This window comes from Polaribacter sejongensis, from assembly GCF_038024065.1.
Classification (GTDB): domain Bacteria; phylum Bacteroidota; class Bacteroidia; order Flavobacteriales; family Flavobacteriaceae; genus Polaribacter; species Polaribacter sejongensis.
The window spans coordinates 922,747-980,417 of the sequence record NZ_CP150667.1 but is presented as its reverse complement, the minus strand read 5'-3'; the positions used below and the strand labels follow the sequence as shown (position 1 = coordinate 980,417).

The 57,671-nt window shown below is 31.0% G+C and carries 51 protein-coding genes and 1 riboswitch (2 of these 52 only partly in view); of the genes, 25 read left to right on the top strand and 26 right to left on the bottom strand.

Annotated elements, in window-relative coordinates:
• Positions 1–371 carry the beginning of a 3-dehydroquinate synthase gene (gene aroB, locus WHD08_RS03865; protein ID WP_208889154.1) on the bottom strand. 688 nt of this gene lie to the left of the window's left edge, so 371 of the gene's 1,059 nt are visible here — the first part of the coding sequence; the start codon lies at positions 369–371; the stop codon falls past the left edge of the window.
• Between the two features lie 88 nt (positions 372–459).
• On the opposite strand from aroB, the gene WHD08_RS03860 reads away from it, so the two are divergent.
• From WHD08_RS03860 to WHD08_RS03800, 13 genes are all read left to right on the top strand, one after another.
• Positions 460–1,623: a proline dehydrogenase family protein gene (locus tag WHD08_RS03860; protein ID WP_208889155.1), complete on the top strand. Its 1,164-nt coding sequence runs from the start codon at positions 460–462 to the stop codon at positions 1,621–1,623.
• Positions 1,623–1,928: an LETM1 domain-containing protein gene (locus WHD08_RS03855; protein WP_208889156.1), complete on the top strand. Its 306-nt coding sequence runs from the start codon at positions 1,623–1,625 to the stop codon at positions 1,926–1,928. Before WHD08_RS03860 ends, WHD08_RS03855 begins: the two co-directional genes overlap by 1 nt.
• 87 nt (positions 1,929–2,015) lie before the next feature.
• A riboswitch (TPP riboswitch) is annotated at positions 2,016–2,110 on the top strand.
• A gap of 48 nt (positions 2,111–2,158) precedes the next feature.
• Positions 2,159–2,362, top strand: a complete 204-nt coding sequence (gene thiS, locus WHD08_RS03850; protein ID WP_208889157.1) for a sulfur carrier protein ThiS — start codon at positions 2,159–2,161, stop codon at positions 2,360–2,362.
• A 49-nt stretch (positions 2,363–2,411) separates the two neighbouring features.
• Positions 2,412–4,271 (top strand): phosphomethylpyrimidine synthase ThiC, encoded by a 1,860-nt coding sequence (gene thiC / locus WHD08_RS03845; protein ID WP_208889158.1) that lies wholly within the window; start codon positions 2,412–2,414, stop codon positions 4,269–4,271.
• A gap of 162 nt (positions 4,272–4,433) precedes the next feature.
• Positions 4,434–5,036, top strand: coding sequence for a thiamine phosphate synthase (locus tag WHD08_RS03840; protein ID WP_208889159.1), 603 nt, complete (start codon positions 4,434–4,436; stop codon positions 5,034–5,036).
• A 153-nt stretch (positions 5,037–5,189) separates the two neighbouring features.
• Positions 5,190–5,954: a hydroxymethylpyrimidine/phosphomethylpyrimidine kinase gene (locus WHD08_RS03835; RefSeq protein WP_165733311.1), complete on the top strand. Its 765-nt coding sequence runs from the start codon at positions 5,190–5,192 to the stop codon at positions 5,952–5,954.
• Entirely contained in the window at positions 5,951–6,556 is a 606-nt protein-coding gene (gene thiE / locus WHD08_RS03830) for a thiamine phosphate synthase (RefSeq protein WP_165733310.1), read from the top strand. Before WHD08_RS03835 ends, thiE begins: the two co-directional genes overlap by 4 nt.
• A 105-nt stretch (positions 6,557–6,661) precedes the next feature.
• Positions 6,662–7,432 carry a thiazole synthase gene (locus WHD08_RS03825; protein WP_165733309.1) on the top strand — a complete coding sequence of 257 codons (771 nt, stop codon included), beginning with the start codon at positions 6,662–6,664 and terminating at the stop codon, positions 7,430–7,432.
• 3 nt (positions 7,433–7,435) lie between these two features.
• The gene (gene thiH, locus WHD08_RS03820; protein WP_208889160.1) at positions 7,436–8,545 is read left to right on the top strand and encodes a 2-iminoacetate synthase ThiH; all 1,110 of its coding nucleotides are present in this window, start codon (positions 7,436–7,438) and stop codon (positions 8,543–8,545) included.
• 89 nt (positions 8,546–8,634) lie between these two features.
• Positions 8,635–9,687: a molybdopterin-synthase adenylyltransferase MoeB gene (gene moeB, locus WHD08_RS03815; protein ID WP_165733508.1), complete on the top strand. Its 1,053-nt coding sequence runs from the start codon at positions 8,635–8,637 to the stop codon at positions 9,685–9,687.
• Between the two features lie 112 nt (positions 9,688–9,799).
• Positions 9,800–11,572 (top strand): translational GTPase TypA, encoded by a 1,773-nt coding sequence (gene typA, locus WHD08_RS03810; RefSeq protein WP_165733307.1) that lies wholly within the window; start codon positions 9,800–9,802, stop codon positions 11,570–11,572.
• 183 nt (positions 11,573–11,755) lie between these two features.
• A complete protein-coding gene (locus WHD08_RS03805) occupies positions 11,756–12,532 on the top strand; it encodes a zinc-dependent peptidase (RefSeq protein WP_208889161.1) in 777 nt (258 codons plus the stop codon).
• Positions 12,533–12,570: 38 nt separating this feature from the next.
• A complete protein-coding gene (locus WHD08_RS03800) occupies positions 12,571–12,948 on the top strand; it encodes a hypothetical protein (RefSeq protein ID WP_208889162.1) in 378 nt (125 codons plus the stop codon).
• A 74-nt stretch (positions 12,949–13,022) separates the two neighbouring features.
• On the opposite strand, the gene WHD08_RS03795 is transcribed toward WHD08_RS03800, so the two are convergent.
• Positions 13,023–13,541: a thioredoxin family protein gene (locus WHD08_RS03795; protein ID WP_165733304.1), complete on the bottom strand. Its 519-nt coding sequence runs from the start codon at positions 13,539–13,541 to the stop codon at positions 13,023–13,025.
• 331 nt (positions 13,542–13,872) lie between these two features.
• On the opposite strand from WHD08_RS03795, the gene WHD08_RS03790 reads away from it, so the two are divergent.
• Positions 13,873–14,682: an SHOCT domain-containing protein gene (locus WHD08_RS03790; RefSeq protein ID WP_208889163.1), complete on the top strand. Its 810-nt coding sequence runs from the start codon at positions 13,873–13,875 to the stop codon at positions 14,680–14,682.
• A gap of 472 nt (positions 14,683–15,154) precedes the next feature.
• Here WHD08_RS03790 and WHD08_RS03785 read toward each other — a convergent pair whose 3' ends face one another.
• The 5 genes from WHD08_RS03785 to WHD08_RS03765 form a co-directional block, all read right to left on the bottom strand.
• The gene (locus WHD08_RS03785; RefSeq protein WP_208889164.1) at positions 15,155–18,808 is read right to left on the bottom strand and encodes an SbcC/MukB-like Walker B domain-containing protein; all 3,654 of its coding nucleotides are present in this window, start codon (positions 18,806–18,808) and stop codon (positions 15,155–15,157) included.
• 12 nt (positions 18,809–18,820) lie between these two features.
• The gene (locus tag WHD08_RS03780) at positions 18,821–20,023 is read right to left on the bottom strand and encodes an exonuclease SbcCD subunit D C-terminal domain-containing protein (protein ID WP_208889165.1); all 1,203 of its coding nucleotides are present in this window, start codon (positions 20,021–20,023) and stop codon (positions 18,821–18,823) included.
• A gap of 252 nt (positions 20,024–20,275) precedes the next feature.
• Positions 20,276–21,334, bottom strand: coding sequence for a YHYH protein (locus WHD08_RS03775; protein ID WP_208889166.1), 1,059 nt, complete (start codon positions 21,332–21,334; stop codon positions 20,276–20,278).
• A gap of 58 nt (positions 21,335–21,392) precedes the next feature.
• Positions 21,393–22,010 carry a hypothetical protein gene (locus tag WHD08_RS03770; RefSeq protein WP_208889167.1) on the bottom strand — a complete coding sequence of 206 codons (618 nt, stop codon included), beginning with the start codon at positions 22,008–22,010 and terminating at the stop codon, positions 21,393–21,395.
• Positions 22,011–22,014: 4 nt separating this feature from the next.
• Positions 22,015–23,016 (bottom strand): YHYH protein, encoded by a 1,002-nt coding sequence (locus WHD08_RS03765; protein ID WP_208889168.1) that lies wholly within the window; start codon positions 23,014–23,016, stop codon positions 22,015–22,017.
• Between the two features lie 200 nt (positions 23,017–23,216).
• On the opposite strand from WHD08_RS03765, the gene WHD08_RS03760 reads away from it, so the two are divergent.
• The 7 genes from WHD08_RS03760 to WHD08_RS03730 all read left to right on the top strand — a co-directional run bounded on the left by WHD08_RS03760 (position 23,217) and on the right by WHD08_RS03730 (position 37,843).
• Complete coding sequence (locus tag WHD08_RS03760) at positions 23,217–25,235, top strand: tetratricopeptide repeat-containing sensor histidine kinase (RefSeq protein WP_208889169.1); 2,019 nt, start codon at positions 23,217–23,219, stop codon at positions 25,233–25,235.
• Positions 25,232–25,879, top strand: a complete 648-nt coding sequence (locus WHD08_RS03755) for a response regulator (RefSeq protein ID WP_208889170.1) — start codon at positions 25,232–25,234, stop codon at positions 25,877–25,879. Before WHD08_RS03760 ends, WHD08_RS03755 begins: the two co-directional genes overlap by 4 nt.
• Before the next feature lie 126 nt (positions 25,880–26,005).
• The gene (locus WHD08_RS03750) at positions 26,006–26,452 is read left to right on the top strand and encodes a hypothetical protein (protein ID WP_208889171.1); all 447 of its coding nucleotides are present in this window, start codon (positions 26,006–26,008) and stop codon (positions 26,450–26,452) included.
• Positions 26,453–26,528: 76 nt separating this feature from the next.
• Entirely contained in the window at positions 26,529–27,413 is an 885-nt protein-coding gene (locus WHD08_RS03745; protein ID WP_208889172.1) for a tail fiber protein, read from the top strand.
• Positions 27,414–27,424: 11 nt separating this feature from the next.
• Entirely contained in the window at positions 27,425–36,172 is an 8,748-nt protein-coding gene (locus WHD08_RS03740; protein WP_244183255.1) for a LamG-like jellyroll fold domain-containing protein, read from the top strand.
• Between the two features lie 64 nt (positions 36,173–36,236).
• Complete coding sequence (locus WHD08_RS03735; protein ID WP_208889173.1) at positions 36,237–37,154, top strand: hypothetical protein; 918 nt, start codon at positions 36,237–36,239, stop codon at positions 37,152–37,154.
• Between the two features lie 2 nt (positions 37,155–37,156).
• Positions 37,157–37,843, top strand: coding sequence for a hypothetical protein (locus WHD08_RS03730; protein ID WP_165733291.1), 687 nt, complete (start codon positions 37,157–37,159; stop codon positions 37,841–37,843).
• Between the two features lie 140 nt (positions 37,844–37,983).
• Here WHD08_RS03730 and WHD08_RS03725 read toward each other — a convergent pair whose 3' ends face one another.
• From WHD08_RS03725 to WHD08_RS03715, 3 genes are all read right to left on the bottom strand, one after another.
• Complete coding sequence (locus WHD08_RS03725) at positions 37,984–38,400, bottom strand: UPF0158 family protein (RefSeq protein WP_208889174.1); 417 nt, start codon at positions 38,398–38,400, stop codon at positions 37,984–37,986.
• A 159-nt stretch (positions 38,401–38,559) separates the two neighbouring features.
• Complete coding sequence (locus WHD08_RS03720) at positions 38,560–38,904, bottom strand: DUF3024 domain-containing protein (RefSeq protein ID WP_208889175.1); 345 nt, start codon at positions 38,902–38,904, stop codon at positions 38,560–38,562.
• Between the two features lie 168 nt (positions 38,905–39,072).
• The gene (locus tag WHD08_RS03715) at positions 39,073–40,260 is read right to left on the bottom strand and encodes a WG repeat-containing protein (protein ID WP_208889176.1); all 1,188 of its coding nucleotides are present in this window, start codon (positions 40,258–40,260) and stop codon (positions 39,073–39,075) included.
• A gap of 301 nt (positions 40,261–40,561) precedes the next feature.
• Here WHD08_RS03715 and yddG point away from each other — a divergent pair, with 301 nt between their 5' ends.
• Positions 40,562–41,470 carry an aromatic amino acid DMT transporter YddG gene (gene yddG, locus WHD08_RS03710; protein WP_208889177.1) on the top strand — a complete coding sequence of 303 codons (909 nt, stop codon included), beginning with the start codon at positions 40,562–40,564 and terminating at the stop codon, positions 41,468–41,470.
• Between the two features lie 182 nt (positions 41,471–41,652).
• Here yddG and WHD08_RS03705 read toward each other — a convergent pair whose 3' ends face one another.
• Both WHD08_RS03705 and WHD08_RS03700 read right to left on the bottom strand, forming a co-directional pair.
• Positions 41,653–41,904, bottom strand: coding sequence for a hypothetical protein (locus WHD08_RS03705; protein WP_208889178.1), 252 nt, complete (start codon positions 41,902–41,904; stop codon positions 41,653–41,655).
• A gap of 147 nt (positions 41,905–42,051) precedes the next feature.
• Positions 42,052–42,456 (bottom strand): hypothetical protein, encoded by a 405-nt coding sequence (locus tag WHD08_RS03700; protein WP_165733285.1) that lies wholly within the window; start codon positions 42,454–42,456, stop codon positions 42,052–42,054.
• A 1,067-nt stretch (positions 42,457–43,523) separates the two neighbouring features.
• On the opposite strand from WHD08_RS03700, the gene WHD08_RS03695 reads away from it, so the two are divergent.
• On the top strand, positions 43,524–43,970 hold the full coding sequence (locus tag WHD08_RS03695; protein ID WP_208889179.1) for an FKBP-type peptidyl-prolyl cis-trans isomerase: 447 nt from the start codon (positions 43,524–43,526) through the stop codon (positions 43,968–43,970).
• A gap of 147 nt (positions 43,971–44,117) precedes the next feature.
• Here WHD08_RS03695 and WHD08_RS03690 read toward each other — a convergent pair whose 3' ends face one another.
• The 14 genes from WHD08_RS03690 to WHD08_RS03625 all read right to left on the bottom strand — a co-directional run bounded on the left by WHD08_RS03690 (position 44,118) and on the right by WHD08_RS03625 (position 55,601).
• The gene (locus tag WHD08_RS03690; RefSeq protein ID WP_208889180.1) at positions 44,118–45,620 is read right to left on the bottom strand and encodes an aldehyde dehydrogenase family protein; all 1,503 of its coding nucleotides are present in this window, start codon (positions 45,618–45,620) and stop codon (positions 44,118–44,120) included.
• A gap of 213 nt (positions 45,621–45,833) precedes the next feature.
• Positions 45,834–46,667, bottom strand: a complete 834-nt coding sequence (locus tag WHD08_RS03685; RefSeq protein WP_208889181.1) for a helix-turn-helix domain-containing protein — start codon at positions 46,665–46,667, stop codon at positions 45,834–45,836.
• A gap of 131 nt (positions 46,668–46,798) precedes the next feature.
• Positions 46,799–48,124 carry a DUF3570 domain-containing protein gene (locus tag WHD08_RS03680; RefSeq protein ID WP_244183256.1) on the bottom strand — a complete coding sequence of 442 codons (1,326 nt, stop codon included), beginning with the start codon at positions 48,122–48,124 and terminating at the stop codon, positions 46,799–46,801.
• A 78-nt stretch (positions 48,125–48,202) separates the two neighbouring features.
• The gene (locus WHD08_RS03675) at positions 48,203–48,415 is read right to left on the bottom strand and encodes a DUF4266 domain-containing protein (protein WP_165733280.1); all 213 of its coding nucleotides are present in this window, start codon (positions 48,413–48,415) and stop codon (positions 48,203–48,205) included.
• A complete protein-coding gene (locus WHD08_RS03670) occupies positions 48,412–49,392 on the bottom strand; it encodes an FAD:protein FMN transferase (RefSeq protein WP_244183257.1) in 981 nt (326 codons plus the stop codon). Before WHD08_RS03670 ends, WHD08_RS03675 begins: the two co-directional genes overlap by 4 nt.
• 1 nt (position 49,393) lies before the next feature.
• The gene (locus WHD08_RS03665; RefSeq protein WP_208889182.1) at positions 49,394–49,834 is read right to left on the bottom strand and encodes a thioredoxin family protein; all 441 of its coding nucleotides are present in this window, start codon (positions 49,832–49,834) and stop codon (positions 49,394–49,396) included.
• Positions 49,835–50,056: 222 nt separating this feature from the next.
• Positions 50,057–50,890: a DUF6503 family protein gene (locus tag WHD08_RS03660; RefSeq protein ID WP_208889183.1), complete on the bottom strand. Its 834-nt coding sequence runs from the start codon at positions 50,888–50,890 to the stop codon at positions 50,057–50,059.
• A 128-nt stretch (positions 50,891–51,018) separates the two neighbouring features.
• Positions 51,019–51,684, bottom strand: coding sequence for a peroxiredoxin-like family protein (locus WHD08_RS03655; RefSeq protein ID WP_208889184.1), 666 nt, complete (start codon positions 51,682–51,684; stop codon positions 51,019–51,021).
• Positions 51,685–51,865: 181 nt separating this feature from the next.
• On the bottom strand, positions 51,866–52,522 hold the full coding sequence (locus tag WHD08_RS03650) for a DsbA family oxidoreductase (protein WP_208889185.1): 657 nt from the start codon (positions 52,520–52,522) through the stop codon (positions 51,866–51,868).
• Positions 52,523–52,611: 89 nt separating this feature from the next.
• Entirely contained in the window at positions 52,612–53,280 is a 669-nt protein-coding gene (locus WHD08_RS03645) for a hypothetical protein (protein WP_208889186.1), read from the bottom strand.
• Between the two features lie 18 nt (positions 53,281–53,298).
• Positions 53,299–53,994, bottom strand: a complete 696-nt coding sequence (locus WHD08_RS03640) for a haloacid dehalogenase type II (RefSeq protein ID WP_208889187.1) — start codon at positions 53,992–53,994, stop codon at positions 53,299–53,301.
• 2 nt (positions 53,995–53,996) lie between these two features.
• Entirely contained in the window at positions 53,997–54,311 is a 315-nt protein-coding gene (locus WHD08_RS03635; protein ID WP_208889188.1) for an EthD family reductase, read from the bottom strand.
• A 91-nt stretch (positions 54,312–54,402) separates the two neighbouring features.
• The gene (locus WHD08_RS03630) at positions 54,403–54,960 is read right to left on the bottom strand and encodes a carboxymuconolactone decarboxylase family protein (RefSeq protein WP_208889189.1); all 558 of its coding nucleotides are present in this window, start codon (positions 54,958–54,960) and stop codon (positions 54,403–54,405) included.
• A gap of 77 nt (positions 54,961–55,037) precedes the next feature.
• Positions 55,038–55,601 carry a TetR/AcrR family transcriptional regulator gene (locus tag WHD08_RS03625; RefSeq protein WP_208889190.1) on the bottom strand — a complete coding sequence of 188 codons (564 nt, stop codon included), beginning with the start codon at positions 55,599–55,601 and terminating at the stop codon, positions 55,038–55,040.
• A gap of 268 nt (positions 55,602–55,869) precedes the next feature.
• On the opposite strand from WHD08_RS03625, the gene WHD08_RS03620 reads away from it, so the two are divergent.
• Positions 55,870–57,336 (top strand): carbohydrate porin, encoded by a 1,467-nt coding sequence (locus WHD08_RS03620; RefSeq protein WP_208889191.1) that lies wholly within the window; start codon positions 55,870–55,872, stop codon positions 57,334–57,336.
• A gap of 48 nt (positions 57,337–57,384) precedes the next feature.
• Positions 57,385–57,671 carry the 5' end (the start) of a glycoside hydrolase family 97 protein gene (locus WHD08_RS03615; protein ID WP_208889192.1) on the top strand. It continues 1,735 nt past the right edge of the window, so only the first 287 of its 2,022 coding nucleotides appear in the window; the start codon lies at positions 57,385–57,387; its stop codon lies beyond the right edge, outside the window.

The window sequence follows — 57,671 nt, the reverse complement described above, 5'->3', positions numbered from 1 at the left end:
GTAGGAATATTTACAAAGTCAATTCCGCGTTTAAAACACGAAGCAACAAAACCACCTAAATCTGTAATAACACCACCACCTAAAGTAATAATTAAACTTTTTCTATCTCCACCTAACTCTGTAATTACATTCCAAACGCCAACACAGGTTTCTAAGTTTTTATTGATTTCTCCAGACTCAATTTCTATAACTTCAATGCGTTTGTCTGTTTCTAAATTAGGTATAAATTTAGGATAACAATGTTCCATTGTATTCTCATCAACCAAAATAAAGAGCGTAGAATAGTTATTCGTTGTAATTAAATTAGAAAGCTCTTTGTAGGCTTTGTCTTGAAAATGAACAGGATATGTTACTGCTTTAATAGATTTCATAGGTAAATTATTAAGTGTGCAAATTAAAAATAAATTATTCAATTATTGCCATTCAAATACTATATTTGTTTTACTAAATCGATATAGTATGAATATTTTTGACAATACTAAAATTGCCTTTTCTTTAAAAACAGATTCTCAATTAGAAAGAGCTTATTTTTTGTTTAGAATGATACAGAACGAGCCGATGGTTAGAATTGGTAGTGCTGTTACAAATTTTGCATTAAAGGTACATTTGCCTGTAGAAGGCTTAATACGTTCTACTGTTTTCGATCATTTTTGTGGAGGCGTAACGGAAGAAGATTGCATGCCGATTATAGATAATATGTATAATAACGGAAATGTACATAGTGTATTAGATTATTCTGTTGAAGGGCAAGACCAAGAAGTTAGTTTTGATGGTGCTTTAGAAAAAATATTAAAAATTATTAATTTCTGTGAAGAAAAACAGTCCATTCCGTATGCGGTTTTTAAACCATCTGGATTTGGTCGTTTTGAATTGTATCAAAAAATATCCGAAGAAAAAACCTTAACTCAAAAAGAAGAAGAAGAATGGAATAGAGTAGAAGCTCGTTTTCATAAAGTTTGTAAAGTTGCCATTCAGAAAGATGTTCCTTTATTAATAGATGCAGAAGAAAGCTGGATGCAAAAAGCTGCAGACGAATTGATAGAAGAGTTAATGGAGACGTATAATAAAGAAAAAGCCATCGTTTTTAATACATTACAAATGTACAAACACGACAGGATGGACTATCTAAAAACATTGCATGCGAAAGCAAAAGAAAAAGATTTTTATATAGGAATGAAAGTTGTTAGAGGTGCTTATATGGAAAAAGAACGAGAAAGAGCAGAAGAAAAAGGCTATGCTTCTCCAATATGTGCAGACAAACAAGCTACAGATATCAATTATGATGCTGCTATTAATTACATGATGGAACAGCCTAAAATGGCTTTATTTGCAGGAACTCATAATGAAGATAGCTCTTATTTATTAATGGATTTAGCAAAAAAACATAACATTAAAGAAAATGATAACCGCTTATGGTTTGGACAATTATTTGGTATGAGTGATCATATTAGCTATAATTTAGCCAATCAAGGTTATAATGTGGCAAAATACTTACCTTTTGGACCTGTTAGAGACGTTATGCCTTACTTGATAAGAAGAGCAGAAGAAAACACCTCTGTAGCCGGACAAACAAGTAGGGAGTTAAATCTGTTAAAAACAGAAAGAAAGAGAAGAAAATTATAATGACCAGCATTGAAGAAATAAAATTATTAATTTATAGAAATAAGTTAAGGCTTGCTCAAGAATTAAGGCAAAGTAAAGAAGCTGTTTTCTTAATTAAAAAAGCTACACATTCTAATTTAACACCTGTAGAAAAGGAAAAAATTAAAATACAGTTATTAGATATATGCAAAGCTATACCTGCTTTGGCTGTATTTTTACTTCCTGGAGGTGCTTTGTTATTACCACTTTTAATCAAATTAATTCCAGATATTTTACCATCTGCATTTCAAGATGATTTGCCTAATGATAAAACAGAATCTTCTTAACCTGTTGTTATCTAGTTGATTATTTTATAGTTGTAATTAAAAGGACTTAAAATTTAATTATCAAGAAATAATACAATACATTTGTAGAGTAAACTTTAGGAGTAGCTATTAAATTAGTTTGAGAAAAATCCTTAGAACCTGATTTGGTTAATACCAACGTAGGAAAAAGTTGCTTAGATTTAGTTATCCATAACTAGCTCTCTTTGGTTTACAGTAAATATTTATAAAATATGATTACTATAAAAGTAAACCAAGAAAATCATCAATTTTCAGAAAATTTAGCGGTTGCACAATTAATTCGTTTTTTAGAAATAAAAACGAACGGAATTGCTGTTGCTATAAATGGCAGCGTCGTTAAAAAAAGAGATTGGTCTTTGCGGTTACTTCAAAATAGTGATGAAGTTTTAATTATTAAATCCACTCAAGGAGGTTAGTAATTAGACTATTAAAAAACGAACTATTTAATTGATCTAACTAAAATTTATGAAGAGCAAAGACACCGCACCGAAACAAGACGGAATTACAAGACATCCGTTTCCTAATTCTACAAAAGTATATGTAGCAGGTAAAATCCATCCACAGATTAAGGTAGCAATGCGAGAAATCGCATTGAGTGACACGACAGATTCAATGACGAAAAAGAAAACGCCAAACGAACCTGTTACTGTCTATGATACTTCTGGCCCTTACACAGATCCAAACAAAGAAATTAATATTCATGCAGGTATAGAAAGAATTCGTGAACAATGGATTTTAGATAGAAGAAATGTAGAGCAATTAGATGCTTTTTCTTCGGATTATTGCAACGAGCGTTTAAACGATAAAAGTTTAGACCATATGCGTTTTGCCTTATTAAAGAAACCTTTAAGAGCAAAAAAAGGACAAAATGTTACCCAATTGCATTATGCAAAACAGGGTATGATTACGCCAGAAATGGAATACATAGCCATTCGAGAAAATCAACGAATCGATGAAATGACAGAGATTAGAAAGCAGCACAAAGGCGAGCACTTTGGCGCTTCTATTCCAGATAAAATTACACCAGAATTTGTACGTAGCGAAGTAGCAAGAGGACGTGCTGTAATTCCATCAAATATCAATCATCCAGAAGCAGAACCTATGATTTTAGGGAGAAACTTCTTAGTAAAAATTAACGCAAACATTGGTAATTCTGCCGTAACATCTTCGATAGAAGAAGAAGTGGAAAAAGCAGTTTGGGCGTGTCGTTGGGGAGCAGATAATATTATGGATTTATCTACCGGAGAAAATATTCACGAAACGCGTGAGTGGATTGTTCGTAATTCTCCTGTGCCAATTGGTACCGTGCCAATTTACCAAGCTTTAGAAAAGGTAAACGGAGTTGCAGAAGACTTAACGTGGGAGATTTTTAAAGACACTTTAATAGAACAAGCTGAGCAAGGTGTCGATTATTTTACCATTCATGCAGGTGTTTTATTGCGTTATGTGCCAATGACCGCAAAACGTGTTACTGGTATTGTGTCTCGTGGTGGTTCTATCATGGCAAAATGGTGTTTGGCTCATCATAAAGAGAGCTTTTTATATACACATTTCGAAGATATTTGTGAGATTTTAAAACAATACGATGTTGCTTTTTCTTTAGGAGATGGTTTACGTCCGGGGTCTGTTGCCGATGCAAATGACGAAGCTCAGTTTGCTGAGTTAGAAACTTTGGGCGAGTTAACTCAGATTGCTCGTAAGCACGAAGTTCAGTGTTTTATAGAAGGACCAGGACACGTGCCAATGCACATGATTAAAGAAAATATGGAGAAGCAAATTGATGTTTGCGACGAAGCTCCTTTTTACACTTTAGGACCTTTAACTACAGATATTGCTCCAGGTTACGATCACATTACATCCGGAATCGGAGCAGCTATGATTGGTTGGTTTGGTTGCGCTATGTTGTGTTACGTTACACCAAAAGAACACCTAGGTTTACCTAATAAAGAAGACGTTCGGGTTGGTGTGGTTACTTATAAATTAGCTGCCCACGCTGCCGATTTAGCTAAAGGACATCCAGGTTCTCAGCACCGAGATAATGCGTTGAGTATGGCGCGTTTTGAGTTCCGTTGGAATGATCAATTCAATTTAGGACTCGATCCTGAGCGTGCTTTAGAATATCACGATGAAACCTTGCCTGCTGATGGAGCAAAGGTTGCGCATTTCTGTTCAATGTGCGGACCGAAATTCTGTTCTATGAAAATTTCTCAGGAAGTTAGAGATTTTGCAGCCGAAAACGACATTGTAAATAACGAGGTAATTGCAAAAGGTTTCGAAGAAAAATCGAAAGAATTTAAAGAAAAAGGGTCGGAAGTGTATTTGTAAAATAATTGGGGAGTTCCCACGCTAAAAAAAGCGTGGGCGGGCTTTCCGTTATATCTTTTGCTGGTTCTCGATACAAATTTATTCCGTTACACTGCATAAATTCACTCGAACTGACAGCAAAAGGATGCCACTGCAATCCCTAACTCAAAATAACATATTACTATGATAATTCTTATAGCACCAGAAAAAGATATTCCAAACGAAATAGAAATCCTAAATCAATTATTTGAAGAAGGTTTAATGTTTTATCATTTTAGAAAACCAGATAAAAATTACGAAGAACACGTTGTTTATTTAAACCAGATAGATAAAGAATTTCACAATAGAATTGTAGTGCATTATCATCATGAATTGATAAACGAGTTCAATTTAAAAGGAATCCATTTTCAGGAACAAAAAAGAATAGATCATATCGATGATCCAAGTGAATATTTTAAAAATCTAAACTTATATGGTAAAACAATTAGTTCTTCTTTTCATGAACCGAAAGTTTTAAAAGATTGTTATTTCGAATTCGATTATCATTTATTGAGTCCTGTTTTTTCTTCTATTTCTAAAGAAGGATATGAAGGCAAAGGTTTTGATGTAAATCATATCAATAAAACCATTATTGGAATGGGCGGAATTAATACAGAAACCATAGCGCAAACTATAGAATTAGGTTTTAAAGGAATTGGTGTTTTAGGTGGCGTTTGGAATGCCGAAAACCCGGTTGAGAGTTTTATCAATATAAAACGTGCTTATCAAGTATGTACAGCAAACTAATGATTTCTGTTTGTCTGTTCGAAGGTAGTCAAGAATTATAAAGAAAACTCCTGTCAGTTCGAGTGTTTTTATGAAGTGGTAACGGAATAAAAATGTATCGAGAACATGTTTGCAATAAACGAAATTATTTAAGAACTAAAGCGAAATAAAAATTTGAATCAAAAAAACTACATACTAACAATAGCAGGTTTAGATCCGTCGAGTGGAGCGGGAATTACATCAGATATGAAGACATTTGAAGCACATAATCTATACGGATTATCTGTGTGTACTGCTGTTACGGTTCAGAATGATATTGAATTTACAGATTGTGTTTGGATCAAGAAAAAAGTAATATTAAGTCAAGTACAACAACTATTTAAACGCTTTTCAATTCCTGTTGTAAAAATCGGAATCATTAAATCTTGGAAAACGTTGTTAGAAGTTATTCTGACTTTGAAAAAGTTAAATCCGAATATAAAAATAGTGTTGGATCCTATTTTAAAAGCAAGTGCGGGTTTTAAATTCCACAGCATACAAGATTTAGAGACTTTTGAAAAAGTATTAGAAAATTGTGATTTTATCACGCCAAATTATGATGAAATAAAAGCATTATTTCCAGATAAAAGTATAGAACAAACCATTGAGTTTATCGCAGAAAGAACAAATATCTACTTAAAAGGCGGACATAGAACGGATAAAAAAGGTTGGGACGAAGTGTATTACAGTAAAATTGTAAAACTGAATATTCCGCCAATCACCACAAAACCCATTTATGAAAAACACGGAAGTGGTTGTGTTTTATCATCCGCTTTAGCGGCAAATTTAGTAAAAGAGATTCCTTTAGAAGACGCTTGTAGAAATACAAAATTGTATACAGAACAGTTTTTAATTTCTAATGAATCTTTATTAGGAACGCATAATTATCAAAACGAATGATAAGTAAATTACAATATATATCACAAGGAAAAACGCCAGAACAACATTTAGAAAACATACAAAAAGCATGTGTAGCAGGAGCAGAATGGGTGCAATTACGTTTAAAAAATTTTGATGCTGAAATTATTTTAGAAACCGCTAATAAAGCAAGAGAAATAACAAATAGTTTTAAAGCTAAACTTATTATAAACGATCACTACAAAATTGCGAAATCTGTAAAAGCAGACGGAGTACATTTAGGAAAGAATGATGAATGTCCGTTAGTGGTTCGTGCGTATTTAGGAGTTTCTTTTATAATTGGGGGAACTGCAAATACAGCTGAAGATTGTAACAGTTTACTTGACAAAAAAGTAGATTATATTGGTTTGGGACCTTACCAGTTTACAGAAACAAAAAAGAATTTAAGTCCGGTTTTAGGTGTTTTAGGCTACAGAAAAATATTAGAAGAACTACAAACCGAAACTCTAATTATTGCAATAGGCGGAATTACATTAAAAGATGTTCCTGAAATAATAAACACAGGAATTTACGGAATCGCAGTTTCTGGAGAAATAACAAAAGAAGTTAGCAGTATTGCTGAATTTCAAGAAATTTTAAATTGAGAAAGAGAGATATCAACTAGAGCAAGGTTTATAGGTTAGGAATTTTATAAAATGAACTGGGTTTAAACTTTGCTCGACGTGATGTCAAATCAAAAAAAACATAAAATGAGTCAAAAATTAAAAATAGCAGACAAAGAATTTACCTCTCGTTTATTTACAGGAACAGGGAAGTTTAGTTCATCTCACTTAATGAAAGAAGCTTTATTGGCCTCCGAAAGTGAGTTGATAACAGTGGCTTTAAAAAGAGTAGATGTTGCGAATGAGGAAGATGATATTTTATCGCATTTGAATCATAATCATATTAATTTATTGCCAAATACTTCTGGAGTAAGAACAGCCAAAGAAGCTGTTTTTGCGGCCGAATTATCTAGAGAAGCTTTAGAAACCAATTGGGTAAAATTAGAAATTCATCCAGATCCAAGATATTTATTACCAGACCCAATAGAAACTTTAAAAGCGGCAGAAGAATTAGTGAAATTAGGTTTTGTAGTGATGCCATATATTCATGCAGACCCAGTTTTGTGTAAGCGTTTAGAAGAGGTTGGCGTGCAATGTGTAATGCCATTAGGAGCACCAATAGGAAGTAACAAAGGTTTAAAAACGGTAGATTTTTTGGAAATTATTATTGAGCAATCTAACGTGCCGGTAATTGTAGATGCGGGTATTGGAGCGCCGTCTCACGCAGCGTATGCGATGGAATTAGGCGCAGATGCTGTTTTGGTAAATACAGCGATTGCAGTTTCTCAAACCCCAGTTGCGATGGCAAAAGCATTTAAAATGGCAGTGGAAGCAGGTAGAATGGCATACGAAGCAAAGTTAGCTCCGAGAAGCGAAATGGCCATTGCAAGTAGTCCGTTAACGAGTTTTTTAAGTTAGAATATGAGTCATTTTAAAGAACTTTTCGATACTTATAATTGGGATTTTAGCCTAAAAAGTATTTTCGATAAAACAGCTGTTGAGGTAGAACAAGCGTTGGTAAAAGATAAGCTAGATTTAGAAGATTTTAAAGCCTTAATTTCTCCTGCTGCAAAACCATTTTTAGAAGAAATGGCGCATAAAAGTCAGTTATTGACTAAGAAGCGTTTTGGAAATACGATGCAAATGTACGTGCCCATGTATTTGAGTAACGAATGTCAGAATATTTGTACTTATTGTGGATTTAGCATGACGAATAAAATACCAAGACGGACGTTAACCGATGCAGAAATTTTAAAGGAAGTCGCTTTTTTAAAAGCCAAAGGCTACGATCATATTTTGTTGGTAACAGGAGAAGCAAATAAAACGGTAGGGGTAGCATATATTAAGAATGCCATTCAATTAATCCGTTCTCAGTTTTCGAATATTACGATTGAAGTGCAGCCTTTAGATCAAGATGAATATGAATTATTGGTAGAAAACGGATTGTATGCGGTGTTGGTGTATCAAGAAACATATCATAGAGACGAGTACAAGAAACATCATCCGAAGGGGAAAAAATCTAATTTCGATTATCGATTAGATACGCCAGATCGATTAGGAAAAGCAGGAATTCATAAAATTGGTTTGGGTGCTTTATTCGGATTAGAAGATTGGCGTGCTGATAGTTTTTTTACCGCTTTGCATTTAAAATATTTACAGAAAACGTATTGGAAGACAAAATACTCGATCTCTTTTCCAAGATTACGCCCACATTCTGGCGGATTAGAGCCAAAAGTAGAAATGACAGATTCGGACTTGGTACAACTTATTTGTGCATTTCGTTTGTTTGACGAAGACATAGAATTATCAATGTCTACCAGAGAAAGTGAAATTTTTAGAAATCATATTGTCAATTTAGGAATTACTTCTATTAGTGCAGAATCTAAAACAAATCCTGGAGGGTATTCGGTAGCACCACAATCTTTAGAACAGTTTGAAATTTCTGATGAAAGAAGTACTGCTGAGGTGGTACAAATGCTAAAAAATCAAGATTTAGAAGTGGTTTGGAAAGATTGGGAACATTTTAGGTAATCATTTATCAGTGATCAATTATCGGTGATCAATTATCATTTAATAATTACGAGTTTCAAATTATGAAGTTTACGTTTTAACTTAGTTTTATCATGCTTACATCAGAAGAAAAAAAACAATACAATCGACATTTAATTCTAGATAAAATAGGAGAAGAAGGGCAGTTAAAATTGAAACAAGCCAAAGTTTTGGTTATTGGAGCTGGTGGATTAGGTTGCCCTGTTTTACAATATTTAACCGCTGCAGGAGTTGGAACGATTGGTGTTATTGATGACGATGTGGTAGATCAAAGTAATTTGCAACGTCAGATTTTATATACAATGGATGATATTGGTTTGTCTAAATCTAAAACTGCAGCAGAACGATTGACAAGGTTAAATCCGTTTGTGAATTTTGATGTTTATAATGAAAAATTAACCCAAGAAAATGCCCTTTCATTATTCAATAATTATGATATTATTGTAGATGGAAGCGATAATTTTTCGACGCGTTATTTAGTGAATGATGCGTCTGTAATTACGAACAAACCTTTGGTTTACGGATCTATATTTAAGTTTGAAGGTCAGGTGAGTGTTTTTAACTATCAAGGAAGCGGAACGTATCGATGTTTGTATCCAACGCCACCAAAACCAGATGAATCTCCAAATTGTTCAGAAATTGGCGTTTTAGGTGTGTTACCCGGAATTATAGGAAGTTTACAAGCCAATGAAACGATTAAAATTATTTGTGGAATAGGAGCGGTGCTTTTCAATAAATTATTGATTTATGATTCTTTACAAATGAATCAAACAATCTTAAATTTTGAAAAAGACACTACTTTAGAAATTACTGTTTTAGAAAATGATTATGATTTTTTCTGTGGAATTCTATCCAAAGAAGAAATTACTTTAGAAGAACTCAATAAAAATAAAGAGAAATATAATTTATTAGATGTTCGAGAAAATTATGAGAGAGAAGAATATCATATTGGAGGACAACATATTCCTTTGGGTGACCTGAAAAACCGTTTAGATGAGGTGTGTATACATAAAGAATTAGTAGTGTATTGTAAGTCTGGAGTAAGAAGTGGAAAAGCAATTGAGGTTTTGCTAAAATCGAATTTAAAGACTAAAATTTTAAACTTAAAAGGAGGTTGTATTTAATTATTTTTTATCCTGAGATACCTTTTTAAGGATAAGATAGTTAAAGTTTTTTATATAGAATACAATTTTTAATCAAAAAAGATTACTTTTGCAGCAAAATTAGAATAAATAAATGCAGCCAATTAGAAATATCGCTATTATAGCCCATGTCGATCACGGTAAGACAACGTTAGTAGATAAAATTATAGATCAAGCTAAAATCTTAGATGATCGTAAAGAACGTACAGATTTATTGTTAGATAATAATGATTTAGAACGTGAAAGAGGAATTACTATTCTTTCTAAAAACGTATCTGTTCAATATAAAAACACAAAAATTAACGTAATTGATACTCCTGGTCACGCCGATTTTGGTGGAGAAGTAGAGCGTGTATTAAAAATGGCTGATGGTGTTTTATTATTAGTTGATGCATTTGAAGGGCCAATGCCACAAACTCGTTTTGTATTAGGAAAAGCCTTAGCATTAGGATTAACTCCTATTGTAGTTGTAAATAAAGTTGATAAAGAAAACTGTACTCCTGACATCGTTCATGAAAAAGTTTTTGATTTAATGTTTGCTTTAGAAGCTACAGAAGAGCAATTAGACTTTACTACAATTTATGGTTCTGCAAAGAACAACTGGATGTCTACAGATTGGCAAAACCAAACTACTGATATCGTTCCTTTATTAGATGCTGTTTTAGAATCTATCCCAGCAACTAAATACAATGAAGGTACAGCACAAATGCAAATTACTTCTTTAGATTTTTCTAAATTTACAGGAAGAATTGCTATTGGACGTGTTTTTAGAGGAGACTTAGAAGTAGGTAAAGAATACAGTTTATGTAAAGCTGATGGTACTACTAAAAAAGTAAGAATTAAAGAATTACACGTATTCGAAGGAATGGGTAAAGTTCAAGTAGAAAAAGTACCTTGTGGAGATATCTGTGCAATTACTGGTATTGATGGATTTGAAATTGGTGATACAATTGCAGATTTAGAAAACCCAGAAGCATTACCTAGAACAGAAATTGACCAACCTACAATGAGTATGTTGTTTACAATTAACAACTCTCCTTTCTTTGGTAAAGAAGGTAAATTTGTAACATCTCGTCACATTAGAGATCGTCTGTTTAAAGAATTAGAAAAAAACTTAGCATTAAAAGTTGAAACTACTGATAGTGAAGATAAATTTAACGTTTTTGGACGTGGAGTTTTACACTTATCTGTTTTAATTGAAACAATGCGTAGAGAAGGATATGAATTACAAGTGGGAAGACCACAAGTGATTATTAAAATGATTGATGGTAAGAAACATGAGCCAATGGAAACATTGTCTATTGATGTACCAGAAGACATGGCTTCTAAAGCAATTAACTTAGTATCTCTTAGAAAAGGAGATATGTTAGTTATGGAACCAAAAGGAGATTTACAACACTTAGAGTTTTCTATTCCTTCTAGAGGATTAATTGGTTTAAGAAACAAAATTTTAACTGCAACTGGTGGTACTGCTATCATTAACCACAGATTTAGTGAATATGGTCCTTATAAAGGAGACTTTACTGAAGAAGTAAAAGGAGCAATTGTTTCTTCTGCTGCTGGTAAAGCAACTGCATATGCATTAAACCGTTTACAAGATAGAGGAGTTTTCTTTATTGATGTAAACCAAGAAATCTATGTTGGTCAAGTAATTGGAGAGAACAGTAAGTCTGATGAAATGGCTGTTAACTTAATTAAAGGTAAGCAATTAACAAACATGCGTAAATCTGGTACAGATGAAGCTATGAAAATTGCACCTAAAGTAGATTTTTCTTTAGAGGAAAACATGGAATACATTAAAGCAGATGAGTACTTAGAAGTAACTCCAGAAAGCTTACGTATGCGTAAAATTGTTTTTAAAGGATAATATTTTTTTTCATTCTGATATAGAATGGATCTTTATAAATTTAAAAAGCTCAAGTTTTAAACTTGAGCTTTTTTTTTATGGAATTTAGTTGCTTTTAAATTAAAATCAGAAAAATAAAGTAGCAAAAAAATAAGTACTAAATCTTTTAATTTTTCGTAGTTTTCCATACTTTAAAAAAATAAAATGTTATATATAATTGCCATTGCGATACTTCTTATCGTTTTTATTGTAAGCATAAAGTCTAAGCGAAAAAAGAGTACAGTTTCTTTAGAAAAACTTGTTGTTCCAGAGCATTGGCATCCATTATTATTAAAACATATTCTATTTTATGAAAAATTAAATGTTGGTGAACAAGAAGTGTTTCGTACTAAAATGGCTTCCTTTTTAAAGGAAACTAATATTGAAGCCATTCATTTTGAGTTAGAAGAATTAGATACTTTGTTGATTGCTGCGAGTGCTGTAATTCCTGTTTTTAGATTTCCAAATTGGAAGTATACCAACTTATCTACCGTATTAATTTATCCAGATTATTTTGATGATGATTTGCAATTTGATTCTCAAATAGAAGGAAGAACTATTGGTGGTTTGGTTGGCACGGGAAGATTCGAGAAGCAAATGATTTTATCTAGAAAAGCGTTACACCTTGGTTTTAGCAACAAAACCGATAAAGGCAATACAGCAATTCACGAATTTATTCATCTTTTAGACAAGGCAGATGGAGTGGTAGATGGTATTCCGTCAGTTTTGTTAAACAAGCAGTATATCATACCTTGGTTACAACTAGTGCATAAAGAAATGGAGGCGATTAATAATAATAACTCTGATATTAGAAGTTATGGAGGAACGTCTGAAATTGAATTTCTAGCAGTTGCTGGAGAATATTTCTTTGAAAGACCAAAGTTGTTTCAGAGAAAACATCCAGAATTATATAACATGTTAGCACTATGTTTTAGCAAGTAATTCTACAATTAATAATTTCTTATTTATATTTTTGCAGCATGAGCGATTTTAAAGTTTTTTTTGAAAGATTACAAGAAAGTTTAACAAAAGATGAATTTGTAAAGCTTACATTAAGCAAACCGATGCGAAAAAGTGAAGGACTGTTAAATGTATATGTCCGTTTATTTAAAGTGGATGGTAAAGATATTTTTGAATTAAAATATCGTTTTGCAGAAGAGAATGAATTTAAACAATTTTCTTTTGAATCACTGACTGTAGAATTAGAAAAATTACTTTTAGAAACTTTTAGAACAGCTTGTTTATTTACGTTAAGTGAAGATTTAATAGTGCTTGTTTCTAAAAAGAAATTAGTTTCTTACAGAGACAATGCGCCAAGTTTTAAAAATAAATTACCAGAAATCCCAATGCAATCATAAAAAAGATATTTTACTAAAAAAGCTCAAGATTTATGTCTAGAGCTTTTTTTAGTATCGTTTTTTAAAAGATGCTTTTATTTAATAAATTGATTTTTTATATTTTTCACATCCTTTTCTGAAACCTTTTTTGCCGTTTTTTTTATTTTACTTATAAATTGGTTTACTTCTTCCTTACTTGCTGGTCCTCCTAGATTGTCTCCATTAGCATCAAAAGAATCTGCAAGTACGTTTAAATTTGAATCTAAGATTAACCAAAACGGTAAGCCTGCTTCATCTCCTTTATATTTTTTTAATAATTCTCTAGAACCCGGATTTTCTAATTTTTCTTTTCCTTTAGATTCATTTACTACAACAGGTACAATTACATAATTATCTTCAAAAAATGCTTTTGTGCTTTCAGCTTTCATGTCTTTTGTCATTTTACGGCACCACCCACACCAAGAAGCTTCAAATTTTATAAAAATAGCTTTATTTTCTTTTTTGGCCTTTGTTTGTGCATTTTCTAACAAATTAGTAGTTGTTTCTTGTGCTGAAATTGTTGAGGTAAAAGAAATTGTTCCGAGGATTAATAGTACTAAAACTTTATTTTTCATAAACTATTTTTAAATTATTATCAAAAGTAAAAAAATAATATTTTGTGATGTAGTAAGAAATCATAAACTTTAAATTAGAAGATGTATATTTTGTATGTAGTTTTATCGAAAACATACTTTATTTTCTAAGAACGTAAGATTTTACCATACATTTTAGTTAAATTCACGAGTATAAAGTTAGAACTCTAACGTGTTTAAAATTAAATAAATAGAATTTTAAAATTAGTAAAAATTATATTTTAAAAAGCATTATTGCTATTACTATAGTTTACCTTTGTCGAAAAATTGTTAGACAAATTTGTGTAACAGAATTAAGAAATATATCTAAGTTATGAATGCAACATTCACAGAAGCTAGTTTTCAAAATATAGTAAACGTAGCTAATAAATACGGAGTAAGTACAAATACTGTTACTGATTTAACATTTTGTTTGATGAATAGCAATGGTACAATGGCACAGTTTAATATCGCTGAGTTAGGTGGTGGAGGACAGTGGATGCAAGGTGGTATGACTATGGTTGGTGATATGTTTAATAATAACCTTAAATATTTGGTAGACGGACTTTGTGTAGATTTATCTAACTTAATTCACCAAGGAGCAATACAGTACAAACCGTTGCCAAAAGTTAAGAATCCACAAGGAGGTTATTCTAGTGATTGGTGGGGAGATTTAGGTTTTCCTAATTCTACAGGAAGCCAAAATAATACAAGTTATGCTATTTTTAATAATATACATCGTTTAGCAATTCAAGAAAATGGTAACGTAACTATTTTTGATACGTTAGACCATAATATTGGTGGAGTAGGACAGCAACAAAGTGGTAATTATTCGGTTTCTTTTACGAGTCAATATGGGAATGTAGATTTAAATACTTTACCTATTATTTCTGGAGGAAATAAGCAAGCACCAGCGCCTATTCAAAATAATGAAATACAAAATAATGTTATAGAAACGCCAGTTGCACCTATTATAGAAGCTCCAATGCAGCCTGTTAACAATAATAACTACAACAATAATAATAGTGCTTTTGAAGAAGATATTTTTGGTAAAATAGAAAAATTAGCAGGTTTAAAAGACAAAGGAATTCTTTCTGTTGAAGAATTTGAGAATAAGAAAGTAGATTTATTAAATAGATTGTAATAAGTTCAATCTGCGATTACAGAAAATGAATTAATCTTATAAAAAAAGCTCAAGTATTCAACTTGAGCTTTTTTTTATAGATATTTTGTCATTCCGAGTGAGTTTACGACGAGGAATCTTTTTTTACCTAAATAATATCAACCTTACTACCCTTTACGGTATCGCTCGTTTTAACGATTGATCATTTAGGAATCAAATTGGTTGGGTACTCGTTAAAAACGAGCACTAGCGCATGAGTGTTAAACCTTGTCATACTGAACTTGTTTCAGTATCTCAACTTATTGATGTTGAATTTTCATAAGAATCTGAAATAAATTCAGATTGACAAAAAACTTCCTTTTTAGACAGCCTTTCTTTGTTTTTATTTGTTTGTTATCGCTCACTTTTAACTAGTGATTATCTTCCGCTATAAATTTGTCATTCCGAGTGAGTTTACGACGAGGAATCTTATCATATAAATGAATCTGTTTTTCTAAATAATATTAACTTTACTAACACCATTGCTTTTCTTTGTAATCTGAATTTGAGTCGGAATACGTTCTTTTAAATTTTCTACGTGCGAGATAATTCCGATCATTTTACCTTGAGATTGCAGCGTTTCTAAGGTAGAAATAACAGTTTCTAAAGTATTGCTATCTAAAGTTCCGAATCCTTCATCAATAAAAAGGGAATCTATTTTTACGTTTTTACTTGCTAAATCAGACAATCCTAAAGCCAAAGCCAAACTAATAATAAATTTTTCTCCACCACTAGAAGTATCTACCAATCTCGCTTGATCTGTTTGATAATGGTCTATCAAATTAAAATTAAGCTCTTCTTTGGGTTTGTAAGAATCTTCCATTTTTAAAGAATAACGCTTGTTTAATTGATACAAATGCACATTGGCAAGATCTAACAAATGTTTTAATGTTAAGCGTTGCACGTAGACGTTAAATGCATCTTTAGAGTTTCCTATAATTTTAAAAAGTTCTTTCCAAACTTTACAAATTTTATCTTGAGCGTCTATTTTTTTATAGGTTTCTTGGTTTCTATCTTTTATTTCTTTGTCCTTTCTAAAGGCTTCAACAATTTTACCTTTTGCAGTTAACAACGCATCTTTTTTAGTCTTTAAATCTGCTAAAATTTGTTTGCTTTCAGATTCGGAAGTTTCAAAATTTTTGGTTTCATGCAATAATTTTAGATCCTTAGCATGTTCATCTTTTAAGGTCTTTATTTTAAGTTGATTTTCCTTAATACGTTCTCTATTGTCTTTGTATTTATGAGCTATTTCTTCGGAAAGTAATGCTGTTTCAATATTTTCTTTTGATGTAAAATCACTGTCTTTTAATTTAGCATTGAGTGTAGTTGTAAAGTCAGCTTTTTTAATTGATAAACTTTTTAAATCAGCTGTAATATTTACCTGTAAAGTTTCTTGTTTTGTTTTAGTATTGAGTAAGTTTTGTAAGGATTCATTACTCAACTTTGCTTTTTCTACAAAGGTGTTTTTTGTTTTTTGTAGCAGGTTTCTTTTACTTTCTACCGAAGTCTTAATTGGTAAAATTGCAATTCTTTGGGTTGTTAATTTCTGCTGTTTTGAAGTTGAATCTTTAATTGTTTCAGTAAAAATCACTCTGTTTTTAGCATGATTTTCTAACAGCTCTTTAAGGTTTTCTTTTTTTGTATTTAGAATCTTACTTTCAGATTTTAATGCGTCTAAACTTCTTTCTGTTTTATTAAAAAGAGCAATTTTTTCGTCTATTTCTTTTAAAAACAAATTGATTTCCGAAAGAGCAGGAAGTTGATATGAATATTTAGTAAGTTTTACGTTTAAACTATTCTCTAGGTTTGTGCAAAGCGTATTTAGTTCTAAAATCGATTTTTCTTCTTGAAGAATGACTTCTTTTGCATTTTTATTTTTTTCTTCTAAGGTAGCAATTGTCGTTTTTAATAGATGGATTTCTTCATTTTGTTTTTGAATATCTTTAGAGAATTTGTCTTTATCTACCTGTAATTGTTGAGCGTTTTTTAAACTAGTGTTTATTTCAGCTAACTTATTTTTAAGGGAAAGTAATTCAGATTCAACTTTATAAAAATCAGTTAATTCACAAACAATTGATAACTCATTTACCTTCGATTTTATTGAAGATAATTCGGTTGATTTCCCTTTAATCTGTTCTTGGAAATTTTCGATACGAGTTTGTATTGCCGTTTTTTTAGTATCAAAAAGCGATTTTTCTTCGTTTAACTTTTTTAAATCTTCCTTTCTCTTGATTAATTCTATTTCAGATTCCGATACATTTATTAAGGGTAAATGTTCTGTATATGGGTGTTCTTTTGAACCACACAAACTACAAGGATCTCCTTTTATAAGACGATTTCGATCCTCTTTATATTTGGCAACACTTCGTTCTAAATCTAAAATTTTAGTAGCATCATTAACTAATTTTTCCTGATTGTCAAGCACTTTTTGTAAAGCGACTATTTTATCAGTAATTTCTTTTAGATCGTTTGTATATTTTTTCTCATCTCTTTCTAAATCAGTTTTTTCTTTTGTGATTTTTTGATGTTGTTCTGCAAAAACTTTAAACTGTTTCCAGTTATTTTCAGACTGATTGTATTTTTCTTTTAACGCTAATAAATCACTTAATGAATTTTTTTCTAGGTCTTTGTTTAGAGATGTGATTTTTTCTTCAATTACTTTTATAGCAGCTGATTTCTCTTGAAGAATACCTTTGTTTTGTTTTAAACTTTCAGTTGTTTTTGTAATCTCTATTTTCTTGTTATCAACTAATAAAGCACTTTTTACAATCGTTTCTTTATTCGTTTTTAAAGTTGATAAATCGGTTCTCCAATCTGTTATTTCTAAGGCAACTGATCTTAAAAATTCATTTTGTTTTATAAAGCTTTCTTTTGCTTTAATTTGATTTGTAGTCTCATCAAAACTGTTGACTAATTTACTATTGTCTTCGGAAGCCTTTTTTATTTCTAACTCAAGTTTAGCTAAGTTATCAGAAGCTTTTTCTTTTACAGTAAGTTCGTTTTTTAAAGCAGCGTCTAAATTTGTAATCGTATCAAACTTTGGTAACCATTCAGCAAATTCTTTTTCAGCGAGTTCTACATTTTTAGTGTCTGTCTTGGTTTGCTTTTCTAAAAGAAGTATTTGAGGTTTTAACTCTGTTAGTGTTTTTTCAATTTCTTTAAGTTGATTTTCTTTTAAAACAGTTTCTTTTGCTGTTCTATTCAAATCTGTTATCAACTCTTTAAAAGGCAATGCTTTTTCATGTAAAGCCAATTGATCTAATGCTACTTTGTGTTTCTCTACAAAAGATTGAACACTTTTAGATTTCTCTTCATGTTCTTCTCCTTCTTTTGTTAATTTTATAAAACCAACATACCAATCTACAATTTTTTGAGAAGACTTTATCGCAGTTTCCGTAAGTTTAATATCAGCATCTAACGTTTTGTCTTCAGTAATTAAATTCGCTTTAGCTTCTTCATTTAAAATATCATCAGCATTTATTTTGGCTTCAATTTCTCTTAGTTTTTTTTCTTCTTCAGATTTTCGATCTAAAATTCCTTGACCAATTTTTTTATAAATCTGTTCGCCAGTAATTTGTTCTAATAACTTTCCTTTTTCAGGACCTTTTGCGGTTAAAAATGAAGCAAATTCACCTTGCGCCAACATTACAGATCGTAAAAACTGATTATAATCTAATTGAGTAGCATTCACTACTTCGGTAATTAAATTTCGTTTTTGAGTCGCTAAAATGGTGTCTGAAGTTAAGTTTTTTAAACTGACTTCTTCCTTCGGGTTTTTATATGCTTTTCCTTTTTTATCAGCAATTCTAATTCCCCAGAAAGCCTCGTAAATGGTGGTGTCGTTTTTAAAAGTTACTCTACTAAAAGCATCATGTGCACCATGACTTACAACATCTAACAAAGTACCTTTAGATCCGTTAAAACGTGGAACGTTGTGATACAGAGCAATGGTTATTGCATCTAAAATAGTGGTTTTTCCTGCCCCTGTAGAACCAGTAATTGCATACAAACCAACATCTCTAAATTGTTCGTTTTCAAAATCGATAACAATTGGAGTGTCCGATTTTAAGGAATTTATGTTTTGTAATTCTATCTTTAAAATTTTCATAGAGAAGCTGCCTTATTGTTTTTTAACAGATTGTAATATTTCATTAAAAGCATCCCAAACTTCGGGTCTTTGTTCCAAGTCATAATCCATTTCTTCGCATTTCAATTTAAAAACCTCTGTAGGTAATAATTCTTTAATTGATTTTGTGTTTTCTAGCAACTCTTCAATTCCTTTAACTTTTCGTTGATTTTTCAATCCTATTTTTAAGATTTCAAAAGGATATTGTGCTGCTTCAGATTTTAAATCGTCAGTATTTACCGTATGATCTTCCTTTAAAGCAATTTCTACCCAAGGTGTTAATTCATAAGAATTAGAAGTCAAACTAGAAAATTTAGAAATACATTCTTGCAAACTACCTGTAAGCTTGTAAAATTCTCTAAATTTCGGAATTACATCATCTTTAATGTCAGTAATTTTGTTGTTTTCTATAGATAAAATAATCACTTTTTTATCGTAATTAATTTCGCTGAAACTTAAGATATTAGGAGAACCAGAATAACGGACTTTGTCGTTTCCGCCAATTATTTGAGGTCTGTGTAAATGACCTAAAGCCACATAATCAAAATAGGTAGGAAAATCTTCTGCACCAATATGCCCTAAAGTTCCTACATAAATATTTTGTTCACTATCAGAAATCGTTCCGCCAGTGGCAAACAAATGTCCCATGGCAATTACGGGAGCATTATTTGTATTTATAAGCTTGCATTGGTCTGCGGCAGAAACATAATGGTTTATTAAAGCAGTTTTGTATTTATCGGTTAATTCATCAAAAGTTTCACCGGCAACTGCACGTCTAATATCACCATCACGCAAATAAGGAACCGCAGCAATAATTACTTTTTGGTTGTTTATTTCAATTTCGAAAACTTCATCTTTAATGTCTTCGGTTGCTTTACCAACCACTTTTATAGACAAAGCACCTAAGATGTGTTTTGGTGCATTTAAAGTACCTGGAGAATCATGATTTCCGCCAGTAATAATAATCGATTTACAAGTGGTTCCGTTTAGTTTTACTAAAAAACTATAGTACATTTCTAAACTCTGGTTAGATGGAGAACCGGTATCAAAAACATCACCAGAAATTAAAAGCACATCAACCTTTTGCTCTATGATATAGGTTCCAATCCAGCTTAAAAATAAAGATTGTTCTTCAAACTGAGATTGCTCGTGCAAGCGATGTCCTAAATGCCAATCGGCAGTGTGCAGTACTTTCATTTCTTTTTCCTTTTTTTTTGAATGTCGATAATATAAGTTTTAAATCCGATTTTTACGAGGAAATTAATCATTGATATTATCTACAAAATCACACAGCTAAAATACTTTTTTTGACTCAAAAAAAGAGGAATTAGAAACACCTTTTTATAATAATCTGTAAGAGAAATGGATAAAATAGGAGGTAACCTTGTATAAAATAATAAAGCTCAAGTGATTCACTTGAGCTTTATATTATGATTTTAAAATATTTTTTTATTGCGCGTATTCTCCTCGCAAACCATTGATGAAATTATTATTACCTGCTTTGTCTACATGGTAATGATATCCTCTAACATCATCATAATGACCTCTAGATGCATCTAAATCTTTAGCTTCATTTCCGTCTGCATCAGTATTTTCATAAATTCCATATCCATCAAAAGCATAACCAATCATTGCGGCATGTTTATCTGTTTGTGTAATTTTTTTAGAAACACCTGTTGCAGCATGGTAATGGTATCCGGCTGCTAAATTAATATGTCCGCCAGCATCATCAAAAGGAGCTAAAGTATACGCACTTAAAATATTATCAGTTGGCGCTGGAGCATCAAAAACAACTCCGTTAAAAGCCAATCCTCTGCTAGAAGGCATTGCAGAACTGTTTTCGGGACGTCCTTCTGGTTTTGGAGGTCTTTCGCCTCCTTCGGGTCTTTTCCCTGCTGGAGGAGGACCACCTAGACCTCTTCCTCCTCTTGAAAAGGCATAAGGAGTTGCTGCCTTTTTAGGAGTAACAGGAATGTAATAGGTGTGAGTTACATCTGACACATAAGAGGGTAAGCATTCTACACAATAGTTTTTATATTCTTCTCCAACATTTGGGTTTGCAGCTTCTTCACATTCTTCTTTTGTAGATGTTTTTGTTATTTCTCCTGTTTCGCTATTGTATAACATCCAAGTATCATCTTTATAAAAAGTAGCTAAGTTTTTTACAAATTCACCATCTACATCATATACTTTTCCATCTTGCATCCAAATTCCACCAGCGCTTGCATCATCAGAAATATTAGTAGGACACCAAGGTCCCATTGTGTGATCTGTAGGTGTGCTTGTTGCTACAATTTTATAGCAATCTGCCGTAGAACCGTCAGACAAAGTTCTACTTACAATAGAAATGGGTTCTGCCAATCCTCCAGATAAAAAATAATCACTATTAACAGCAATTGTTACTTTGTCTTGAGTAATTGTTTTTTTACTGTCACTATTACTTTTACAAGCAGAAAGTCCGACAAGAAATAGACTTAGTGTTAAGAGTTTTAAATTATATTTTTTCATAATATTTTTAGTCTTAATATTTATAATGAGATTTCTTATAGCAAGTGCTATTATATTTTTATTTTACAGTTTTTCTTCTTTTTAGCACAAAAAACACTGCTAAAATTACTAATAAAATTGCAAAATAGCCCACATATCTAAAATTAGAATTCGTTTTTTCTTCTAAGATATTATCCCAAACCCCGTCTTTAAGAGCAATATTTATTTGATATTTATTATCAATACCTAAAGAGAATTTTTGTGTTGGAAATTGTTCTAATAAAAAGATAACTATAGATTGACTGTGATAAATATCTTTGAATAAGGTGTTTTTTAATTGAATGGTATTTATGGTTTCTGGAAGTCCAATAATTTCTGTAACTAATTTTGTCTCATGTCCTAAAAATACCTTCGGGTTTTTAAATTGTATGGTATCTTTATTATTGATAATCATTGAAAAATGACTATTGAAATGTTCGATAACTAAGTTTCTAAATTCTTCTGGAGATTTATAAAAACCTTCGCCATGAACAAAATTGACTTCCTGCTGAAAGGCCGTTAAGGAACTATTTACTTGTAAAATAACTTGTCCGTTATCGGTTCTAGAAATTACGATATTAGATAAATCTGGTTGATGTGCAAATAAGGTATTGCTCATCACCAGAAATATCACTAAAATAGAAAAGTTTTTAATCATTTTTTTATAGTGCATATTCACCTCTTAATCCATTGATAAAATTATTGTTTCCTGCTTTATCTACATGATAATGATAGCCTCTAATTTCATCATAATGACCTCTAGAATCATCTAAATCTGTAGCTTCATTTCCGTCTTCATCCGTATTTTCAAAGATACCATATCCATCTAAAGCATACCCTATCATTGCTGCATGATTATCTGCTTGCGTTATTTTTTTAGAAAGTCCCGTTGCGGCATGATAATGATACCCTGCAGCTAAATTAATATGTCCGCCAGCATCATCAAAAGGAGCTAAAGTATAAGCACTTAAAATATTATCTGTTGGTGCCGGAGCATCAAAAACAACACCATTAAATGCCAGTCCTCTATTAGTAGGTACGGTACTTATAGCTGTTCCGGGACCACCTGGACCTCCATCAAGTCCGGTTGAAAATACATAAGGAGTTGCAGCGATTTTGGGAGTAACAGGAATGTAATAGGTGTGTGTTAAGTATTCTACATAAGAAGGCAAACATTCTACACAGTAGTTTTCATATTCTTCACCTACATTAGGATTTGCAGCTTCATCACATTCTGTTTCTGTAGTCGTTTTTGTAATTTCTCCGGTTGTAGCATTGTATAACATCCAAGTGTCATCATTATAAAAAGTAGCTAAATTTTTAACAAAAGCTCCGTCTACATCATAGACTTCTCCGTTTTCAAGCCAAATTCCACCTGCAGTAGCATCATCATAAATATTACTCGGACACCAGGGCCCCATTTCATGATCTGTAGGTGTACCCGTAACTACAATTTTATAACAATCTGCTGTAGAACCATCAGATAATGTTCTGCTTTCAATGGTTATAGGTGTTGCTAATCCTGCTGCAATAAAATTACTGCTTTCTACAGATATGGTTACTGCGTCGCTAGTTGTTAAATCGGATGTTGTATCTTCACTACAAGCGTTTAAAATAATAAAAATTGAGCTTAAAGCAACTGCTTTTAATTGGTTGAATTTCATAAATAATATAGATTGATAATTCCTTTTTTAATTAAAAGGACTATCTATTAAGATGCTTTCTATTTATAAAACTTGTGATGAATTTTTTGTTTTTTATTAAAAATAAATTATTACTCAATTTTATTTATTTTAATAGTTTTTGATTAATAAGCTGCTTTCTAGTAATTTAAAAATATATTTGTTACATATCTAAAACCTATATGAAATATTTATATCTGTTGATTCTATTTTTTTTTAGTTCGCTACTAACTGCTCAAGATTCAAAACGTTTAAATAGAATTGAGAAATTAAAAGCGGAGATAGCGTTGAGTGAAAACGGCAAGAAACTACAGTATATGGATAGTTTAGTGAGAACTGTTAACTATACCCCCAGTTTAAAGTTCGATTCCATTGTAAAAGCAACAATTGCATTTGCGCTACAGATAGATTCTGTAGGTATTGCTGCAAATAGAACCGCAGATCTAATTTACTATAACAATACTATTGTTAACAAACCAGAAGAAGGGTTAGCTATATTTATTCAGTTTTTAGATAAAAATTTACAAGTAAAGAATAGCTATTCTTTAGCGAGGTTGTATTTAAATGGTGCGGACAGTTATTTTTTTAATAAACAACAAAACAAAGCTATTGAAATCTATGAAATAGCTGAAAAATATGCCATAAAAGCGAAAGAAGATAGGCTTTTAGGTTTTGTGAATTTATATATTGGGGAAACTCGCGAATCTTTAGGAATGTTTGTAGAAGCTTCTCAAAACTATAATACTGCTTATAATTACTTCGTGAAAGTTAAAGATACTTTTAATATTATAAGCTCTAAAAATTCATTATCTAGATTGTATAGTAAAAATGGTTTTTATAAAGAAGCTAAAAGTGTTCGAGATGATGCAATATTACTTTTAGAAATTACTAAAAATTATGAACAATTAGCAAATTCTTATTATAATGCTTCAGTAGTTTACAGTGAGTTGGGAAACCAAAATAAAAGAATTGATAATTTATTGAAAGCATTAGAGTTTAATAATAAATCTACTATGGATCTTTCAGGACCAGCTATTTTAAGCACACTGGCTATTGCGTATGCTAAAAATAACAATACTCAATTATCTAAAAAATATTTAAAAGAAGCTGAAAAGGATTCTGAAGCAATAACAAAAGGAAAAAATGAAGAACTCTATAAAGAAGCTTTAATGACTATTGCTTTGGTAGATAAAGATTTTAAAAAAGCAATAATACTAGGTAACGATTTATTGAGTATGAAAATTAAACGAAAAGATCCTTCAGAGATTGTACGTTTAGAAAAATTAGTTGCTGAAATTTATGAAAAGTTAGGAGACTCTAAAAACTCTTTAATTCATTTAAAAAATCATCTTTCACTTAATGATTCTATAAAAAGTAGCCAAAAAGTTAAAAACCTAATATATTATCAAACACTTTACGAAACTGATAAAAGAGATTTTAAAATTATAGAACAAGGAGAAAATATAGAGGTATTAAATGCTAAAAATAAAGTTAAAAATCAATGGATAATTTTTACATCAATAGGCTTAATAGGGTTATTTGCTTTTATTTTGTTAATACGATCAAGAAATACAGCTTCTAAAAGACAAAAATTACAGCAAAAATTTTCACAAGATTTAATACAAATTAAAGAAGATGAGAGTATACGATTGGCAAGAGAATTACATGATAGTGTTGGTCAAAAAATGATGCTGTTAAGCAAAAAAATAAAATTACATAATTTAGATGAAATAAGCATTTTAGCCAATAGTACTTTGGAAGAATTAAGAAGTATTTCTAAAAATTTACATCCTTCAATAATAGAGCAGCTAGGAATAACTTCAGCAATTACCACTTTAATTAATGAAGTAGATAAGCATACCAATTTGTTTTTTACCAATGATATTAATGGTATTGATGGTGCTTTGGATAAAGAGTCTAATCTACATGTTTATAGAATTTTACAAGAAACATTAAATAATATTGTAAAACACGCAGAAGCTACAACGGTTTTTGTAACGATTGAAAAGAATGCTAACACCATAAAAATGGTAGTAAAAGATAATGGAAAAGGTTTTGAGCCTTTAAAAGCAAAAGTAGAAAGCAAGAGTTTAGGAATGAAAACAATTTTAGAACGTTCTATAATAATAAACTCTAAATTATCGATTGATTCTAACTTAGGTAAAAGCACCACTGTAAAATTAGTAATACCAATCAAATGATCACTAAAAGTAAAATATCAATAGTTGTTGCAGATGACCATCCGATGTTATTAAAAGGTCTTTTTGAAGAGCTTACAAACAATGGTTATAATGTAGTTGGTAAAGCAGAAAATGGTTTAAAAGCTTTAGAGTTAATTTTAAAATTAAAACCAACTTTAGCAATCTTAGATGTAGATATGCCTTTCTTATCAGGTTTTGAAGTAGTAGAAATGGCAAAAGGAAAGAAAGTTGAAACAGAATTTATTATTCAAACCTTTCATAAAGAAGTTAGCTATATAGCGCAAGCAAAAAGAATTCAAATAAAAGGCTATTTATTAAAGGAAGATTCATTTTTAGCAATAGAAAAATGTATAAAAGCAGTAATTAATAAGGGTGAATGTTTCAGTGAATCCATACAAAATACTTTCGAAAACGAGTCTAATGGACTTCAAAATTTACAATTTTTATCACCTTCAGAAATTGTTATTTTAAAACATATTTCAAATCAGACTTCAACAAATACTATTGCAGAAATGTTATGTGTTTCTGTAAGAACAATAGAAAAACATAGAAGTAATATCATTTCAAAATTAGATTTAGAGCATAAGGCTAACTCGTTAACCAATTGGGCTTTTAGAAATAAAATTAGTATAGTAAATTTGTAACTTGTCTTAGCCCTTTTTTAGCATAAAACAGGTTTTTATTAACAAATTACCACTACGTAGCGCTACGTAATAAACACGTAAAAACACTTATTTTTTAAAATAAAGTAACTGTATACCTTGCACCTTATGCAGGGAAAGCACTCACATACCTTATTTATAGCTCATAGTAATAAGAACTATGTACTTGGCTTGTCAATTGAATTAACTAAAAAAGGTTGTTTAATTGAAAGTCAAACCGTTTCTGGTATAGAGGCGTTGGAGTATGTAATACAGTACCAACCAAAAGTTGCTGTTATTGAAGCAGAACTACCACTACTTTCTGCGTACGATATTATAAGCACAGCCACTAGTAAAGAAGTTAAAACACAATTTATTGTTGTGTTAAAAGTAAGTGGTTTGCCAATATTACGTCCGCTACAGTATATAAAAATTAATGAAATTTATTATTGCGGTATGCATGTTAAAATACTCCTTAAAATATTTGGTTTTATAAATACACCTAAAAATAATTTTTGGAATTTACTTGTACAAAAATTTAAAGAAGCGCATACTAAACTTTTCATGACAACTTAAATATTAAACTAGTACTTAAATAAAATTAAATAATCAATAAAAATAAAAACTACTAAACTTAAAACTACTACTACTTATGAAAACTAAATTACTTTTTCTATCTATTTTAATGTTACTTATTTCAGTAACTAATTATGCACAAACTTCTGCATCAACTTCAGGTATTGCTGTACAAGGAATTGCTAGAGATGATAATAATTCAGCAATGGCTAATGAAACCATTACATTTAATTTTAAAATTTATTACAAAAACCCTGCGGAAGAAGTTGTGTTTAGTGTAAGTGAGTCACTTACAACAGATGCATTTGGTGTTTTTTCTTATATTTTAGATGTTGATCCTACTACAATGTCAAGTTTTGCGAATCATATTCTTTTTTTAAAGATAGAGGCATCAGGTCAATTAATTTCAGATGAATCATTTAAACATGTTCCTTATGCCGTTTCCGCAAATAATGGAGTGCCAACAGGTTCTATAATGCCTTATATTGGTACAACTGCTCCTTCAGGGTGGGTATTGTGTAATGGACAGTCCTTAACAACTGTTAATGGTTCTGGTGATTTAATAGCTTTGTTAGGTGGTAATAATGTGCCAGATTTACAAGGTATGTTTTTAAGAGGAACAGGTGAAAGCCCAGTAAATAATCATGATGGTCCTAATTTAATGGATACACAAGGAGATGAAAATAAAGCACATAAGCATGGACCAGGAGATCTTGAAACAGATACAGAAGGTGATCATAATCATACAAATGGTGATTATGATAGAATTTTAAAAGTTACTGGTTTTGAAACATCTGGAGGTCAAGACACTAGTTCCAATGAAGTAGATGTAATTAATTCAGGGACTTTACAACCAAGCGGAGCTCATGAACACATGATTACGTCAGGTGAAACAGCAAGCTCTGGAGGTAGTGAGACACGCCCAGTAAATTACGGTGTAAATTATATTATTAAATTATAACTGTTATAATTATGAAAAAAATAATTATAACGTTAGGCCTATGGTTTCTGGTAACAGGGCTTTGGGCGCAAAATGATGAAGGAGCTAAGATTACGCCTGTTTCACAAGCTATTCAAAATAAAGGATATAATATACAGGTAGGGGTACCTTATCTTGGTCAAAATTTAAATAGCGTAGAACGTACAACAAACCCAACAGATATTCGGTTTCCTTGGGGAGTACTTTATTTATATAAAACTTTTGCAGAGGAATCTTTTGATGTTTCAAAGGGATATTTTGGAGATAAAATTTTAATAAATTGGGATTTAAGATCAAATTTTAATATTATAAATAGTGTTAAAATATACAAAAGAGAGTATAAAGCATACGCATCTGCACAGGAAGATCAGGATCATTTATATGATTTTGTTGCAAGTGTTTCTAAAAGTGAAACATCTTATGAAGATGAATATACTGAAGGTGGTGTTTTGTATCAATATAAAGTTGTTGCAGAAGGTGTTAGCGAAATAGAAAGCTTGTATAGTACTTATATTACAGGTATTGGATATAGAAACCCAACGGCTGTTGTAACAGGAAATATAAGTTACAAAGGAGGAAACCCAGTTAAAGATGTAATAGTAGTTGCAAGTTCAGATGGTAGTAGTGTAGCTTCAGGAAGTTCATTAGTAGTTCCAGCAACCAGCACTATTAAAATTGAAAATATAACAAATCCAATTACTGATGCTGGAACATTACAAGCTTGGGTAAAGCCAGAAACTAGTTATACAAATGATTCAGGCCAGCCTATTAATTTATTTTCACTTTCAAATTTAGATACCAATACTATTGATGTTACTGTAAATTTATTAGCGACTTCAAAAGTTTTAGTTGTTACTATTGGAGGTAGTGAATATAAATTACACAATTATCTTCCTTCAGGAAAATTAAATTCTAGAGGAGATGATATTTTAATTTCTGTAACGGATTTTAATGACCAATTTGTTCATTTTTCAGTTGTAATGAGTAATGGAAATGTACCATTATTATATATAAATGGAAGAGAGATAAATGAAGCTTATAAAGTAGATGTTCATGATAAATTAGTGGATGTAGACCCTAATTATACAGCACCTTATTTTAATGTATCCATTCCAACACAAACAAATACACTAAGTATAGGAGGTAACCCTACAGCATGGGATGACCTTTATGTTGGTGGTGGTAAAGGAAGTTTTATTGATGAAATAAGAATTTGGAATGATATACTTTCAGCAACAACTATTAGAACAGATTATACACGTTATATTAGTGGAAATGATGCTAGACTGGTTTCTTATTTAAGCGCCAATGAAAAAGTAGGTTCTTATGCCTATGATTTATCTAGAAACGGATTTAACTACAATAAAAATCATGGGATGTTATGGGAAGCAACAACTCCTGTTGCTGATAAAGTTTTATGGGGAATTGGAACAGGTAATTTTCCAACAGCGGATCAATTAGGTGTTTTGGGGGTTACCAATATTAACGGTAATTATGAAATAACTGCCATTCCATATTCAGGGACTGGAGAATCATTTAACATAACACCACTGTATGGTGTACATCAATTTGAACCAAACCAGCAATTGGTATTTCTAGGTCAAGGTTCTGAAGTTGTAAATAAAATTGATTTTATAGATATTTCTTCATTTAGTTTTAAAGGGAAAGTATTATTTGATTCAAGAGATGTTTTTAAATCTTTTGTAGAGGTAAATAGTGGTACTTCTTCAACGCCTGTTTTTAATAATTTAACGGATGGTGATGAATATGTTTCTGGACCAGGTATTTTAGATGAAGGCTACAATTATTACGAAAAAAATGGAGAGAAATTTTCAAAGGGAGATTATTGGTATAATAACAATGATACTCCAAATGATGATACAGACGATTATTTAGAACGCTATGCCAAAGTTTTCTCAGAAGGTGTAAATGTTTATGTAGATGGAAACATTGTGCTAGATGAAAATAACATTCCGGTGGTTTCTGATGTAGAAGGTAATTTTGAAGTAAGTGTTCCTATAGGAAACCATTATATTACGTTAGAAAAACCAGGGCATGTATTTACATATAATAGTAGGTTTCCAGCATTAACAGGAACGTTTAAAGAGTTTTTTGAAGACGCTAATGAACAAGTAGTTTTTATTGATGAAACAAAAGTTACGCTTGTAGGTAGAGTTGTTGGAGGGCCCGTTCAGGCAGAAAAAGTAATTGGTTTTGGTGAAGATGGACTGTTTGAAAAATCGATAACAGATACAAATGGAGATGCAACCACAGTAACCATTAGCTCAAAAAACAATATTGGTGTAGCAGATATTACATTAGGTTATAAACCAGGAGGTTCAGCGGTTACAGATTACACTAGGTTTAATTTTAAAACAAATAGTGAATCTGGTGAATATAGAGTTTCGTTGTTACCTTTAAATTATGAGTTACTGGCTAATAATATAAGTATTCCAAGTGCAGTTGCTACTCCAATTTCAATATTAGAACCTGGTACAACCGAAATTGTGAATGTTTCAAAAGCAGTGGATTCAATTATTCCTGAATTTGAGTTTGAAGATGGAAGTATTTTAATTGGAGAAGGGAAATCTTATCATTATGTGAAAAGTTTCACATATCGTTCTACACCTGTTTTAAAGGTTATTGAACAAACATCTGATGTAAGTGTAAATATAGATGGAATTGATATAAATACTGAAGGTTTTGAATACCCAGTATATTCTCAATTTGCTCCATATAAAGTTGTTTTAAACAGGTTTGAGCGCTACACAAATTATGATGATGGTGAAGTTGAAGATTTGGTACCCGTAATTGATGGTGAATTACTCGCAAATAATAATTTAGCCTTAAAAGATTCTGAAACTATTGAGGTAAATCCTGAAGATGGAAGTGTTTTAACATATTCATTTAAAGGTGGTATTCCAGCTATATTTACTCCATTTACATTAATAAGTACCTTAAAATATAGAATAAATGGTACAGATTATAATGTTGAAAATTATAAGGATACTGGAATTATTTTAGGAGGGCAATCAGATGGTACACAAACATTTGTAACAGCCGCACCAGATATACCAGACATTATTCTAAGAGATCCACCTGGGTCAGGTAGTTTTTCTTCTATTGAAAAAGGAACAAGTATTACATTTACTACAGAAAGTTCATTTACCCATAATGAAGGTGGTAGTGTTAATGTAAAAGCGCTGTTAGGTGTTGTTTTTGAAGCAGGAGGAGGATTGGCAGGTCCAGTAATTAAGGTTGAAAATGAAAATACTATTGACGGAACAATTGGAATTTCTAATTCATCTAAAGATGGGAGTAGTTTAACAAAAACCTATACGTTTAATCAAACCATCTCTACAAGCAGCGAAACAGATTATGTTGGGTCAGAAGGAGATTTATATATTGGTAACTCTAAAAATCAACTGTATGGTTCGTTTGATGATATACAGGCATCAACTGCCCCAATAGGAAATTCTAATTCTTTTGAATTGGTGAATACACTTGGGGAAAGTATTTTTGTGAGCAAACAAAAAGCAGTGTATTTTGTAGAAGAACCTTCTGAAACCTTTTTCACTTTTTCTCAAAAGCATATTTTAACAACCTTAATACCAGAGTATGAATTATTTATTTCTAATATTGAAAATGGGTTGTTAACAGAGAATGTTGATGGTACTTTAACTGTTGAAGCATATAAGGAGCAAATTAGATTGTGGAAAAAAGTGATTTTAGATAATGAAAAAAGTAAGTTTTTAGCTAAAAATGAACGAGCAAAATATAAAACTACTTTAACTAATGTTATTTCTAATTTTAATTCTGAAATTACAACAGCTATTAACAATAGCAATGATCCGGTGGGTGAATTGCTATTAAGAAACAAGCTAAATGAATCTAATAAAATAACAGAGCTGCTAAATAATAATTTTGATGATAATATTTCGTTTGATGCTGGTGTAGGTGAATTTACCAGAAGTGTTGAGACGAGTATTATTTCAAAAACAGCAACAGAATATCAATTAACAATTAATGAAGAACTTAAATTAATTTTAGGAGGAAATATAAATGGACTGGGGTTAGTGTCTACCACTACAGCTATCTTTCAACAAGATATCGAAACAAATTTATCTGAAGAGGAGCAAACTACTACGAATATTAGTTATACTTTAAAAGATAATGATCCAGCCAACTTATTAAGTATTGATGTTGTAAATACTTTTGATGGAAATGGTCCAGTTTTTATAACGCAAGGAGGTAGAACTTCTTGTCCGTATGAAGGCCCGGAAGAATCTGTTTTTTTTACAGAAGATAAATTTGTGGCTTTCTTTAATGCTTATTTTGATGTGGAAAGTAGAATAAATGCCAATGCAATAGAACTTAACGAGGCATATCTCTTATTAAATAGTATTATTTTAGGGTGGGAAAGAACAGCTTTAATCGCTGAAAAAGAATTGCTAGAGTTGAATTTTTCTAAAGATGTAGATTGTTGTCCAGATGTGGAAAAAGCACAATTAAGTTTTGCAACCCAAAGAGTTGAAAACATACAATTAACTATTGAAGGGCCTAGTGATTTAAGTAATATTCCTGAAGGTAGCAATGCGGAGTTTACCTTAAAATTAGAAAACTTAAGTGATATAGTTAGTACCAATCCTAATTACAATTATTTTGATTTGGTAGTAGATAATACTTCAAACCCAAATAATGCCTTAATAAATATTCCAGCAAATGGACAAAGTGTATATGTGCCGAATGGTGAGCCTGTTTATTATACATTAACGTTAGGTAAGTCAATATCTGATGTTTATGATTATGAGAATATTGTAGTGTATATGGCATCAAGTTGTGATCCAGTAAATGTGTATTCAGAGGTTGAGGTTTCTGCCCATTTTATTCCATCGTGTTCTGAGGTTACTGTAAGTGCACCATTAAATAATTGGACGTACAATATAGAAGAAGCATATAACCTAGATGGTTCAACAAAACCATTAATGGTAAATATGACAGGTTTTAATACCGCTTTTGAGAGTTTTCAGAAAATAGATTTAGAATACCGTTTGGCAACATCACCTAATTGGGTACGGTTACATACTTATTATGGAAACGAAGAATTTTATGATGCGGCTGTTTTAAATGCTGAATCTGAAATTTCGTTAATTGATAGTCCAGAGTTGTCGTATGCTTTAGATATTGTTGAATTGCAAATTCAGGATGGAAACTATGAAATTAGAGCCAGAAGTACTTGTACCAATGATACTGAATATATTTCAGAGGTTATTACAGGTAGAGTTGATTTGCACGCACCTCAAAAATTTGGAACACCATTACCTATAGATGGAATTTTGGGAGTAGGCGAAGATTTAAGAGTTAGTTTTAATGAAAACATATTTTATAATTCAGCAGTAAGTAACCTTGAGATAAAAGGACAAACAAATCAGTTGCCAATCAATCATAGTGTATCGCTACATTTTGAAGGTACAGAAAATACTGCTGTAATAAATAAACCAAAAATTACTTCAGGAGATTTAACCTTGGAGTTTTGGATGAATAACAGTACAGTTTCTGGAACTGCTGATATTATAAAACAAGATGGAGGTTTAACTATTAGTTTAAACAATGACGAAATTATCTTTTCATTAGGAGGTATTACTGCTCAAGCAGGTATTGCTAATGATGGATTGTATCATCATTATACATTTACGCACAAAAACAGTACAGGCGAAATTAGTATTTATCAGGACGATGCAGAAATTGGAGGTAATTCAGGGACTGCCAATGTAGATTTTACAAACAATAACTCATTGATAATAGGAGGTAACACTTTTATTGGAAATATACATGAACTTCGTTTGTGGAACAAAACCATTACTTTAGAAAATGCATACGCTAAAATGTATGATAAATTAATTGGAAATGAAGCCAGTTTAATTGGGTATTGGCCAATGGATGATGGTAGAGGAGCGCTTGCTAAAGATTTGGCAAGGTTTAAACATGCCATTGTAAATGCTGATTGGGATATAAAACCCAAAGGAACATCTTATGAATTTAAAGGTGGTCAATATTTAGCATTGGATAATGTAGATTTTGTTCAGTTAACGAATGAAATGGATGCAACTATTTCATTTTGGGTAAAAACAGCTAACGGTCAAAAAGCAACACTATTTTCAAATGGTAAAGGAGATGGTTCAGATATTGTACAAACTAATGGGCGTGCAAATAAATGGGCTATTAACATGACCAATTCAGGAGTGTTAACATTTGAGAGTGAAGGAAATTCATATACATTAACAAATAATTCTGTAGCAGATAATAATTGGCATCACATAACCTTATTATTCAATAGAAATGGTTCGTTAAGAACCTATGTAGATGCAGTGCCAGTTACTTCAAATTTAATGACTGATATTGGAGGTTTCTCTGGAAATAAAATTTGGCTTGGAGCAAGAGGTGTTGCGGATTTAGCTGGGAATGAAACTACAGATAATACATTTACGGGTAAAATAGACGAGTTTAGATTATGGAATACACTACGTAATGTTGAACAAATAAGTAGAGATCGATTTAATGAAGTTAATGTTGAAAGTATTGGTTTGGTATTATACGCAAGAATGAATACTCCAGATCCTGAAAATGGTAACGGGCCAAGATATTATCACGCATATAGTAATCAATCAGTAATTTCAAATAATGCAATTTTAAGTAGTGGAGAAGTAACTTATTCAGATGATGTACCTGCCATAAAGCCAGAAAGAGAATTAATTAAATTTCAGGTAAATCATGTGATCAATGAGGATGAAATGATTTTAGAACCTGTTGTTACAGATTGGGCTTCATTGGAAGGACAAATAGTAGATATTACAGTTCATAGAATGTTTGATGATGCAAATAATATGCAACAATCTCCAATTACTTGGACCGCTTATGTGAAACGTAATGAGGTTAGTTGGTTTGCTGATGGTTATAATGAAGTTGTTGCTATTGAAAAAAATAGTGGAGAAGAGAAATCTTTTGAAATTACATTAATAAACAAAGGAGGTAAAGGACAACCTTATAATATTACAAATATACCAAGTTGGTTAAAATTAAGTAAATCATCAGGAACTTTACAACCTGATAGCAAAATTATTATTATAGCTACAATTGATAAGGAGTTAACTCCGGGTGAGTATTTAGAGAATTTATACTTACAAACTGATTTTGGTTTTGATGAGAAAATGCAAATTGATTTAAGAGTCTTGGCAGAAGAGCCAAATTGGGACACTGATCCAAATGATTTTAATTATAGTTTAAATATTGTTGGTAAAGTTAAAATTGACGGTAAACTTTCAGAAGATTCATATGATATTGTAGGTGCTTTTATTGATGGTGAAGTTAGAGGTTCTGGAACTTTGGTTTATAACGAAGCTTTTAAAGAATATTTTGTTTACATAACTGTGTACAGCAATGTAATTTATGGAGAAGCTATTAAATTTAGTATTTGGGACGCATCACAAGGTAAAATTATTGAAGCCGAAATTGATGGAAGCTCAACCATACTTTTTAAAGAAAATGAAGTACTAGGGAGTTTAAGCAAGCCCTTAATTTTTGAAAATTCTGATATTCTAGTTCAGCAAATAAATCTAAATAAAGGTTGGACTTGGGTTTCTTTAAACGTAGATGATTCAAATTTTACGAACCTTAATGCCTTAACGCAAGGTTTAAGTTTAGAAACAGATGATAGAATGCTTAGCCATTCACCATCAGAATTAGAAACGTATTATAAAGACAATTCAGTGGCTTCAAATAGCACTTGGTCTGGAAGCATAAGTGCAAATGGAGGCTTTTCTACGACTAAAATGTATAAAGTTAGGTTTGCGAATCAACAATCATTAAATATAAAAGGAATGCCTGTTAATATTTCAAATTGGAGTTTTCCAATGAAAGAAAATTGGAACTGGTTACCTTATCCTTTTAAAGGAAATCAATTAACCAATGAAGCATTGGCTTATTTTGATGCCGTTGAAGGAGATGTAATTAAATCGCAAAATTTATTTGCAATTTATGATCCAATAAATGGTTGGAACGGAACTTTAAATTATTTAGTTTCTGGAGCAGGGTATATGATAAGATCTAGTAAAAACCAAACATTTACCTATCCTAGTTATTTAGCGAAATCTATTGGAAATAAATCGGTTATGTTAAGTTTAGAGGCAGAGCAACCAGATATTACAGCAACATTTATGAAATATTCAGAAAACATGAACGCTGTTGTTCGATTGCCTGAAGGATTTGATGAGGTGCTTATTTATGATACAAAGGGTGTTTTAAGAGGTGTTTCTAAAACACAAATTGTACAAGATAAAGAGTTAAGTTTTATTACTATTTATGGTGATGTAGAAGATGATTTAGTGTTTTATGTAAATAGTAATCAAGATAAAAAAATAACTACTAATACAATAAGCTTTAAAAGTAATAATGTACTTGGTACTGTAAAAGATCCAATCGTTTTAGAATTGTTTTCTGATGAATTAGCCGTTTTTCCTAATCCATTTTTAAATGACCTCACAATTAGTGTTAATGCTTTAACAAGTCAAAAAGCATTAATTCAATTGTTTAATGTGTCTGGACAATTAGTTTTTTCTCAAGAAAAACAAATGTTATTGGGGATAAATAGGATAAACATTTCACCTAAGGTTGCCCTAGGTACTTATTTATTGCATGTTAATATGAAAGAGAAAAAAATGATTATTAAAATTATTAAAAAATAGTATTAAACCAATGTAGTGCTTAAATATGTAAATGTTTAAGCACTACTTTAAAAAAAGGATAAAAATGAAAAATTATATATATAGTTCTATTCTATTGTTTTTTTTAAGTGTCAATATATTTGGGCAATCACCAGATAGTTGGTTTGTTAATGAGAATAATTTTGAATATACGATGTCTTTTGTAACATTTGTAAATATTGATGGAGCAGATTTGGCAAATACAAATGATAAAGTTGCTGCCTTTGTAAACGGAGAATGTAGAGGTGTTACAAATCTAATTTATGTAGCTAGTAAAAATCGGTATTATGCCTATTTAACTGTTTTTTCTAATGCGAATGAAGAAGTTATAAATTTTAAAATTTATGACTCGGCAAATAATACCGTTAAAAATGTTATAAAAAAAGAAAAGTTTGAAATTAATGAACATTATGGAAATCTATTTCAAGCATATAGTCTGGCTAGTCCTGCATTGAGTTCAAGTGCTGAAATAATAGATTTTAAATTTAAGGATGTAATAGCTAATGATCTGTCAATTTCTGGAAATAAAATTTCGATTGATTTAGATAACAAAATTGATATTACGTCTCTAAGTGCTTTATTTGAGCTCTCTACAAATTCAAAATTATTTATAGGAACTGAAAATATAGTGTCTGGTAATAATTTAATGGATTATAGTTATCCAGTAGAGTTTCAAGTACTTTCTGCAGATCAATCAGTTTTAAAACAATGGTTGGTTACTGTTAATTCTAGTTTAGGTACTGCACTATTTTATAAGAAAGATGCCGTTTGTTATAAAGGAGGCGCTATTAAGGTACTTTTTACTAAAAATAATGAAGAGGTGGTTTTAAGTAAAGCAGGCATTGCGTATGCTACTCAAAACATAAATAATGGAGAAACAACTTTTAGCAATCTAGAAACAGGTGTTTATACGATTAAAGTAGGCGGAAATGTTAAAGAAATTATCATCAATTTAAAAGAATAATTATGAAAATTAAAAGATATAATATATTAGTCTTAACCGTATTGTTAATACTAGTTTTAGGTTGTTCAAAAGAAGATGATTTTCAACTTTTAGATCCTGAAATTTTATTTGTGAATAGTGATGGTACTACACTTGTTAAAGAGGAGTGCTTAGATTCAAATAGCACGTACGCACTTCAAATAACGCTTTTGTCTAATAATGGAGAATTTAGATCTAAAGAAATAATTGAATATACAATAAATGGAGTTGTTTATAGTGTTACGTTTACTGAATTAGGAACCAAGATAATTCCATTAAATTTTATAAACGGAACTAATGTAGCACAATTGGTAGAAAGTGGTAACTCCATAAGTATTGATGTCGAGTATTGCAGTTCTGAAATTACAGCTTCAAAAATAAGTTTTGTTTATGCTGATGGTTCAGAAATTTTAGAAGGAGAGTGTTTAGATTTAAATTTGAATTATGGAGTTAAAATTGAAACTGAAAAAGTAGGGAAAGGAAGTTTAGAACCTACAAAAATAGCGTATACGATAAACGATGTTGTTTATAATACAACATTCACAGAAGTTACAAGTAAGCTTTTACCTGTTACCGTATCCGCTGGTAATAATGTAGCCCAAATTATAGGGACAAGTATAGATAGCTCTATTTATTTTGTTAATCAGGGCAACTTTGTATTGGTAGAATAACTTTGTAAATAAAAATTTATTTAAGGCGAAATGTACTAAAGTGCATTTCGCTTATTTTTTTTATAAACTTTATTTTATAAGGAATTAAAAAGGAATCTATTATCCTAAAGTTGCTATAAATCCTTTAGAGTTCATTAGTTTTAGTGTAATTTTTTTGCGACTATTTTCTCTAGTTCGAGTTGTTTAAAATCAAACCACTCTTGTCTAAAATTAGATTGTTCTATTTGATGTTTAAAATTCTGAAATGTTTTTTTTCTTTGTAAAACAGCTTGCAATTTTAATTTGAAATTTTGGTCAGTTAATTGTGCTACAAAACGTTCCATTATTTTAAAGGATTCGGAACTTTCTAAAGGTTCAATTTTTATGAAATCTGCTTTTTGTTGCTCAACCCTTTCTAAAGGTTCACCAAAAGCCTCTTTAAATACATCTTCATCAAATACTTGTGAGAAATCTGGAATTGCTATAATTTCATTTGTTTTAAAATTATAATAGCATTCACTACCACAATCTAAATCTTGTGCAATTTTTTTAATTATGTGTTGTTTTGTTGTCTCCATTGCTCATCGGTAGATAAATAACTTCTTATTTTTTTATCGTTTAAAAATTGGCTTTCATATAGGTTTAGACTGAATATTGTATTGATCGTAGTCAAAAGGCTTCACCATATATATTACTTATTTAAAATTCAAATTTATGCAATTAAAAACAGATTTCTATTACCCGAAAAAGCAACCGTGTTCATCTTTTTTAATAATTGCAATAATTTCACTTAAATGTGTAGCTTCTGAAAATGGTTCATAGAGCGTCCATTTTTCGTTGGAACGCATCCAATAGAGTTTCCATATTTTTTTAGACTTTATACGCGTAATTTTAGCGAAATCAATTTGTAATTTCTGTTCAGGGTTGTTCCATTGTGGTCTTATTTGAAACAGAATGACCGATTTACCGTCATAAGTATAGCCAATATCTATTTGTTTTCTAATTTCTAAATCTTCTGGTCTTAAGTATTCTACGTAACTTTTTATAGTAGATTTGTTAATGTCTATGATTTTTGTTGGCATTTTTGGTGATGGTTTTTTATTTTTAACATTGTTGTGAAATGAAATTTCCGGTTTTTGTAAACGGCTATTTTCAGATGGAAAATTGTTGTTTGTAAAAAAAAGAGCAACTGCTTTTAGTTAAACGTTAATTCATCCATTTTTAATTCATGGTGCCAGGTAAAGTAATTTTTAGAATTCCGATTCTATAATTTTAACTATAAACTCCCCTTTTGTGTTTATTAACCCTTTTTCACTAATTCCTTTAGAATCATAGTTTATAGCAAAAGCTTTTCCGTTTATTAAGTTTATTATTTTGGCAAATGGTTTACTTAAAATTTCCTTTTTAGAATTTATAATTACTGTTTTTCTATTAGTCCTTAAAATTGCAATTGTTTTTTGTTCATTAACTAGAGAAATTAAATTTGATTTAGTAGCTTTTACTTCAATTTCTTTATCAAATGAATTGATAATTTTACCATTTATGTCAATTAAATTAATTTCTGAAGAATAATAACTGTCTTTAACTAAAGCATAACCTTTATAAAAATCAGTTACTACATCATATTTTGCAGGAATAATTAATTCACCATTATTGTCAATGTATCCTTTTTTTCCTTTTTTATTCACTACAATAGCTCGATTAGAATAGAAATCACCAGGCTTTTTTGTATACTTAAAAGGAATTATTTTATTATTTTTTGAATCAATAAATCCCCATAAGTAACTGTTTCCTGATAATTTACAAACCGCGACTAAACCATTTGAAAAGTTTGAAGATTTGTCATAATAGGGTGAAATTACAATTTTATTAGATTTATTTATGAAGCCTATTTTTTTAGTTTTTAGATTCGTAATTTGTTTTAAACCATCATAAAACACTTCAACTTTTTTATTACTCAGAGCTTTAAAAATTTTCATGCTTGAAGATAATTCAGTAATACCTAATTGTTTGTTTATTTCCTTTTTGTTGTAATTACATATTACGTTTCCTTGTAAGTCAATAAAGACTTCTTTATCATCTTTAGTAATTGCCCAAGTATTATCAGTAATGAATGGTTGTATTTCTTTAAATTTATATTCGGAAATTGGATTTTTATTGAAATCAATTAATCGATATAAGTTTTTATTGTTGTCGAAATCATAAGTAACACCTTTATAAAAGGTGAAAGTGTTTAAATTTTTATCGTGTTTTTTAAATGTTATTTTATCAGCCGTAACATTTCCAAGAGTATCAACCAATGCAAATCCATCATTTTTTAATATTCCAAAAGATATTCCATCAAAGTTTTTTCCAAAGTCATTTGCTATAACTTCTTTTTGTGAATAAATAAAATTGATGAATAATAATAAAGTAATTGTTATAGTTCTTGTTTTCATTTTTGTTTTTTTTTGACGTGTTTATATTTTAAATATATTCATCATATTCCACAATATTGGAGAGCTCGCTTAATTATTTTGGTTTTTAGTTTGAAATTCTTTCATAGCAAATGAGTGAAGAATTTTTCAAGATAAAAGTACAAATTAAATAAGGTTTTTAGGATTAACTTATGATAATAATTATAGAATTGTTTTAGTGAAAAATTAATGAGTTTTTACTTTTTTTTTACCACAGTACTTTGTTAGCAGAAGTACCTATTTTTTACTATAATTGCATTCATAATTTTTCAAGATTTTATTTATGAATCAAATTACTAAAGGGACATTAATTGGTTTCTCAGCGATAATTTTGTGGAGTGCTATTGTCGCATTAATTAAAGAGGTTAGTAATTCATTTGGTGCAATTGGTGGTTCTGCGTTAATTTATACAGTTGCATTTCTTTTTTTGATTTTTAGTGTAGGTTGGGTACCACTAAAGAAATTTTCTAAGAAGTATTTGATTTTAGGTGGATTTTTAATTGTTGCTTATGAAATTTGTCTTGCATTATCGATTGGTTATTCCCAAAATTCAAAACAAGCAATTGAAATTGGAATGGTAAACTATTTATGGCCAAGTTTTACAATGGTTGCAACAGTAGTTTTTCATACAAAAAAGGCTAATTGGTTAATTATTCCTGGAATCTTATGTTCTATGGTTGGAATAATGTGGGTTTTGGGTGGTGATGAAGGAATAGATATTTCTCAAATGATTTTAAATATCAAAAGTAATCCATTGAGTTATACTTTAGCATTTGTAGGTGTAATTCTCTGGTCAGCTTATTGTGTTGTAACGATAAAATTAGCAAAAGGAATAAATGGTATTACTTTATTCTTTATGCTTGTTGCAATTGTGCTTTGGGTAAAATTCTTTTTGTTTGGAAATCAAATTTCTAATTTTAATTTCAACTTAGAATCAATAATTTATTTGATTTTGGCAGCTATTTGTATGGGATTTGGTTATGCTGCTTGGAATGTTGGTATTATGAAAGGAAATGTTACAATTTTAACTGGAGCTTCTTATTTTATTCCTGTTTTTTCTTCAGCAGTTTCTTCTATGATATTGTCAACACCTTTAGGTTTATCATTTTGGCAAGGTGCAATACTTGTTTGTGTAGGTTCTATTTTGTGTTGGTTATCTACTAAGAATCTTAAACTTAAAAGCAGAAATTAAATCTTAGACATTACTCGGTTTGGTATTTCTGCTAAGGTTGTTGTTTAAGCTTTGTTGCGTTGTTTAAGCGGTGAATTTAGTAAATAAAGTACGAACGGCGAAATTCCGAAGGAATTTCCCAAGTGAGCTAAAACCAGCAATAAAGTTTATACGGTGTTGGCAAATCGTTACTTTCCATATATTTATTTTTCATTCATTATTCTACTGAATTTTGGATATGAATTTAAATATTCAATTAAAATACTATCTCCAATTTTCAATTTTTCATTTCTCGAATCTTCTCTATATATTTTTCCTTCAACAGTGAATTCGTAAGAGTATGAGAATTTTTTTGAAACAGGACTGTTCCCCCAATAATTTTCTTCATTAACGATAATTGCTTTAGTTATTTCAGAATTATTATTTAAAAGATAATTCTTTAAGTTTCCTCTCAAAATTATTCCAAATAAAAAGTACAATACAATTCCTGAAAACAGAAAAAGTGCCCATCTTTCAGTTATGTATTTGTGAATATTCCTGTTTTTTTTCTTCTTTTTTTTACAAATATTACTTTTTCAGTTTTACGTTCAAAACTAATTTTCTCAATTCTTTTTCTTATTCCCTTTGTAAATAACAAATAATCCAAATAAACCTAAAATTGAACCAAAAAAGAAATCATTGTCAGTTTTATATTCATCTAAAAATATAAATCTATCATTATCTTCATTACTTAATAATTCAGTTTCATTTTTTCCAGAGATTTCATTACAGTATAATCCTTTAGTTCTTTTTACGAATGTTTTACCTTTAAATTCAAATTTTAAAAAGTAATTATTATTTCCAGAATCAGAACAGTCAATAACTTTTATCAATACAGTTTTATTCCTTTCTGTTATTTTTTTGTCAAGATATCCGTTTCTTAAAACTATTAAACTAATCAGAATCATAAATACTCCTCCAATTATTAAACTATAATTAGTAAGAAATTTCAATAATTTGTCTTTCAATCTTTTCAGTTTTTAATGTTTGCCAACTTGTTTATATATTTATCTTAATTCCTCATATCATCCTTTATTAGGAGAATATGCTCAATTATTTAAGTCTTTTGTTTGAAATTCTTTCATAGCAAATGAGGGAAGAATTTTTCAGGATAAAAGTACAATTTATATGAGGTTTATAGAGATTAATTTATTAACAGTAATTTGTTAATTATCAACCTTAAAAAGGCCTCAGTTTTGTCATTTCGATTTTAAGAGAAATCGCATAAGAGTGAAAGCATGAACCTGAGCAACTTTATGAGATTTCTCCCTTTGGTCGAAATGACAAGCAGTGCGTGAGGTATTGCATAAAATGTAAAATAAACTTACTAATTTGTTATCCGATTTTAAGAGAAATCACATAGCAGTGAAAACATAAACCAGAGCAATTTAATGAGATTTCTCCCTCTGGTCGAAAAGACAAGCAGAGTGGTACTTATCAATCTAAAAAAAAACTCAGTTTTGATATTTCGATTTTAAGAGAAATCGCATAACAGTGACACCATAAACCAAAGTAACTTTATGAGATTTCTCCCTTTGTTCGAAAAGATAAGCAGAATGGTAATCATCAATCTAAAAACACCTCAGTTTTGTCATTTCGATTTTAAGAGAAATCCCATAACAGTGAAAACATAAACCTGAGCAACTTAATGAGATTTCTCCCGTTAGTCGAAAAGACAATCAGAGTGTTAATTATGAACCTTAAAACACCCTACATTTATCATCCGACTTTAGGAGGAGGCTACAAAACAACAAAACTGTCATAAAATAGTCTTAATTTCAAACGTAAACTGACAAAGTTGCGGTTGCAATAATACACAGCTTTTTTATTTATTAAAAAAACAGAAAGCTTGTCGATTGCTACTATAAGAGAGATAGCGCTTTATTTTTTATTTTTAAATGTCGGGAATTAAAAAAAATGGCATTAAAATGTCGGGTTTTGGCTTGGTTATGGCATCGAATGGTTTGTAAGTTTAAATTAAAATAGTTTTTGTGTAAGAATTATGCAACGGCTGTTTTTTCAAATTAATTATAGTATGAGTCAAGTAAAAGCGAATAACACAGTAAAAGTACATTATACAGGTAAATTATCTGATGGACAAGTTTTTGATACGTCTGAAGGAAAAGAGCCAATAGAATTTGTTTTAGGACAAGGACAGTTAATTCCTGGTTTTGAGCAAGGTTTAATTGACATGAAAGTGAATGAAAAGAAAACCATTACTATCGCTAAAGAAGAAGCGTATGGTGAGGTAAACGATCAATTGATTCAAGAAATTGATAGAGCTAATCTTCCACAAGATATGGAGCCAAAAGTTGGTATGGGATTGGTTTCTAAGTCTCCAGAAGGACAAGAAATGAATTTAATGATTGTAGAGGTAAAAGATGCAAGCGTTGTTATAGATGGTAACCATCCTTTAGCAGGTAGAGATCTTGTTTTTGATCTTGAAGTTGTAGAAATTAAAGAAACTGAAATTACAGCATAATGTAATTTTTTTCAATATTTTAAAACAGCCTTTGTTCATTTAACAAAGGCTGTTTTTGTATATAAAAGAATAGTCTATTAAAAGAAAAAATGAAAAAACCCCAGACGAATCTGAGGTTTTATTTAAAATTTGAATGTTGTTTCTTATTTAAAAGAAGCCCATTGGTTTCTTGTCGTAAGAGATTAACATGTTTTTTACAACACGGTAATGATCTAAAGCCATTTTGTGGTTTTCACGTCCGAAACCAGATTCTTTAACACCACCAAAAGGTGCGTGTGCAGGGTAGGTGTTGTATTGGTTTACCCAAACTCTACCTGCTTGTATAGCACGTGGTACTTGGTATAATTCATGTGCATCTCTAGACCAAACACCGGCACCTAATCCGTAAGGAGTGTCGTTTGCAATAGCAATAGCTTCTTCTGTAGTTTTAAAGGTTGTTAAGGCTACAACAGGTCCAAAAATTTCTTCTTGAAACACTCTCATTTTATTATCACCTTTTAAAACCGTTGGTTGTACGTAGTAACCTTCGGCTAATTCACCATCATAATTACCAGCTTCACCACCCGCTAAAACAGCAGCACCTTCTTCAATACCAATTTTAATATAATTCAGTATTTTTTCGTATTGTGCTTTAGATACCTGAGAACCAATCATGGTTTCTGGATCTAATGGGTTTCCTGGTTTTACTAGTTTTAAACGCTCTTGCATTTTTTCTACAAAACGATCTGCAATATCTTCGTGTACTAAAATACGAGACGGAGATGTACAAATTTCACCTTGGTTTAAAGCGAACATTAATGCACCTTCTATAGCTTTGCTAAAGAACTCATCGTCTTGAGCTGCTACGGACGGGAAGAAAATATTTGGAGATTTACCGCCTAATTCCATCGTTACAGGAATAATGTTTTCTGCTGCATTGTGTAAAACTTTACGACCTGTTGCTGTAGAACCTGTAAAAGATAATTTTGCAATTCGTTTAGAGCTTGCTAAAGCTGCACCTGCTTCATTACCAAAACCAGTCACAATATTTAAGACACCTGCTGGTAAAATATCTCCAATTAATTCCATTAATGCGATAACACTCGTTGGAGTTTGTTCTGCTGGTTTAACAACCGCTGTACAACCTGCCGCTAAAGCTGGCGCAATTTTCCATGCTAACATTAACATCGGAAAGTTCCAAGGGATAATTTCCCCAACAACACCAACAGCTTCGTGTAAAACGATACTTACGGTGTCTTTATCGTGTTCAGAAATACTTCCTTCATCTGCACGAATTACACCTGCGAAATAGCGAAAATGATCTATACAGTAAGGAATATCTGCTGCACGAGCTTCACGAATTGGTTTACCGTTATCAATGGTTTCTAAGGTTGCTAAATACTCTAAGTTATCTTCCATAACCTGAGCAATTTTTAACAACGCATTACTACGTTCTGTTGCAGAAGAGTTGCTCCATGCTGGGAAAGCTTCGTGAGCAGCATCTAAAGCAAGGTCGATGTCTTCTTGTGTAGAACGTGCTGCTTGTGTAAATACTTTTCCGTCTACTGGAGATCTGTTTTCGAAATATTGACCTTTAACGGGTGCTACAAATTTACCGCCAATAAAGTTCCCGTACTTTTCTTTAAATACAGGTTTTGTTACATTTGCCATAATTATATATTTTTATTTATGTTTAATAATTTCTTACAAAATCTCTTGTTTGTAAGCATGGTGCAAATGTATGTTGGTATCTAAAGGTTTTATTTATTGATTTGGTTCAATAGCTTATGAAAAAGGTTCAATGTTGTGTTTTGGGTGAGGTAAATAAGTTGAAATTTAATTAATTAACTTAAAATCAATTATTTATGTTTATTTTAATTAATTTTAAACATCCGTTGGACTTATTCCGAACTTGTTTTTAAAAGCTATACTAAAGTTAGACAGGTTGTTATAACCAATATCTAGGTAAATATCCGAAGGTGTTAAGATGCCTTCTTGTAAAAGTGTTTTTGCTTTTTGAAGACGTTTGTCTTGAAACCATTTTCCTGGAGGTTCGTTATAAGCGGCTGTAAAATGACGTTTAAAAGTTGATAAGCTCATGTTACACAAAAAGGCAATTTCTTCTATTTTTAAATTAGAATTTACATTGCTTTCTATGGTCTTTTTAAAAGGAGATATTTCTTTAGAGATTAAAGAATGTAAATAATACTCGAATTTAGTATCATATTTGTCTAATAAATACAGCATTATTTCATCAAACTTTAGAGAGAGTAGGGCAGTGCTATAGCTGTTTTTGTCAAATGTTTTAGAAGATAAAGAGCTGATAAAGGAAGCTATGTAATCGTCGTTTTCTATCACAAAATAAGCAGATTCTTCTTTATATGGTTTTACATTGTTGGTGTATTTGCTTAAAAAATCGGTGAGTTTTTTTTCAGAAAAAAAGAAAAGTTTGCAGTAATAAATAGCTTCTGTGTCTAGTAATTCTGTCCAAAGCCAATTTCCTTTTTTTAATAATAAAGACTGTTCTTTATTTACAGCAATAGCAGTATCTGCAAAATGCACTTGCTTTTTACCAACTTGTAAAAAACTAAACATATTCATCCCTAAATTAACCTTGCTTTTAACAACGTCACTAGTCATTTTAAAATCATAAACAAATAAATCTAAACTCTCTTTAGTATTATCTATGTATATCTCTGGGATGTTTTCAATTGCCATTCAGTCTTTGTTTTTGCGGGTGAAAGATTGTAAAATTAGTATTTTTAAACAAAAAAAGGGGCATAGAAAAATATTTTTGATTGTTTTCTAATCAAAATGAACCTTTAGTTTTCTAAATAAATGGATGGTATTTAATCCATCACAAACTTAAATCCTGCGGTAATTATACTAGAGCTAAACGAAGTATCTCTATCATACTGATAAAACTTTAAATCGATACTTTTTAAACCAAAATTACGAATGTGTGCTTTTGCAAAAATATTGGTGTAAGAAACTCCAAAACCAAATTGATTGGCAGTAAATTTAGAGAGATCATAATCAGACGTATAATATTCATCTGTAGAAAGTGCCGTTTGACTAGGTTTAAAATAATCTGCTTCCGATTGATTGTAATAGCGATAAGAAGGATATAAAGTGAATTTATCTGTAATTTTTACAGGTATTTCTATGCTTGCCGTGTTAGAAGAAATTCCCCAATCATCGTAATAGTATCGGTAAAAAGTTCTAAGCGTTACAATTTCATTTAAATACCAATTTAAACGACCACCAACAGCTACTTTAAATCTAGAATCTGGCAAACGTTCTATATCATCAGCAAGCTGAAAATTCTCTACAAAAGAATCTGCTACATCACTAAAATAAACTCTTTGAAAAGGAGTGGAAAGCAAACCATCTTGTTTTACAAAATCTAAAGCCAAAGAACCTTGTACATTTTTATGCAGTATTTGAGAAAATCCAAAACCTACAGAATACGAGTTTCTAGCGGTACCATCTAAAGGAACAAAAGAAGGCGTGTAATTGGCATTACCAGTAATGGTAGCCTTGTCTAAATTGAAATCATCTTCATCTTCACGGTCTTCTCCGTCTTCTACATTTGCACTTCTTAATTCTACCGGATACAATAATTTCCAAGAATCGATATATACATTACCATGCACGCTTATTTCTGTGTTTTTCTGATTGAAAAGTTTGGTATAGCTTCCGCCAACGCCTACAGAGAAATAATCATATTCTGAAGAAATGGCTAGTTTGGTAGACCAAATGTCATTTCTATCGTCTGAACTATGTGTATAACTCCCCGTTAAATTAAACCAAAGATCACTGCTAGAAGCACCAGAAGAAGCCTGAAAAGGATCTGCGTGATCACCATCAAAAGGATTAATATTACTAGATGATGCAGATGTATATGCAGAAATTCCGGCATCAATAGTTAGTATATCGTCATCGTTTAAAGGCATAGAAACCACAAAAGTTCCGGTTACATCGGTTAACGATTCCGAGCCACTACCACCACTTACAGCAGCGTTATCACCATCTTGAGAGTAGTAACTTGTTAAGAAATCTACTTCGGTAGTTTCTAGTACTCGTTTTTTATAGACTTTGGGTGCATCTTGTTTTGTTTGTGCATTCACTTTTACAAAAGCAAATACACATATAAATAGGATTATATTTTTCAATTTATTTGAGAATAATTTATTATTAAAATCCGCTTTTCAGCGGGATAACTTTTACTTTATTTCTATAAAAGGTTTGCTTTAATTACAGCCACAACCTCCGCCAGTTTTTCCTCCATTGGCACCAACAGCAGCTTCTCTGTATGCTTGTGCTGTGGCAACATTACGGTCTGCTTTTTTATCAGAAAGCACCATATCTGGGTCGTTTATATTTACTTTCTCGTATTCTTTAAGCACCACACAACTACTAAAACTAATTGTTATCAATGCAGCGCATATACATTTTTTAATCATAATTTATCTATTTCTATATTCTTTGATGTTGTAATTTTTCCGGTATCATCAATAATGATGCATTCTATTTTGGGTAATTGATTAATTCTATCTAAACCTACCTGTTTCCCCATTACAAAAACAGAGGTTGACAGCGCATCTGCCAATTCTGCTTTAGGCGCAAAAACGGTAACACTTATAATTCCGGTAGAAGGATATCCTGTTCTTGGATCTATAATATGTGTGTATCGTTTGCCATTAAAATTTACGTATTTTTCATAATTTCCAGAAGTAACCACTGCGCTATTATTAAGAGGGAATACAGCAAATACTTTATTCTTATTCATAGGGTTTGTAATAGCTACTTTCCAATCTGTTCCATTAGGTTGTTTTCCCCAAGTATTCATATCGCCAGAGGCGTTGATAATACCAGAAATTGCACCTTTAGAAATAAGGAGCGCTTTTGCTTTATCTGCCGCATATCCTTTACCAATGGCACCAAAACCAATTTTCATTCCTTTCAATTTTAAAAAAACAGTACTATGTACTTTGTCTAAAACAATGTTTTGAATCCCCACTTTTGTTACAGAAGCTTTTATTGTTTCTTCTGAAGGCATTCCTTTCATGCTGCCATCGAATTTCCATATTTTATCCATGGATGCATAGCTAATATCAAAAGCACCATCGGTAAGTTTAGATATTCGGATAGCTCTTTCAATCAAATTAAAAAGTTCAGGAGCTACTTTTACAGGTTTTATCCCTGCATTTTTATTGATTTCGAAAGTTTGTGAATGCGCATCCCAAGAAGAAATAAGTTTTTCAATTCTTGTAATTTCGGCAACCACCAAATCAATGTATGCATCTCCCTGAATTTCATTGTTGGCTACAACCGTAATTTCAAAACGACTTCCCATTAATTTGAGTACTCGTTTATAAGGTGTTTGTGCAGCACATACGATAGATAATAGTACTAAAAAGGAGGTAAGTAGTGTTTTCACTTTAGTTGGTAAAAGAGTTCAATTCCTTGATATAATCTTCTGGTGTAATTTTTTGATAACCTGTTTCTACAAGGACTTTGCCATTGGAATTGAGTACAACCACAAAAGGAAAAATTCCGTTTTTGTTATAGGTCTCTGCTAATTTGGCATTTGCAGCGGTCTGAGCATCTGATAAGGCATTTTTCTTTCGCTTCGGAAAATCTGCTTGCAGCATTACGTAATTGTCTTTTGCATATTGTTTAAAAGCAGGGGTGCTCCAAATTTGGTGATCTAATTTAATACAAGGTGCACACCAATCTGAACCTTGAAAAACCAATATGATCGGTTTACTTTCTTTTGTAGCAATTTCTTTAGCTACTGTAAAATCTGTTTGCCATTCTTGTGCAATTGTGGTACTTATGCTTATAAGAAAAAAGGCTACAAGGACTATGTGTTTTTTCATGTTGTTATTTCTTTATTTACTTTGGTATATTGTCAACAATTAGTAGACAACCTTACAACGAATGAATCGTATTTTTTGTTGTATAAAAGGTGTGTTTATTCTATTAAATGTAAAGGGTTTTCTTTTTTTCTTAGGATTGTTTAAAAGAAAAGCCCCTTCAGGTTTCTGAAACCTGAAAGGGCTAAATAAATAGATATAAAGTTATTAGAATGGTGCTTCTAATTATTTTTTAAACATCTCTTTTTGTAAGCCGTTATTAAATTTAATATTGGTCCAGTTTACTTGAATCCAAGGAGCATCTGTAACTTCTGCATCCCAATTAGACGCTTTGTATTTACGTTGTGTAGGGATTAAAATACCTTCTATATTTTCATATTTCAGTTGCATTAAAAGAGGATCTGATTTTTCGAAATCCATTACAGTAAATAGAAACTGATCTATCATTTTAGTTTCTTTATTGATGTATACTTGGTAAATATCTTTTGGCTTGTTATTGCTACCATCAAAGGTAATTTTAACAACATCATAAACTGTTCCTTCAATTGTTTGCTCGTTTATATATTGATATTGTACACTAGGATCTAATAATTTTTGAATCATACAGAACCAGTAAAAATTAGTAGGTCTGTTAAACGCAACTTTTTTTAATGCTGCCGAATCAGTTATGATTTCTCCATTATTTTTTAACCAATATTCATTTCCATCATAGCCTTGTTCTACTTTACCTTTTAAGTCTGTTAACGTTCTTTCATGCTTTGTGTAAGCTCCGTAAGATAGTTCTCCGTCAAAAATATATTTTTCTGTAGAAATATCTGTTTTTCCATCTGGAGTTTGGTAAGAGTAGGTGTAGACCACATCTTTTTTAGCTGCAAGTATTTGGTAATTCCCAGTTTTTTGTACGGTGTTGTAAACCAATTTGTGTCCTTTGTTTTTAAAGGTAATTGGAGTTTCTTTTTCTGTATTTGTTTCTGTTTTTACTTCGGAATTTGTTTTTTTATTTCCACAAGAAAAGAATAAGAAACTAAAGGCAATTAAGATGATTTTGGTTGCGTGCATAAATGTTTTATTTGGTTATTGATAAACCTCAAAATTAATAAAATACTATTGTAAACGGTACTACAGTTTTGTTAAGATTTTGAAAATAAATAGCTTTTCACAGATAAAAAAAAATAAGACTTTTTGTCTTATTTTAATTTGCTTAATGCATCTAATATATCAGACGATTCTGCTCTTTCTCTATAATCGGCATCTAAAAAAGCATACTGAATTACACCGTTGGTATCAACAACGTAGGTAGCTGCTAAAGGCAACTCGTTATTTTTATCTCCATTTACATCACTTAAGCCAAAACCTGCTTCATAAATTTCGGCAACTTCATCAGTTAGTTTAAAAACAACACCATATTCTTTACCGATGGTATTACCAACATCACTTAAAACATTAAATTCTAAATTGTTTTTTTCGGATGTGCTTAAAGAATTATCTGGCAACTCAGGAGTTAAAGCCATAAGTGTTGCACCTGCTTGTTGAAATTCTGGTAATTTTTCTTGTAAATAATGTAACGTGATATTACAATACGGACACCAGCCACCTCTGTACCATGTTAAAACTACCGGTCCGTTTTTTAATTCATCGTATAAAGATACAGATTCGTCTAAAGCATTTTTTAAGTTAAAATCAGGAGCTTTATCTCCTACATTTAAAGCTTTTTCAAGTATGCCAGAATCTGCGACACTTGTAATTCCGTCTGCATAAATTTTATTCTTTTCTTTGGTGAATTTAGCTGCACCTTCTTTACGTTTTGCTGCTAATAATGCATCTAATTCTCCTTTATTATTTTTTAATTCCATTGGTATATTTTTAAAAATTATTTTGACTAATTAATTATACTTAATTGCATCGATTAATTTATTCATATAGAAGCAATATATCTTGTTGAGTCTTTCTACTCTGCGCAAGACAAGCTTCAGTCGAAACCTATTCTAGTAATTAAATAGTTCTCGACTGCACTCGAACTGACAATAGCTAATTTTATAAACTACTTTGTTCTTTCATTAACTCTGTAAGTACTTGTTTAAAAGTGTCTACAGGTTGTGCACCTGTTACCGCACTTTTTCTATTAAAAACTATAGTTGGTACAGAATTAACTCCTAAATTTTTCCAATAATCTTGCTTTGCTCTTACTTCGCTTCTTGCAGATTCAATATCTAATTTTGCAAGTCCTTCTTCTGCATTTAAACCAACCTCTAATAAAGCTTGTTTTAAAACATCTCTTTTAGAAACGTCTTTGCGCTCACCAAAAAAGGATGCTGTTAAACGCATTTTTAATTCGGTTTGTTTGTTAAAAATCTTAGCGTATTCTAATAAAACATGTGCATCAAAGGTGTTTACCATGCGCATTTCATCAAAATAATCGAATTTAAAACCTAATTCTGCACCAGCTTCTGTCATCATTTGCTTCGATTCGTTTTGTTGCTCGGTTGTAGAACCATATTTTTCTGTAATATGTTCGTTTACATTCTGACCTTCAGCAGGCATATTGGGGTTCAACTCAAAGGGTTGCCATTCGATGTCTACTTTATCTTGAATACCAAGTTCTATTATTGCTTTTTCTAAACGTTTATATCCGATAGTGCACCATGGACAAACAACATCAGAAACGATGTCTATTTTTAATTTTTGTGTCATTTTATGTTTATTTTTAGGCTCATTTAAATTCAATATTTAAAGCTATAATTACTAGTTTGACTTTTATTTAAAAGACGAAAAAGTAATTACTATTTACTTATAATATCAGTATTTAAAAAAGCATGTTCTTTTTTCTGGTCTTCAATATTATTATCTTTTGATAACATATTAAAAATCATTGAATTTACTGTTCTACTTTTATTTAGATCGGGTTTCACAATTTTTGCTTTATGAAATACACCTAAGGTTTCTCTTCCTTGTTTTGGATTGCTATTATTAATTAAAACAATCTTATACGTATGTTTATCAAATGATGCTAGCTTGGTAATATAGGGTGTAAGTATAGCTTCATCTTCTTTAAATACGGGCGTAAAATTTTTAAGATACTCTTCTGAAGCCTCCTTATGATCATTTGCATACTTATAATAATCGGCTATATACAATTCACTTTCTATTGCACTTGGTTCGTAACCTAGCATTAAAAAAGATTGATCTTCTGCATTATCTAAGTGAAAAGGAGTGCTAACTTGTTGATCGAAACGAACCAACCAATGATAACTTAATTCTTTATTGAATCTCCTTAATGTAAAAACGGATAATTCATTTTTTAGCGCAACCATAATAGCCCTAAGTTCAGATGAAGTTCTATTTTCTCCAAAGTCAAGGTACACAAAACCAGGTGAATTTGTATTTGTTCTAAATACATTTTCTATGCAATGTTCTGCTATCTTTTTTATGTTGACTTCTTTTATCTTCATGTTACCTTAAATACCTTTTTACTGATAAGTTACTAGAATATCTGCTACTTTTTTTAAGTCGGTTTCTACAATTTCTGGTTTGGGTGCCAACGGAAACAATTGCTGACCAGGTCTTGCTACAAAAGCAGCTTTTAAACCGGCACTCATTGCTCCATATACATCCCAACCATGCGCTGCAATTAACATGCATTCTGCTGGTTTTACATTCATTTTTGTTGCTCCCCAAAGATAAGTCTCTGTAAAAGGTTTAAACTTACCGGTTTCTTCAACACTTAATTGTTCATCAAAATAATCGGTTAAACCAGCATTCTCAAATTGATTTTTTAAACCTTCGGTGGATGAGTTTGTAAATGCGACTAATTTGTAACCTGCTTGTTTTAATTGAAGCAATGCTTCTTTTACTTCTGGGTGAGGAGGTAGGTTTTGCATTGCATTTCCAATTACCGCTCTCGCATTTTCTTCTGCGATGGTAATGCCATTATTAGCAGCCACCATTTGCAAAGCTGCAGCACCAATGTGTCCAAAAGGTTTATAATCTCCGCTTGCGGATGTGACTAAAGAATACTGTAACATCGTTGTAAACCATAAGGGAAGTAATTCGTCTTTTCCTCCCAAAGCGTCACCTACCTGTTTTTTCATTTTGGTAAGATCTAATAGAGTTTCGTTTACATCAAAAAAAAGTACTTTCGGTTTTATGTTACGGTTATTTTTCATCTTTATAAATTTATCAATTCACTAATTTGAAGCTCTCCTTGTACGTTGCTATAATTTTTTATGTCGTCTGCAAATACTTTTGCATGCGGACCAAATGATTCTTGAAAAGAAGCAACATCATCAAACAATAAATGTGCAATTGCTACATAAGGAGCCGGTTCTCCAGGAACTCTACTTCCAATTCCTAAATCTAGTTCCATTCCTTTAAATGCACTACCAAGTGCTTTAGAAATCATTGGTAAATGACTGTTTTTATAATATTCTACATCAAACTGTACGTCTTTAGAGTTTGGATACATTACAGATACTTTTATCATAATTTTATTTTAAATATAGTTATTAATACCGAATAAACCTTCCGAATGATTCGGAAGGTTTATAGTATAGTACTCAATTATCTTTTTGTAATTATGCTTTGTCTTTGCTCCAAGCAAAAGATTTAAAAGCAGCATCTACAGGTGTATTTGCAATGTGATTTGTATAGTTACTAATTACTTTTTGAGAAAGACCTAAAATAATTTCTAAGACTTGTTGCTCACCGTAACCAGCTGCATAAAATGTATCTAAATCAGCTTGTGTAGCATTACCACGGTTTCTAACAATAGTTAATGCCATTGTACGTAAAGCTTCTAATTTAGGACTTGCTAAAGGAGTTTCGTTACGTAAAGCTTCTGTAATTGTATCGTCTACTTTCATCATTTTTGCAATCCCTGTATGAGCAGGAACACAGTAATGACATGCATGCTCTACGTTAATTGCTTGCCAAACTACCGTTAATTCTTCTTCATTAAAAGAAGTATTTGTAAATAATTCATGTAATGTTTGGTAAGCATCTAAAAGCTGTGGAGAGCTTGCTAAAACACCGTGCAATCCAGGAATCATACCGTACGCTTTTTGAGATTTTTCTAACAATGCTTTACTTGCTTCTGGTGCTGTTTCTATGTTGTGAATTTTTAATGTTGTCATAATTTCTATTTTTAATTTATTATTATTTATGTTAAATTTAACTAAACTATCGTTTAGTTATTGGTTAAAAAAAATGTTTATATATTTATAAAGGTCATTTCTATGTAATCTTCAATTTCTTTTTTACTATTTACTCTTGCTGCTGCTGCTAAACCATGTTTTGCCAACAGTAAAAAATTGGCTTGTTTTTCTATGGTTTTTAAATCTTTTGACCCGTCCAATTTAAGCTTCTCTATAATTAACTCTTTTAAGTTATTCATAAAAGCAGTCATTTCTTCTTTAATCAATGCATCTTCAGATTCTGAAAATTCATTATAGGTATTTGTTACCAAACATCCCTTTATGTTGTCGTCTTTAAAGTTAGAACTTACAGAGTCGTAGAAAAATTGTTTAATGTCATCAACTCCGTTGGAAGCATTTTTGAATTTATCTAAAACCACATTTACCTGTCCTTTATAGCATTTTAAACTTTCTAGAAAAAGACCGTGTTTATTACCAAAACTAGAATAGATAGAAAACTTGTTAATGCCCATCTCTTTCTCTAGCATTTGCATAGAAGTGGTTTGATAGCCATTGCGCCAAAAAAGCTTCATCGCTTTTTCAACTACTACATCTTCGTTATATTCTTTTTTTCTTGCCATTATATTCTAACTACGATGCAAAACTAAACAATCGGTTAGTAATAAAAAAACATTTTAATGTTTTCTTTTAAATTTTATGATGATTTTAACAAGTTAAAAATAGGGAAGTCAATAAAATAAGGAGACGAGCGGTGTTTTAAAAGGTTTGTGTTTTAATTAAATATTGTTACGAAAATAATTTAGGAGTTTTTTTTCGTAAATAGTTTATTCTAAACATTGAAAATCATGCAATTATATGTATGTTTGCGAAAACAATTAACTAGCAGTTATGAAATATATTAATTTAAAATACTTAAAAAAGAAGATTTATACTTTATTTAATAACGTTTTGGTGTGTGTTGCTCAATCTAATTCATTCCTTTTTCGGGTAAATAAAAGAATTTTATTGTCTGTTTTTATGTTATTTATGTTTTCGACAACATTTAACGTAGAAGCACAAACAATTTTTGAAAAAGGAAATCATAAGTTTAAAACTTCTGGTTATTTAAGGACAGGTGTTGGGCGAAGTGAAGGTGGGGAAACGCAAGCGCATTTTCAGATGCCAGGTGCTCAAAATAAATATAGTTTGGGAAATCAGGCGGATACTTATGGAGAGTTAGAGTTTGATTATTCGTATTATTTTGATGAAGAGAAATCGAAATCTTTAGATGTTATTTGGATGAGTTCTATTTATGAAGATTTTGGAACGGATACTCAAATGAGTTTTAATAAAACGGAACAATTATATGTGCGTGCAAATAATTTTTTGGGAAACGGAGAAGTTATTTGGGCGGGTAAACGATTTTATGATCGTAGAGCGGAGCATATGTTAGATAGGCAATGGGTAAATCCAGGACAAAGAGGTTGGGGATTTGGTGTGGAAAAACTGATTCAGAAAGGAACTGGTGAAGATATTAAATTCGGTATTTGGGCTTTTCAAGAGAAAGGAAAGGATGTTTCTTTTATAAATGGTGAAGAAGATGACTTAAGAGCGTATACGGCAGATGTGCGTTATGTGCATTTACCAATTAGTGAAACTCTTAAAATGAATGTCTCTTTAAATTATAGTTATCGAGCAGAAAATGAAATCATGGAATATGATGCTAAACACGGTTTTGCGGTTATTTCTTGGTTAGATTATGAAAAGAAATATATTACATATACAACGGCACTTATATTTAGACAAGGGGCTTCAATACCAATACACCACTGGTCTGGAATGTCTGAAAAAGAAAATCCAGGAAATGATAACATCGTTTTAAATGATATTGCGAGTTCTTACTTTTTAGAAATCAACAATAACTTTTTATATGATGATAAAGAAACTTTTGCTGTAAATGGTATTCTGTCTGCTGTAATGAGAGATTACGGAACAAAGCCTTATGAATACAATAGTGCTAACCCTACTAATAAAACCTATTTGCAAGGGAGAGACAAAATGCTGTATTGGTTAACGGCTGGTGCAAGAGGAATGTATTATATGAGTGATCATTTTAAATTACATCTAGAATTGACGCATGAGTATATAAAAAACGAACAATTAAATGTTTCTGGTAATCTTGATAAAATAACGTTTACGCCAGAGCTTTCGTTAAAAAAAGGTTTTTACGCGCGCCCAGTATTGCGTCCGTTTGTTACCTACGCTTTTTGGAGCGATGATTTAAAAGGGCTGATTGGTAATACGCCTAACGGGGCTCCTTTTGGGAATAATACTTCCGGATTTACCTATGGATTGCAATTTGAAATCTGGTGGTAAATCAACTTAAAAAATAAATAAACAACAATTAACTTAAAATTTATAATCATGAAAAATACATTTTCTTTAATGGCAGCAGTATTATTAATTCTTTTTGGAGCGACAACGACGTCTGCAGCAGATAAAAAAGTAATCGTAAAATCTCCTGATGGCAAAACGCAGGCGGAAGTAAGTATAGGTAAATCTATTTATTATACTATTTCACAAGACGGAGTGCAGGTATTAGAGCCTTCTCATCTTTCTATGACCTTGTCTGATGGAACTATCTGGGGACTAGGTTCTAAAATAAAAAATATTAAAACAGCGAAAGTGAATGATGTAATTAATGCCCATTT

What these genes read in the sequence shown, in the direction of transcription:
- WHD08_RS03665 (WP_208889182.1), bottom strand. Translation starts at nt 49,834, where the DNA reads ATGAAAAAACACATAGTCCTTGTAGCCTTTTTTCTTATAAGCATAAGT.
- WHD08_RS03765 (WP_208889168.1), bottom strand. Translation starts at nt 23,016, where the DNA reads ATGAAATTCAACCAATTAAAAGCAGTTGCTTTAAGCTCAATTTTTATT.
- WHD08_RS03780 (WP_208889165.1), bottom strand. Translation starts at nt 20,023, where the DNA reads ATGAAAGTACTGCACACTGCCGATTGGCATTTAGGACATCGCTTGCAC.
- WHD08_RS03635 (WP_208889188.1), bottom strand. Translation starts at nt 54,311, where the DNA reads ATGATAAAAGTATCTGTAATGTATCCAAACTCTAAAGACGTACAGTTT.
- thiE (WP_165733310.1), top strand. Translation starts at nt 5,951, where the DNA reads ATGATAAGTAAATTACAATATATATCACAAGGAAAAACGCCAGAACAA.
- WHD08_RS03625 (WP_208889190.1), bottom strand. Translation starts at nt 55,601, where the DNA reads ATGGCAAGAAAAAAAGAATATAACGAAGATGTAGTAGTTGAAAAAGCG.
- WHD08_RS03775 (WP_208889166.1), bottom strand. Translation starts at nt 21,334, where the DNA reads ATGAAAAAATATAATTTAAAACTCTTAACACTAAGTCTATTTCTTGTC.
- WHD08_RS03825 (WP_165733309.1), top strand. Translation starts at nt 6,662, where the DNA reads ATGAGTCAAAAATTAAAAATAGCAGACAAAGAATTTACCTCTCGTTTA.
- WHD08_RS03720 (WP_208889175.1), bottom strand. Translation starts at nt 38,904, where the DNA reads ATGCCAACAAAAATCATAGACATTAACAAATCTACTATAAAAAGTTAC.
- WHD08_RS03860 (WP_208889155.1), top strand. Translation starts at nt 460, where the DNA reads ATGAATATTTTTGACAATACTAAAATTGCCTTTTCTTTAAAAACAGAT.
- WHD08_RS03630 (WP_208889189.1), bottom strand. Translation starts at nt 54,960, where the DNA reads ATGACAACATTAAAAATTCACAACATAGAAACAGCACCAGAAGCAAGT.
- thiS (WP_208889157.1), top strand. Translation starts at nt 2,159, where the DNA reads ATGATTACTATAAAAGTAAACCAAGAAAATCATCAATTTTCAGAAAAT.
- WHD08_RS03640 (WP_208889187.1), bottom strand. Translation starts at nt 53,994, where the DNA reads ATGAAAAATAACCGTAACATAAAACCGAAAGTACTTTTTTTTGATGTA.
- WHD08_RS03735 (WP_208889173.1), top strand. Translation starts at nt 36,237, where the DNA reads ATGAAAAATTATATATATAGTTCTATTCTATTGTTTTTTTTAAGTGTC.
- WHD08_RS03760 (WP_208889169.1), top strand. Translation starts at nt 23,217, where the DNA reads ATGAAATATTTATATCTGTTGATTCTATTTTTTTTTAGTTCGCTACTA.
- WHD08_RS03770 (WP_208889167.1), bottom strand. Translation starts at nt 22,010, where the DNA reads ATGATTAAAAACTTTTCTATTTTAGTGATATTTCTGGTGATGAGCAAT.
- WHD08_RS03620 (WP_208889191.1), top strand. Translation starts at nt 55,870, where the DNA reads ATGAAATATATTAATTTAAAATACTTAAAAAAGAAGATTTATACTTTA.
- WHD08_RS03750 (WP_208889171.1), top strand. Translation starts at nt 26,006, where the DNA reads ATGCAGGGAAAGCACTCACATACCTTATTTATAGCTCATAGTAATAAG.
- typA (WP_165733307.1), top strand. Translation starts at nt 9,800, where the DNA reads ATGCAGCCAATTAGAAATATCGCTATTATAGCCCATGTCGATCACGGT.
- WHD08_RS03755 (WP_208889170.1), top strand. Translation starts at nt 25,232, where the DNA reads ATGATCACTAAAAGTAAAATATCAATAGTTGTTGCAGATGACCATCCG.
- WHD08_RS03785 (WP_208889164.1), bottom strand. Translation starts at nt 18,808, where the DNA reads ATGAAAATTTTAAAGATAGAATTACAAAACATAAATTCCTTAAAATCG.
- WHD08_RS03690 (WP_208889180.1), bottom strand. Translation starts at nt 45,620, where the DNA reads ATGGCAAATGTAACAAAACCTGTATTTAAAGAAAAGTACGGGAACTTT.
- WHD08_RS03790 (WP_208889163.1), top strand. Translation starts at nt 13,873, where the DNA reads ATGAATGCAACATTCACAGAAGCTAGTTTTCAAAATATAGTAAACGTA.
- WHD08_RS03650 (WP_208889185.1), bottom strand. Translation starts at nt 52,522, where the DNA reads ATGACACAAAAATTAAAAATAGACATCGTTTCTGATGTTGTTTGTCCA.
- WHD08_RS03675 (WP_165733280.1), bottom strand. Translation starts at nt 48,415, where the DNA reads ATGATTAAAAAATGTATATGCGCTGCATTGATAACAATTAGTTTTAGT.
- thiH (WP_208889160.1), top strand. Translation starts at nt 7,436, where the DNA reads ATGAGTCATTTTAAAGAACTTTTCGATACTTATAATTGGGATTTTAGC.
- WHD08_RS03805 (WP_208889161.1), top strand. Translation starts at nt 11,756, where the DNA reads ATGTTATATATAATTGCCATTGCGATACTTCTTATCGTTTTTATTGTA.
- WHD08_RS03855 (WP_208889156.1), top strand. Translation starts at nt 1,623, where the DNA reads ATGACCAGCATTGAAGAAATAAAATTATTAATTTATAGAAATAAGTTA.
- thiC (WP_208889158.1), top strand. Translation starts at nt 2,412, where the DNA reads ATGAAGAGCAAAGACACCGCACCGAAACAAGACGGAATTACAAGACAT.
- WHD08_RS03725 (WP_208889174.1), bottom strand. Translation starts at nt 38,400, where the DNA reads ATGGAGACAACAAAACAACACATAATTAAAAAAATTGCACAAGATTTA.
- WHD08_RS03695 (WP_208889179.1), top strand. Translation starts at nt 43,524, where the DNA reads ATGAGTCAAGTAAAAGCGAATAACACAGTAAAAGTACATTATACAGGT.
- yddG (WP_208889177.1), top strand. Translation starts at nt 40,562, where the DNA reads ATGAATCAAATTACTAAAGGGACATTAATTGGTTTCTCAGCGATAATT.
- WHD08_RS03800 (WP_208889162.1), top strand. Translation starts at nt 12,571, where the DNA reads ATGAGCGATTTTAAAGTTTTTTTTGAAAGATTACAAGAAAGTTTAACA.
- WHD08_RS03645 (WP_208889186.1), bottom strand. Translation starts at nt 53,280, where the DNA reads ATGAAGATAAAAGAAGTCAACATAAAAAAGATAGCAGAACATTGCATA.
- WHD08_RS03730 (WP_165733291.1), top strand. Translation starts at nt 37,157, where the DNA reads ATGAAAATTAAAAGATATAATATATTAGTCTTAACCGTATTGTTAATA.
- WHD08_RS03685 (WP_208889181.1), bottom strand. Translation starts at nt 46,667, where the DNA reads ATGGCAATTGAAAACATCCCAGAGATATACATAGATAATACTAAAGAG.
- WHD08_RS03840 (WP_208889159.1), top strand. Translation starts at nt 4,434, where the DNA reads ATGATAATTCTTATAGCACCAGAAAAAGATATTCCAAACGAAATAGAA.
- WHD08_RS03740 (WP_244183255.1), top strand. Translation starts at nt 27,425, where the DNA reads ATGAAAAAAATAATTATAACGTTAGGCCTATGGTTTCTGGTAACAGGG.
- WHD08_RS03715 (WP_208889176.1), bottom strand. Translation starts at nt 40,260, where the DNA reads ATGAAAACAAGAACTATAACAATTACTTTATTATTATTCATCAATTTT.
- WHD08_RS03660 (WP_208889183.1), bottom strand. Translation starts at nt 50,890, where the DNA reads ATGCACGCAACCAAAATCATCTTAATTGCCTTTAGTTTCTTATTCTTT.
- WHD08_RS03745 (WP_208889172.1), top strand. Translation starts at nt 26,529, where the DNA reads ATGAAAACTAAATTACTTTTTCTATCTATTTTAATGTTACTTATTTCA.
- WHD08_RS03655 (WP_208889184.1), bottom strand. Translation starts at nt 51,684, where the DNA reads ATGGAATTAAAAAATAATAAAGGAGAATTAGATGCATTATTAGCAGCA.
- WHD08_RS03795 (WP_165733304.1), bottom strand. Translation starts at nt 13,541, where the DNA reads ATGAAAAATAAAGTTTTAGTACTATTAATCCTCGGAACAATTTCTTTT.